This window comes from Pseudomonas sp. 8209 (assembly GCF_028682105.1).
Classification (GTDB): domain Bacteria; phylum Pseudomonadota; class Gammaproteobacteria; order Pseudomonadales; family Pseudomonadaceae; genus Aquipseudomonas; species Aquipseudomonas palmensis.
On record NZ_JANIAH010000012.1, the window covers coordinates 112,851 to 168,553 of the forward strand.

The 55,703-nt window shown below is 65.2% G+C and carries 52 protein-coding genes, 2 tRNA genes and 1 pseudogene (2 of these 55 cut by a window edge); 32 read left to right on the plus strand and 23 right to left on the minus strand.

The window, feature by feature from the left end; genetic code table 11:
* The 5 genes from NP552_RS23410 to NP552_RS23430 form a co-directional block, all read left to right on the plus strand.
* Nucleotides 1-550, plus strand: partial view of a tRNA-(ms[2]io[6]A)-hydroxylase gene (locus tag NP552_RS23410; protein WP_043863067.1) — the 3' portion only. The gene continues 56 nt to the left of window position 1, outside the view; the window shows 550 of its 606 coding nt (coding positions 57-606); the start codon falls outside the window, past its left edge; the stop codon is at nucleotides 548-550.
* 190 nt (nucleotides 551-740) lie between these two features.
* Nucleotides 741-1,214: a MarR family winged helix-turn-helix transcriptional regulator gene (locus tag NP552_RS23415; RefSeq protein ID WP_043863066.1), complete on the plus strand. Its 474-nt coding sequence runs from the start codon at nucleotides 741-743 to the stop codon at nucleotides 1,212-1,214.
* Nucleotides 1,211-2,677 carry an efflux transporter outer membrane subunit gene (locus NP552_RS23420; RefSeq protein WP_196932963.1) on the plus strand — a complete coding sequence of 489 codons (1,467 nt, stop codon included), beginning with the start codon at nucleotides 1,211-1,213 and terminating at the stop codon, nucleotides 2,675-2,677. Before NP552_RS23415 ends, NP552_RS23420 begins: the two co-directional genes overlap by 4 nt.
* A gap of 18 nt (nucleotides 2,678-2,695) precedes the next feature.
* A complete protein-coding gene (locus tag NP552_RS23425) occupies nucleotides 2,696-3,898 on the plus strand; it encodes an HlyD family secretion protein (RefSeq protein ID WP_043863064.1) in 1,203 nt (400 codons plus the stop codon).
* Nucleotides 3,895-5,424 carry a DHA2 family efflux MFS transporter permease subunit gene (locus NP552_RS23430; protein WP_058541883.1) on the plus strand — a complete coding sequence of 510 codons (1,530 nt, stop codon included), beginning with the start codon at nucleotides 3,895-3,897 and terminating at the stop codon, nucleotides 5,422-5,424. Before NP552_RS23425 ends, NP552_RS23430 begins: the two co-directional genes overlap by 4 nt.
* 76 nt (nucleotides 5,425-5,500) lie before the next feature.
* Here the strand turns inward: NP552_RS23430 and lpxH are convergent, their stop codons facing one another.
* Both lpxH and NP552_RS23440 read right to left on the minus strand, forming a co-directional pair.
* Nucleotides 5,501-6,223 (minus strand): UDP-2,3-diacylglucosamine diphosphatase, encoded by a 723-nt coding sequence (lpxH, locus tag NP552_RS23435; RefSeq protein WP_058541884.1) that lies wholly within the window; start codon nucleotides 6,221-6,223, stop codon nucleotides 5,501-5,503.
* Complete coding sequence (locus tag NP552_RS23440) at nucleotides 6,220-6,723, minus strand: peptidylprolyl isomerase (RefSeq protein WP_043863061.1); 504 nt, start codon at nucleotides 6,721-6,723, stop codon at nucleotides 6,220-6,222. The genes lpxH and NP552_RS23440 overlap by 4 nt, the downstream gene beginning before the upstream one ends.
* A gap of 236 nt (nucleotides 6,724-6,959) precedes the next feature.
* On the opposite strand from NP552_RS23440, the gene NP552_RS23445 reads away from it, so the two are divergent.
* Both NP552_RS23445 and cysS read left to right on the plus strand, forming a co-directional pair.
* A complete protein-coding gene (locus NP552_RS23445) occupies nucleotides 6,960-8,663 on the plus strand; it encodes a glutamine--tRNA ligase/YqeY domain fusion protein (protein WP_043863060.1) in 1,704 nt (567 codons plus the stop codon).
* A gap of 10 nt (nucleotides 8,664-8,673) precedes the next feature.
* Nucleotides 8,674-10,056: a cysteine--tRNA ligase gene (gene cysS, locus NP552_RS23450; RefSeq protein WP_043863059.1), complete on the plus strand. Its 1,383-nt coding sequence runs from the start codon at nucleotides 8,674-8,676 to the stop codon at nucleotides 10,054-10,056.
* A gap of 103 nt (nucleotides 10,057-10,159) precedes the next feature.
* Here cysS and NP552_RS23455 read toward each other — a convergent pair whose 3' ends face one another.
* The 3 genes from NP552_RS23455 to NP552_RS23465 all read right to left on the minus strand — a co-directional run bounded on the left by NP552_RS23455 (nucleotide 10,160) and on the right by NP552_RS23465 (nucleotide 13,396).
* Complete coding sequence (locus NP552_RS23455; protein ID WP_274097202.1) at nucleotides 10,160-11,548, minus strand: sensor histidine kinase; 1,389 nt, start codon at nucleotides 11,546-11,548, stop codon at nucleotides 10,160-10,162.
* Nucleotides 11,526-12,206 carry a response regulator transcription factor gene (locus NP552_RS23460; protein ID WP_043863057.1) on the minus strand — a complete coding sequence of 227 codons (681 nt, stop codon included), beginning with the start codon at nucleotides 12,204-12,206 and terminating at the stop codon, nucleotides 11,526-11,528. Before NP552_RS23460 ends, NP552_RS23455 begins: the two co-directional genes overlap by 23 nt.
* Before the next feature lie 170 nt (nucleotides 12,207-12,376).
* Nucleotides 12,377-13,396 (minus strand): branched-chain amino acid aminotransferase, encoded by a 1,020-nt coding sequence (locus NP552_RS23465; protein WP_043863056.1) that lies wholly within the window; start codon nucleotides 13,394-13,396, stop codon nucleotides 12,377-12,379.
* Between the two features lie 375 nt (nucleotides 13,397-13,771).
* On the opposite strand from NP552_RS23465, the gene NP552_RS23470 reads away from it, so the two are divergent.
* Nucleotides 13,772-14,302 (plus strand): cysteine hydrolase family protein, encoded by a 531-nt coding sequence (locus NP552_RS23470; protein WP_043863055.1) that lies wholly within the window; start codon nucleotides 13,772-13,774, stop codon nucleotides 14,300-14,302.
* Here NP552_RS23470 and NP552_RS23475 read toward each other — a convergent pair.
* The 4 genes from NP552_RS23475 to NP552_RS23490 form a co-directional block, all read right to left on the minus strand.
* Nucleotides 14,213-15,886 carry an ABC-F family ATP-binding cassette domain-containing protein gene (locus tag NP552_RS23475; protein WP_274097203.1) on the minus strand — a complete coding sequence of 558 codons (1,674 nt, stop codon included), beginning with the start codon at nucleotides 15,884-15,886 and terminating at the stop codon, nucleotides 14,213-14,215. The genes NP552_RS23470 and NP552_RS23475 overlap by 90 nt on opposite strands.
* A 240-nt stretch (nucleotides 15,887-16,126) precedes the next feature.
* Nucleotides 16,127-16,972: an ABC transporter permease gene (locus tag NP552_RS23480; protein ID WP_043863053.1), complete on the minus strand. Its 846-nt coding sequence runs from the start codon at nucleotides 16,970-16,972 to the stop codon at nucleotides 16,127-16,129.
* Nucleotides 16,969-17,979 carry an ABC transporter substrate-binding protein gene (locus tag NP552_RS23485; protein ID WP_123752233.1) on the minus strand — a complete coding sequence of 337 codons (1,011 nt, stop codon included), beginning with the start codon at nucleotides 17,977-17,979 and terminating at the stop codon, nucleotides 16,969-16,971. Before NP552_RS23485 ends, NP552_RS23480 begins: the two co-directional genes overlap by 4 nt.
* Nucleotides 17,980-18,040: 61 nt before the next feature.
* The gene (locus NP552_RS23490; protein WP_043863051.1) at nucleotides 18,041-18,655 is read right to left on the minus strand and encodes a LysE family transporter; all 615 of its coding nucleotides are present in this window, start codon (nucleotides 18,653-18,655) and stop codon (nucleotides 18,041-18,043) included.
* 247 nt (nucleotides 18,656-18,902) lie between these two features.
* Here NP552_RS23490 and NP552_RS23495 point away from each other — a divergent pair, with 247 nt between their 5' ends.
* From NP552_RS23495 to NP552_RS23530, 8 genes are all read left to right on the plus strand, one after another.
* Entirely contained in the window at nucleotides 18,903-19,757 is an 855-nt protein-coding gene (locus NP552_RS23495; protein WP_253087348.1) for a hypothetical protein, read from the plus strand.
* A gap of 18 nt (nucleotides 19,758-19,775) precedes the next feature.
* Entirely contained in the window at nucleotides 19,776-21,122 is a 1,347-nt protein-coding gene (locus tag NP552_RS23500; protein WP_274097204.1) for an endonuclease/exonuclease/phosphatase family protein, read from the plus strand.
* A 122-nt stretch (nucleotides 21,123-21,244) separates the two neighbouring features.
* Entirely contained in the window at nucleotides 21,245-21,469 is a 225-nt protein-coding gene (locus NP552_RS23505) for an MbtH family protein (RefSeq protein WP_043863048.1), read from the plus strand.
* 10 nt (nucleotides 21,470-21,479) lie between these two features.
* Complete coding sequence (locus NP552_RS23510) at nucleotides 21,480-22,199, plus strand: thioesterase II family protein (RefSeq protein ID WP_043863047.1); 720 nt, start codon at nucleotides 21,480-21,482, stop codon at nucleotides 22,197-22,199.
* A 117-nt stretch (nucleotides 22,200-22,316) separates the two neighbouring features.
* Nucleotides 22,317-22,868, plus strand: a complete 552-nt coding sequence (locus NP552_RS23515) for a hydrolase (protein WP_043863046.1) — start codon at nucleotides 22,317-22,319, stop codon at nucleotides 22,866-22,868.
* 13 nt (nucleotides 22,869-22,881) lie between these two features.
* Entirely contained in the window at nucleotides 22,882-23,376 is a 495-nt protein-coding gene (locus NP552_RS23520; protein WP_043863045.1) for a DUF1543 domain-containing protein, read from the plus strand.
* A 78-nt stretch (nucleotides 23,377-23,454) separates the two neighbouring features.
* Nucleotides 23,455-24,123 carry a hypothetical protein gene (locus tag NP552_RS23525; RefSeq protein ID WP_274097205.1) on the plus strand — a complete coding sequence of 223 codons (669 nt, stop codon included), beginning with the start codon at nucleotides 23,455-23,457 and terminating at the stop codon, nucleotides 24,121-24,123.
* A 63-nt stretch (nucleotides 24,124-24,186) separates the two neighbouring features.
* Nucleotides 24,187-25,266 carry a DUF1615 domain-containing protein gene (locus NP552_RS23530; protein ID WP_104572291.1) on the plus strand — a complete coding sequence of 360 codons (1,080 nt, stop codon included), beginning with the start codon at nucleotides 24,187-24,189 and terminating at the stop codon, nucleotides 25,264-25,266.
* A gap of 27 nt (nucleotides 25,267-25,293) precedes the next feature.
* Here the strand turns inward: NP552_RS23530 and NP552_RS23535 are convergent, their stop codons facing one another.
* The 6 genes and pseudogenes from NP552_RS23535 to NP552_RS23560 all read right to left on the minus strand — a co-directional run bounded on the left by NP552_RS23535 (nucleotide 25,294) and on the right by NP552_RS23560 (nucleotide 31,415).
* Nucleotides 25,294-26,628 (minus strand): lysine N(6)-hydroxylase/L-ornithine N(5)-oxygenase family protein, encoded by a 1,335-nt coding sequence (locus tag NP552_RS23535; protein ID WP_104572292.1) that lies wholly within the window; start codon nucleotides 26,626-26,628, stop codon nucleotides 25,294-25,296.
* A gap of 160 nt (nucleotides 26,629-26,788) precedes the next feature.
* On the minus strand, nucleotides 26,789-28,072 hold the full coding sequence (gene pvdN / locus NP552_RS23540) for a pyoverdine-tailoring periplasmic protein PvdN (protein WP_213607274.1): 1,284 nt from the start codon (nucleotides 28,070-28,072) through the stop codon (nucleotides 26,789-26,791).
* An 18-nt stretch (nucleotides 28,073-28,090) separates the two neighbouring features.
* A complete protein-coding gene (pvdM, locus tag NP552_RS23545; protein WP_213607275.1) occupies nucleotides 28,091-29,443 on the minus strand; it encodes a pyoverdine-tailoring dipeptidase-like protein PvdM in 1,353 nt (450 codons plus the stop codon).
* A 185-nt stretch (nucleotides 29,444-29,628) separates the two neighbouring features.
* Nucleotides 29,629-30,552, minus strand: a complete 924-nt coding sequence (gene pbpG, locus NP552_RS23550) for a D-alanyl-D-alanine endopeptidase (protein ID WP_078480536.1) — start codon at nucleotides 30,550-30,552, stop codon at nucleotides 29,629-29,631.
* A 191-nt stretch (nucleotides 30,553-30,743) separates the two neighbouring features.
* Nucleotides 30,744-30,932 (minus strand): hypothetical protein, encoded by a 189-nt coding sequence (locus tag NP552_RS23555; protein WP_043863041.1) that lies wholly within the window; start codon nucleotides 30,930-30,932, stop codon nucleotides 30,744-30,746.
* Nucleotides 30,933-31,053: 121 nt separating this feature from the next.
* Nucleotides 31,054-31,415 (minus strand): annotated as a pseudogene (locus NP552_RS23560) (hypothetical protein).
* Between the two features lie 192 nt (nucleotides 31,416-31,607).
* Between NP552_RS23560 and NP552_RS23565 the strand changes: the two are divergent.
* Nucleotides 31,608-32,423, plus strand: coding sequence for a shikimate 5-dehydrogenase (locus tag NP552_RS23565; RefSeq protein WP_043863039.1), 816 nt, complete (start codon nucleotides 31,608-31,610; stop codon nucleotides 32,421-32,423).
* A gap of 87 nt (nucleotides 32,424-32,510) precedes the next feature.
* Here the strand turns inward: NP552_RS23565 and NP552_RS23570 are convergent, their stop codons facing one another.
* Nucleotides 32,511-33,155 carry a YceH family protein gene (locus tag NP552_RS23570; protein WP_043863038.1) on the minus strand — a complete coding sequence of 215 codons (645 nt, stop codon included), beginning with the start codon at nucleotides 33,153-33,155 and terminating at the stop codon, nucleotides 32,511-32,513.
* A gap of 124 nt (nucleotides 33,156-33,279) precedes the next feature.
* Between NP552_RS23570 and NP552_RS23575 the strand changes: the two genes are divergently transcribed.
* The gene (locus NP552_RS23575; RefSeq protein WP_054915710.1) at nucleotides 33,280-33,789 is read left to right on the plus strand and encodes a DUF1993 domain-containing protein; all 510 of its coding nucleotides are present in this window, start codon (nucleotides 33,280-33,282) and stop codon (nucleotides 33,787-33,789) included.
* A 66-nt stretch (nucleotides 33,790-33,855) separates the two neighbouring features.
* On the opposite strand, the gene sstT is transcribed toward NP552_RS23575, so the two are convergent.
* Together sstT and nhaR are read right to left on the minus strand one after the other, a co-directional pair.
* Nucleotides 33,856-35,067 (minus strand): serine/threonine transporter SstT, encoded by a 1,212-nt coding sequence (sstT, locus tag NP552_RS23580; protein ID WP_043863036.1) that lies wholly within the window; start codon nucleotides 35,065-35,067, stop codon nucleotides 33,856-33,858.
* Between the two features lie 242 nt (nucleotides 35,068-35,309).
* The gene (nhaR, locus tag NP552_RS23585; RefSeq protein WP_043863167.1) at nucleotides 35,310-36,215 is read right to left on the minus strand and encodes a transcriptional activator NhaR; all 906 of its coding nucleotides are present in this window, start codon (nucleotides 36,213-36,215) and stop codon (nucleotides 35,310-35,312) included.
* 115 nt (nucleotides 36,216-36,330) lie between these two features.
* On the opposite strand from nhaR, the gene NP552_RS23590 reads away from it, so the two are divergent.
* Both NP552_RS23590 and NP552_RS23595 read left to right on the plus strand, forming a co-directional pair.
* Complete coding sequence (locus NP552_RS23590; protein WP_078480500.1) at nucleotides 36,331-36,585, plus strand: hypothetical protein; 255 nt, start codon at nucleotides 36,331-36,333, stop codon at nucleotides 36,583-36,585.
* 31 nt (nucleotides 36,586-36,616) lie between these two features.
* Nucleotides 36,617-37,375, plus strand: a complete 759-nt coding sequence (locus NP552_RS23595) for a TerC family protein (protein ID WP_043863034.1) — start codon at nucleotides 36,617-36,619, stop codon at nucleotides 37,373-37,375.
* Between the two features lie 82 nt (nucleotides 37,376-37,457).
* On the opposite strand, the gene NP552_RS23600 is transcribed toward NP552_RS23595, so the two are convergent.
* Nucleotides 37,458-37,631 (minus strand): hypothetical protein, encoded by a 174-nt coding sequence (locus NP552_RS23600; protein ID WP_167400240.1) that lies wholly within the window; start codon nucleotides 37,629-37,631, stop codon nucleotides 37,458-37,460.
* Nucleotides 37,632-37,787: 156 nt separating this feature from the next.
* Between NP552_RS23600 and NP552_RS23605 the strand changes: the two genes are divergently transcribed.
* On the plus strand, nucleotides 37,788-38,525 hold the full coding sequence (locus tag NP552_RS23605) for a peptidase C39 family protein (protein ID WP_054915713.1): 738 nt from the start codon (nucleotides 37,788-37,790) through the stop codon (nucleotides 38,523-38,525).
* Nucleotides 38,526-38,543: 18 nt separating this feature from the next.
* On the opposite strand, the gene NP552_RS23610 is transcribed toward NP552_RS23605, so the two are convergent.
* On the minus strand, nucleotides 38,544-39,827 hold the full coding sequence (locus tag NP552_RS23610) for an NAD(P)/FAD-dependent oxidoreductase (RefSeq protein ID WP_078480501.1): 1,284 nt from the start codon (nucleotides 39,825-39,827) through the stop codon (nucleotides 38,544-38,546).
* Nucleotides 39,828-40,031: 204 nt separating this feature from the next.
* On the opposite strand from NP552_RS23610, the gene NP552_RS23615 reads away from it, so the two are divergent.
* Both NP552_RS23615 and NP552_RS23620 read left to right on the plus strand, forming a co-directional pair.
* Nucleotides 40,032-40,108: transfer RNA gene (locus NP552_RS23615), tRNA-Val, on the plus strand.
* A gap of 157 nt (nucleotides 40,109-40,265) precedes the next feature.
* Nucleotides 40,266-40,342 (plus strand) — tRNA-Val (locus NP552_RS23620).
* A 111-nt stretch (nucleotides 40,343-40,453) separates the two neighbouring features.
* Here NP552_RS23620 and NP552_RS23625 read toward each other — a convergent pair.
* Nucleotides 40,454-40,672, minus strand: a complete 219-nt coding sequence (locus tag NP552_RS23625; RefSeq protein WP_043859680.1) for a hypothetical protein — start codon at nucleotides 40,670-40,672, stop codon at nucleotides 40,454-40,456.
* Between the two features lie 147 nt (nucleotides 40,673-40,819).
* Here NP552_RS23625 and NP552_RS23630 point away from each other — a divergent pair, with 147 nt between their 5' ends.
* Nucleotides 40,820-41,374 carry an NADPH-dependent FMN reductase gene (locus tag NP552_RS23630; protein ID WP_078480502.1) on the plus strand — a complete coding sequence of 185 codons (555 nt, stop codon included), beginning with the start codon at nucleotides 40,820-40,822 and terminating at the stop codon, nucleotides 41,372-41,374.
* 101 nt (nucleotides 41,375-41,475) lie between these two features.
* Here NP552_RS23630 and phnX read toward each other — a convergent pair whose 3' ends face one another.
* Together phnX and NP552_RS23640 are read right to left on the minus strand one after the other, a co-directional pair.
* Entirely contained in the window at nucleotides 41,476-42,303 is an 828-nt protein-coding gene (phnX, locus tag NP552_RS23635) for a phosphonoacetaldehyde hydrolase (protein ID WP_054915714.1), read from the minus strand.
* Nucleotides 42,304-42,352: 49 nt separating this feature from the next.
* Nucleotides 42,353-43,459 (minus strand): 2-aminoethylphosphonate--pyruvate transaminase, encoded by a 1,107-nt coding sequence (locus NP552_RS23640; RefSeq protein ID WP_078480504.1) that lies wholly within the window; start codon nucleotides 43,457-43,459, stop codon nucleotides 42,353-42,355.
* Between the two features lie 112 nt (nucleotides 43,460-43,571).
* On the opposite strand from NP552_RS23640, the gene NP552_RS23645 reads away from it, so the two are divergent.
* The 8 genes from NP552_RS23645 to NP552_RS23680 form a co-directional block, all read left to right on the plus strand.
* Complete coding sequence (locus NP552_RS23645; RefSeq protein WP_058541894.1) at nucleotides 43,572-44,432, plus strand: LysR substrate-binding domain-containing protein; 861 nt, start codon at nucleotides 43,572-43,574, stop codon at nucleotides 44,430-44,432.
* A gap of 73 nt (nucleotides 44,433-44,505) precedes the next feature.
* The gene (locus NP552_RS23650) at nucleotides 44,506-45,519 is read left to right on the plus strand and encodes an AraC family transcriptional regulator (RefSeq protein ID WP_043859675.1); all 1,014 of its coding nucleotides are present in this window, start codon (nucleotides 44,506-44,508) and stop codon (nucleotides 45,517-45,519) included.
* Nucleotides 45,520-45,601: 82 nt separating this feature from the next.
* Nucleotides 45,602-50,170 carry an NEL-type E3 ubiquitin ligase domain-containing protein gene (locus NP552_RS23655; RefSeq protein ID WP_274097206.1) on the plus strand — a complete coding sequence of 1,523 codons (4,569 nt, stop codon included), beginning with the start codon at nucleotides 45,602-45,604 and terminating at the stop codon, nucleotides 50,168-50,170.
* A 136-nt stretch (nucleotides 50,171-50,306) separates the two neighbouring features.
* Entirely contained in the window at nucleotides 50,307-51,959 is a 1,653-nt protein-coding gene (locus NP552_RS23660; protein ID WP_054915718.1) for an AMP-binding protein, read from the plus strand.
* A 9-nt stretch (nucleotides 51,960-51,968) separates the two neighbouring features.
* Nucleotides 51,969-52,736, plus strand: coding sequence for an SDR family NAD(P)-dependent oxidoreductase (locus NP552_RS23665; protein WP_058541897.1), 768 nt, complete (start codon nucleotides 51,969-51,971; stop codon nucleotides 52,734-52,736).
* Nucleotides 52,737-52,750: 14 nt separating this feature from the next.
* Entirely contained in the window at nucleotides 52,751-53,944 is a 1,194-nt protein-coding gene (locus NP552_RS23670) for an acetyl-CoA C-acyltransferase (RefSeq protein WP_058541898.1), read from the plus strand.
* Between the two features lie 8 nt (nucleotides 53,945-53,952).
* Nucleotides 53,953-55,080 (plus strand): acyl-CoA dehydrogenase, encoded by a 1,128-nt coding sequence (locus NP552_RS23675; protein WP_043860115.1) that lies wholly within the window; start codon nucleotides 53,953-53,955, stop codon nucleotides 55,078-55,080.
* 14 nt (nucleotides 55,081-55,094) lie between these two features.
* Nucleotides 55,095-55,703 carry the 5' portion of an enoyl-CoA hydratase gene (locus tag NP552_RS23680; protein WP_043860114.1) on the plus strand. It continues 165 nt past the right edge of the window, so 609 of the gene's 774 nt are visible here — the first part of the coding sequence; the start codon lies at nucleotides 55,095-55,097; its stop codon lies beyond the right edge, outside the window.

Consider the following 55,703-nt stretch of genomic DNA (forward strand, 5'->3'; position numbering starts at 1 on the left):
GGTCGATGCCGCCCTGGCCGACCAGGAGACGATGCTGATCGACCACAAGAACTGCGAGTTCAAGGCCGCCAGCACGGCGCTGAGCCTGATTGCCAAGTACAACACGCATGTCGACCTGATCAACATGATGTCGCGCCTGGCCCGCGAGGAGCTGGTGCATCACGAGCAGGTGCTGCGCCTGATGAAGAAGCGCAAGGTGGCCTTGCGCCCATTGTCGGCAGGGCGCTATGCCTCGGGGCTGCGCAAGGTGGTGCGCGCGCACGAGCCGGTGAAGCTGGTGGACACGCTGGTGGTCGGCGCGTTCATCGAGGCGCGCAGCTGCGAGCGCTTTGCTGCGGTGGTGCCGCACCTGGACGAGGAACTGGGCAAGTTCTACCACGGGCTGCTCAAGAGCGAGGCGCGCCATTACCAGGGGTACCTGAAGCTGGCGTACCAGTATGGCGAGGCGGCGGATGTGGAGCGCACCGTGGAGCGGGTGCGCGAGGTGGAAGCCGAACTGATCACCACGCCGGACGTGGAGTTTCGCTTCCATAGCGGCGTGCCGGCCTGAAGCATCGCGGGCCAAGCCCGCGCCCACAGGCTGATGACCCATCCTGTGGGAGCGGGCTTGGCCCGCGATACGGGCGCCGCAATACCTCCTTTTGTCGACAAAATAGAAAGCAAGCTAATTAATGCTTGGCCATTCGCTGCCTGAGCAGTAATATCTGCGGCATCCACTGCCTAAGCAGGTATCTCCCTTCATGCAGCACTTCACTCCCGAAAACTTCCAGTCCTGCACCATCGGCATGCTCCTGGGGCGCGCCGCACTGGTGAAGGACCGCATTCTGGACAGCCACCTGCAGGACTTCGGCGTCACCGCCGCGCAGTTCAAGGTGCTGATCATCGTGTCCCAGTACGGGGTCGATACCCCCGCCGAACTGTGCCGTTTCCTCAGCCTGGACAGCGGGTCGATGACGCGCATGCTCGATCGTCTGGAGCAGAAGGGCCTGATCGCCCGCAGCCGCTGCCCGCAGGACCGGCGCCAGGTACGCCTGGAGCTCACCGCCGATGGCGATGTGCTGGCCGGCCAGTTGCCCCAGATCGGTGCCTCGGCGATGAACGAGCTGGTTGGCGTGCTGGCCCCGGACGAGCTCAAGACCCTGGAAAAGATCCTGACCAAGGTGCTGCTGGCGGCCGGCGATGCCGTCACCGCTCTGCGCGTGGAGGCCCAATGAAACCACGAGCCCTGCGTGCCGGTGCAAGCCTGCTGGTGTTTGCCCTGAGCCTGGCCGGTTGCGCCAACTACAGTGGCCTCGATACCCAGGGCCGGCGCCTCGGCGCCGCCGACCTGCAGGCAGGCAAGACCCTCGGCGGCGTTGCCCTGTCGCCTGCGGCCTGGCCCAAGGGCGACTGGTGGACCCGCCTTGGCGACCCGCAACTGGACAGCCTGATCGGCGAGGCCTTGCGCGACAGCCCCGACATGCAGGTTGCCAGCGCCCGTGCCCATCAGGCCAGCGCCGCAGCCTACGCTGCCGACGCCGAGCGCATGCCCACGCTGGATGCCAGCGCCGGGGTCAGCCGCTCGCGCCTGGCCCGTGACCAGGACCCGACGGGGCAGGGCGGCAGCTACTCCACCCTGCGCAGCCTGAGCGCGACCTTCAACTACACCTTCGATCTCTGGGGTGGGCAACGCGATGCCTGGGAAGCCGCCCTGGGCCAGGCCCGTGCCGCCGAGGTGGACCGCCAGGCCGCACAACTGACCCTGGCCGCCGACGTTGCCCGTGCCTACAGCCAGCTGGGCCAGGCGCACATCGTCAACGACCTGACCCAGGAAGACCTCAAGCGTACCCGCCAGATGCTCGAACTCAGCCAGCGCCGGCTGGCCTCGGGTATCGACAGCCAGTACCAGCTGCAGCAGACCGAAAGCCTGGAGGCCAGCTCCCAGGAGCAGGCCATCAATGCCCAGAAGCAGCTACGCAGCGCGCAGATCGCGCTGGCGGTGCTGCTGGGCAAGGGCCCCGACCGTGGCCAGCAGATCGCCCGCCCCAATGTGCTCAAGCCTGCTGCGGTGGCGCTGCCCTCGGTGCTGCCGGCCGAGTTGCTGGGCCGGCGTCCGGACCTGGTGGCCGCGCGCTGGCGGGTCGAGGCGGCGAGCAAGTCGATCGATGCGAGCAAGACACGCTTCTACCCCAACCTCAACCTGAGCGCCGCCGCCGGCACCCAGGCACTGCTGGGTGATGCGATCTTCGGCGCGCCGAGCCGCTTCTTCAACATCGCCCCGACCGTGTCGCTGCCGATTTTCGACGGCGGGCGCCTGCGCGCTGACCTCGATGCCCGTGATGCCGACTACGACCTGGCCGTGGCGCAATACAACAAGAGCCTGGTGCGTGCACTGGGCGAGGTCAGCGACAGCATCGACCAGCTGCATGCACTGGGCCAGCAGATTGCAGCCAAGCAACGTGCCACCGACATCGCCCAGCAGTCCTACGACACCGTGATGCAGCGCTATGGCTCCGGCATCGGCAACTACCTGGATGTGCTGAGCATCGAACAGCAGCTGCTGCAGTCGCAGCGTCAGCTGGCCGAACTGAACGCCGAACAGATCGACCTGTCGATCCAGTTGATGCAGGCGCTGGGGGGCGGCTACCAGGCCGACACCCAGGCCGCCGCATTGCCCTCGACTTCCCGCAATCAATAAAACGCCAAGGTATTTCTCATGGCCACTGCATCCTCCCCGGACACTGCCCCTACCGAGCAGGACCTCAACAATCAGCGCAAGCGCAAGACGCTGCTGCTCGGGCTGCTGGTGCTCGTACTCGTGCTTGGCGCCGGTGTGTGGGCCTGGCACGAGCTCTACGGGCGCTGGAGCGAAAACACCGACGACGCCTATGTGAACGGCAACGTGGTGGAAATCACCCCGCTGGTCACCGGCACCGTCACCAGCATCGGCGCCGACGATGGCGACCTGGTGCACGCCGGCCAGGTGCTGATCCAGTTCGACCCGAGCGACACCGAGGTCGGCCTGCAGAGCGCCGAGGCCAAGCTGGCCCGCGCCGTGCGCCAGGTGCGTGGGCTTTACAGCAACGTCGATGGGCAGAAGGCCCAGGTGGCGGCGCGCAAGGCCGAACTGCAGAAGGCCCAGGAAAACTACAACCGACGCAAGACCCTGGCCGCCGGCGGGGCGATCTCGCAGGAGGAGTTGTCCCACGCCCGTGACGACCTGGCATCGGCACAAAGCGCGCTGAGCAATGCCCAGCAGCAGCTCAACACCACCACCGCGCTGGTCGACGACACCGTGGTCTCCTCGCACCCCGAAGTGCAGGCTGCCGCCGCCGACCTGCGCCAGGCCTACCTGGACAATGCCCGCACCACCCTGGTGGCGCCGGTCACCGGTTATGTGGCCAAGCGCACGGTGCAACTGGGCCAGCGCCTGCAGCCGGGCACCGCGACCATGGCGGTGATTCCGCTGGATCAGCTGTGGATCGACGCCAACTTCAAGGAAACCCAGCTGCGCAACATGCGTATCGGTCAGCCGGTGGACATCGTTGCCGACCTGTACGGCAGCGACGTGAAGTACAGCGGCACCATCGACAGCCTGGGCGCCGGTACCGGCAGCGCCTTCGCCCTGCTGCCGGCGCAGAACGCCACCGGCAACTGGATCAAGATCGTCCAGCGCGTGCCGGTGCGGATCCACATCAACCCCGAGCAACTGGCCGAACACCCGCTGCGGATCGGCCTGTCGACCCAGGTCGACGTCGACCTGCACGACCAGAGCGGCCCGGTGCTGGCGCAACAGCCGCCGCAGAAAGCCTCGTTCGCCACCCAGGTGTACGACCGCCAGCTGGTGGAGGCCGATACCCTGATCGCGCGCCTGATCCATGACAACAGCGCCGCCAGCGGCAAGACTGCGCAGCGATGAGCGGGCAGGCTTCGTTCACCCCGCCAAGCCTGCTGCTGACCACCATCGGCCTGTCGCTGGCAACGTTCATGCAGGTGCTCGACACCACCATCGCCAACGTCGCCCTGCCTACCATCTCCGGCAACCTGGGGGTGAGTTCGGAGCAGGGCACCTGGGTCATCACCTCGTTCGCGGTGAGCAACGCGATAGCCTTGCCGCTGACCGGCTGGCTGAGCCGGCGCTTCGGCGAGGTGAAGCTGTTCATCTGGGCCACGCTGCTGTTCGTGCTGGCGTCGTTCCTGTGCGGTATCTCGCAATCGATGCCCGAGCTGGTCGGCTTTCGCGTGTTGCAGGGCGTGGTGGCCGGGCCGTTGTACCCCATGACCCAGACCCTGCTGATTGCGGTGTACCCCCCGGCCAAGCGGGGTATGGCCCTGGCGCTGCTGGCGATGGTCACGGTGGTGGCGCCGATTGCCGGGCCGATACTCGGTGGCTGGATCACCGACAGCTACAGCTGGCCGTGGATCTTCTTCATCAACGTGCCGATCGGCCTGTTCGCTGCCGCCGTGGTGCGTCAGCAGATGCGTACCCGGCCGGTGAGCACCAGCCGCCAGCCGATGGACTACATCGGGCTGCTGAGCCTGATCGTCGGGGTGGGGGCATTGCAGATCGTGCTCGACAAGGGCAATGACCTGGACTGGTTCGAGTCCAGTTTCATCGTCATCGGCAGCCTGATTTCGGTGGTGTTCCTGGCGGTGTTCATCATCTGGGAACTGACCGACAAGCACCCGGTGGTGAACCTGCGCCTGTTTGCCCACCGCAACTTTCGCATCGGCACCATCGTGCTGGTGGGCGGGTATGCGGGGTTCTTCGGCATCAACCTGATCCTGCCGCAATGGCTGCAGACCCAGATGGGCTACACCGCCACCTGGGCGGGGCTGGCGGTGGCGCCGATCGGCCTGCTGCCGGTGCTGATGTCGCCGTTCGTGGGCAAGTACGCGCACAAGTTCGACCTGCGCGTGCTGGCGGGGCTGGCGTTCGTGGCAATCGGTGCCAGCTGCTTCATGCGGGCCGGGTTCACCAACGAGGTGGACTTCCAGCACATCGCCCTGGTGCAGCTGTTCATGGGTATCGGCGTTGCGTTGTTCTTCATGCCCACCTTGAGCATCCTGCTTTCGGACCTGCCGCCGCAGCAGATCGCCGACGGCTCGGGGCTGGCGACCTTCCTGCGGACCCTGGGCGGCAGCTTTGCCGCGTCGCTGACCACCTGGATCTGGATTCGCCGGGCCGACCAGCACCATGCGTACCTGAGCGAAAGCATCAGTACCTATGAGCCGGCCACCCGTGAAATGCTCGGCCACCTGGGCGGGGCGAACGGGCAGTCGTATGCGCAGCTGGAGCAGATGCTCAACAGCCAGGCGTACATGATGTCGACGGTGGATTACTTCACGTTGATGGGCTGGGTGTTCGTCGGGCTGGTGCTGCTGGTGTGGCTGGCCAAGCCGCCGTTCGCGGCCAAGGCCGGGCCGGCGTCGGCCGGGCACTGAAAAAGGCTTCGCCGGCAAGGCCGGCTCCTACAGGATTACGCAAAACCTGTAGGAGCCGGCCTTGCCGGCGAAGGGGTCAGGCAAAGTCGAAGGGGGCCAGCTGGAACCCTTGTTCATCCACCTGCAGCGCCCACCCCTGGCGATCCCAGTCGCCCAGCACGATACGCCGCGCCGGCGCATCGCCCACCACCAGCTTGTGGATCGCCGGGCGATGGGTGTGCCCATGCACCAGGGTGCGCACGCCATGCTGCTGCATCACCCGCGGTACCTCCTCGGGCGTCACATCGACAATGTCATTGGCCTTCATGCGCGTCTGCGCGCGGCTTTCGCTGCGCAGCTTGCGCGCAAGCTTGTGCCGCGTGCGCAACGGCAGGTGGCGCAGCACCCACAGGCTCACGGGGTTGCGCAGGTAACGGCGCAGCTTCATGTAGCCTTCGTCACGGGTGCACAGGCTGTCGCCATGCATCAGCAGCACCGGCTCGCCGCCCAGCTCGACCACGCTGGGGTCGGGTAGCAGGGTGGCGCCTGCGGCCTTGCAGAACGCCTGGCCGATGAGGAAGTCGCGGTTGCCGTGCATCAGGAACACCTGGGTGCCCGTGTCGCTCAGCGCACGCAAGGCCTGGCAGATCGACGCCTGGTAGGGCGTCATGGCGTCGTCGCCGATCCAGGCCTCGAAAAAGTCCCCGAGAATGTACAGCGCTTGCGCGCTGCGGGCACGGGTGGCCAGCAGATCAAGAAACGCCCGGGTAATGTCCGGGCGTTCTTCTTGCAGGTGCAGATCGGAGATCAGCAGTATCACCCAATGATCTCGGCTTTCTCGATGATCACGTCTTCGGCTGGCACGTCCTGGTGGCCGGCTTTGGAACCGGTGGCAACGGCCTTGATCTTGTCGACCACGTCGGTGCCTTCGGTGACTTTGCCGAACACCGCATAACCCCAGCCCTGCACGTTCTTGCCGCTGTGGTTGAGGAAGCTGTTGTCGGCGACGTTGATGAAGAACTGCGCCGAGGCCGAATGCGGCTCCATGGTACGGGCCATGGCGATGGTGTACTTGTCGTTGCTCAAGCCGTTGTCGGCTTCGTTCTGGATGCTCGGGCGCTTGTCTTTCTTCTCTTTCATGCCCGGCTCGAAACCGCCGCCCTGGATCATGAAGTTGCCGATGACGCGGTGGAACACGGTGTTCTCGTAGTGACCGGCTTTGACGTACTCGATGAAGTTGGCCACGGTGATCGGGGCTTTCTCGGCGTTCAGCTCGATGACGATGTCACCGTGATTGGTGGTCAGTTTGACTTGGGTCATGCTCAAATTCTCGCTTTTCAGGCATTCAAGAAATGGGTGCGCAGGATCGCGTAGTAACCCTGACGCACAGTTTACAGGCCACGATACGCACGTCACGGCAGTTTTTTTGCCCGGCCAGCCGAATATAGCGCCAGTTTGTCGGCGCTGCCCTGTCGGTAGCTCGGGCGCTTGGGCTATGATAAGCGCTTTGATTCAGTCGGCCTACCCGGGCCGTGTACCGGTATTTCAAGGATCCTATGAGCAAGCCCACCGCTGACAACGCTCCCAACGCCGCTGCCAAAGGCGCGCCCGCCGTCCCTGTGAACTTCCTGCGTCCGATCGTGCAGGCCGACCTGGATTCGGGCAAGCACACCAGCATCGTCACCCGTTTCCCGCCGGAGCCCAACGGCTACCTGCACATTGGTCACGCCAAGTCGATCTGCGTGAACTTCGGCCTGGCCCAGGAATTCGGCGGTGCCTGTCACCTGCGCTTCGATGACACCAACCCGGCCAAAGAGGACCAGGAGTACATCGACGCCATCCAGCGTGACGTCAAGTGGCTGGGCTTCGAGTGGACCGGCCCGGTGCGCTATGCCTCGCAGTACTTCGAGCAGTTGCATGCGTGGGCGGTCGACCTGATCAAGTCGGGCAATGCCTATGTGTGCGACCTGACCCCGGAGCAGGCCCGCGAGTACCGCGGCAACCTGACCGAGCCGGGCAAGAACAGCCCGTTCCGCGAGCGCAGCGTCGAGGAAAACCTCGACCTGTTCGCGCGCATGAAGGCCGGCGAGTTCCAGGATGGCGAGCGCGTGCTGCGCGCCAAGATCGACATGGCCTCGCCGAACATGAACCTGCGCGACCCGATCCTGTACCGCATCCGCCATGCCCATCATCACCAGACCGGCGACACCTGGTGCATCTACCCGATCTACGACTTCACCCATGGCCAGTCGGACGCGATCGAGGGCATCACCCACTCGATCTGCACCCTGGAGTTCGAAAGCCATCGTCCGTTGTACGAGTGGTTCCTCGACCACCTGCCGGTGCCGTGCAAGCCGCGCCAGTACGAGTTCAGCCGCCTGAACCTGAACTACACCATCACCAGCAAGCGCAAGCTCAAGCAACTGGTGGACGAGCAGCACGTACAGGGCTGGGACGACCCGCGCATGTCCACGCTGTCGGGCTTCCGCCGTCGTGGCTACACCCCGGCGTCTATCCGCAATTTCTGCGAGATGGTCGGCACCAACCGTTCCGACGGCGTGGTCGACATGTCGATGCTCGAATTCAGCATCCGTGACGACCTGGACCGCACCGCGCCACGGGCCATGTGCGTGCTGCGCCCGCTGAAGGTAGTCATCACCAACTACCCCGAAGGCCAGGTCGAGCAGCTCGAACTTCCGCGTCACCCCAAGGAAGACATGGGCGTGCGTGCACTGCCGTTCGCCCGCGAGATCTACATCGACCGCGACGACTTCATGGAAGAGCCGCCCAAGGGCTACAAGCGCCTGGAGCCGGCCGGTGAAGTGCGGCTGCGTGGCAGCTACGTGATCCGCGCCGACGAGGCGATCAAGGATGCCGAGGGCAACATCGTCGAGCTGCGCTGCTCGTACGACCCCGACACCCTGGGCAAGAACCCCGAGGGCCGAAAGGTCAAGGGTGTGATCCACTGGGTGCCGGCCGCGGCCAGCGTCGAGTGCGAAGTACGTCTGTATGACCGCCTGTTCCGTTCGGCCAACCCCGAGAAGACCGACGACGGCGGCAGCTTCCTTGACAACATCAATCCCGATTCGCTGCAGGTGCTGAGCGGTTGTCGTGCGGAACCTTCGCTGGGCCAGGCCCAGCCCGAAGACCGCTTCCAGTTCGAGCGCGAAGGCTACTTCTGCGTCGACCTGAAAGACTCCACGCCGGGTAAGCCGGTGTTCAACCGCACCGTGACCCTGCGCGATTCGTGGGGCAGCTAAGGAACTCTACGTGCTAAGCATCTACAACACCCTGAGCAAGACCAAGGAAGTTTTCGTTCCGCTCGATGGCAACAAGGTTCGCATGTACGTGTGCGGCATGACCGTGTACGACTTCTGCCACCTGGGCCATGGGCGCAGCATGGTCGCGTTCGACCTGGTCACGCGCTGGCTGCGCTACAGCGGCTACGACCTGACCTATGTGCGCAACATCACCGACATCGACGACAAGATCATCAACCGCGCCAACCAGAACGGCGAATCGTTCGAAGCGCTGACCGCGCGCATGATCGACGCGATGCACGAGGACGAGCGCCGTCTGAACATCCTGCCGCCGGACCAGGAGCCGCGTGCCACCGACCACATCGCCGGCATGCACGCGATGATCCAGACCCTGATCGACAAGGGTTATGCCTACGCGCCGGGCAACGGCGACGTGTACTACCGCGTCGGCAAGTTCGTCGGCTACGGCAAGCTGTCGCGCAAGAAGATCGAAGACCTGCGCATCGGTGCCCGCATCGAGGTCGACGAGGCCAAGCAGGACCCGCTCGACTTCGTGCTGTGGAAGGGCGTCAAGCCCGGCGAGCCGAGCTGGGAATCGCCGTGGGGCCCGGGCCGTCCGGGCTGGCACATCGAGTGCTCGGTGATGTCGACCTGCTGCCTGGGCGAGAGCTTCGACATTCATGGTGGCGGCAACGACCTGGAGTTCCCGCACCACGAGAACGAGATTGCCCAGAGCGAGGCGGCCACCGGCAAGCAGTACGCCAAGGCGTGGATGCATTGCGGCATGATCCGTATCAATGGCGAGAAGATGTCCAAGTCGTTGAACAACTTCTTCACCATTCGCGACGTGCTCGACAAGTATCACCCGGAGGTGGTGCGCTACCTGCTGGTGTCGAGCCACTACCGCAGCTCGATCAACTACTCCGAGGACAGCCTGCGCGAAGCCAAGGGCGCGCTGGAACGCTTCTACCATGCGCTGCGCGGCTTGCCGCGCGTGGCCGCGCAAGGTGGCGAGGCGTATGTCGAGCGTTTTGCCGCGGCCATGAACGACGACTTCGGCACGCCTGAAGCCTGTGCGGTGCTGTTCGACCTGGTGCGCGAGATCAACCGCGTGCGCGAGGCCGAGCCTGAGGTGGCCGCTGGCCTGGCGGGCCGTTTGCGCGAGCTGGCCGAGCTGCTGGGCGTGTTGCAGCTGGAGGCCGACGACTTCCTGCAGGCGGGCGCCGAAGGCAAGGTCGATGCGGCTGAAGTGGAGGCGTTGATCCAGGCGCGTCTGCAGGCACGTACCGACAAGAACTGGGCCGAATCGGACCGCATCCGCGACCAGCTGACCGCCATGGGCGTGGTGCTGGAAGACGGCAAGGGCACGACGACCTGGCGTCTGGCTGACTGATCGCGCTGCCCTCATCGCGGGTCGAGCCCGCTCCCACAGGTTGATCACTGTGCTCTAGATCAGTGATCAACCTGTGGGAGCGGGCTCTACCCGCGATGAGGCCCTAACTGGCCACCTTCGGCCGACATTGCAACACCAGCCGCGCCCCGCCCAATTCGCTGTCTCCTACCTCCAGCTCAAACCCATGCAGGTCGACGATCGCTGCAACGATCGAAAGCCCCAGCCCGAACCCGTTGTGCCGATGACCTTCCTCGCTGCGGTAGAACCGCTTGAGCACGGCCTCGCGCTCGTCCGCCGGAATCCCCGGCCCGCTGTCCTCCACCTCGATCAGCACGCCCTGGGCGTCTTCACGGGCTCGCATCCGCACCTGACCACCCGCCGGGGTGAACTTGATGGCATTGCCCAGCAGGTTGGCCAGGGCCTCGAACAGCAGCTCGCGGTCGCCCTTGAGCGCCGGCAACTGGTCGGGCAGTACCAGGGTCAGGCGAATTTCGCCGTCCTCGGCCAGCGGCAGGTAGAAGTCATGCAGCTCCACCAGCAGGGCACGCGGGTCCAGCTCGACGAAGCCGGCACGGCGCTGGCGGTCTTCCAGTTCGCTGATGCGCAGCAACCCGCGAAAACGCGCCATCAGGGTGTCGGTTTCGCTGATGGCCTGGTCCATCTGGTCGGCCTGGATCGAGTCGTCGTCGACCTGCTGGCGGATCCGGTACAGCTGGGCCCGCAGGCGCGTCAGCGGGGTGCGCAGGTCGTGGGCAATGTTGTCGCACACGCCTTTGACCTCATGCATCAACCGCTCGATGCGGTCGAGCATGGCGTTGACGATGGCTGCCAGCATGTCCAGTTCGTCACGGCGCGACGACAGCGGCAGACGGTGGGTGAGGTCGCCGGCCACGATCAGCTCGGCACTGGCCTGGATCGCCCTTATGCGCTTGAGCGGGCGGCGACGCAGCAGGTACCAGCCGGCGATGCCGGGAATGATGGTCAGCGACAGCCCCCACAGCAACGCATGCAGAATGATCCGCGTGACCACGAACAGCGAACCGTTGTCGCGTACCAGCACCAGCCAGCGGCCATCGCGCACCTTGAGCGCCACGGCATCACAGCTGTCTTTTGGCGTGCGCGGGTCGTCGGCGTCCAGGCAGCGGCTGAGCTCGTGGATCCTTCCATCCAGGCCCAGCTCGGGCGGGATCTGGCGGATCTGCCCGCCCAGTGGGTTGAACTGCGCGTCGAACAGCCCGTAGGCATCGAAGCTGCGTTCGTCGAAGGCCTGGCTGGCGATCAGGGCATCGTCGAGCTGCTTGCCGCTCATGTGTGCGAACAGATGCTGGCGCTGCAACAGGGAATGGCGGGTGAGCTTGTTCAGGTAGCCGGACACCTCGAAGTACAGCACCCCCATGAGGATGCTGCTCCAGGCCACGAACAGAAAGCTGTACAGCGCCAGCAGGCGGCTGGTGGACGAACTCCAGCCCTTAGACGGGTTCGGCAATGGCATAGCCGGAGCCCCGCACGGTGCGAATCAGCGGGGTTTGCCCGGCGGCGTCGATCTTTTTGCGCAGACGCCCGATGTGTACGTCGATCAGGTTGGTGCCGGGGTCGAAGTGGTACCCCCAGACTTCCTCGAAGATCATCATGCGGGTGATGACCTGGCCGGCGTGGCGCATCAGGAATTCCAGCAGCTTGTACTCGGTGGGCAGCAGGTTGAGGGTCTGCTCGCCGCGCCGGGCCTCGTGGCTTATCAGGTCCAGCTCCAGGTCGGCGACCTGCAGGCGGGTCTGGGCCATCGGCACGCTGTTGCGGCGCAGCAGCACTTCCACGCGCGCCGCCATCTCGTCGGAGGCAAACGGCTTGGTCAGGTAGTCGTCACCACCGGCGCGCAGGCCGCGCACGCGTTCGTCGACATCGGAGAGGGCGCTGATCATCAGGATCGGCGTGGCGATCTTGAGGTTGCGCAGGGTGGTGACGATGGTCAGGCCGTCGACTTCGGGCAGCATGCGGTCGAGGGTGATCAGGTCGTAGCCGCCGGCGATTGCCTTGGCCAGGCCTTCACGACCGTTGTCGGCCCAGTCGACCTCAAGGCCGTGGCTGGAGAGTTCGGCGACGATTTCCTGGCCGGTGACGGCATCGTCTTCGATAGTCAGTACGCGGGGCATGCTTTTACCTGGGCGGCGTGTGGAGACTCGATTGTGCCAAAGAATAGGCGGTGCCCGGGTTAAAGAAAAATTCATCTTGAAAAAGGGCTGCTGCGCAGCCAGTCACGGGTCGAGCCCGCTCCCACAAGGTTGCGATGAACCTGTGGGAGCGGGCTTGACCCGCGATGCATTCAGGCGACCTTGACGATCCAGCCCGCCGGCGCTTCGACGTCACCGCTCTGGATACCGGTCAGCTCGGCGTAGAGCTTCTGGGTTACCGGACCGACTTCGGTCTCGCTGTGGAACACGTGCAGCTTGCCGTTGTACTGGATGCCGCCGATCGGGGTGATCACCGCAGCGGTACCGCAGGCACCGGCTTCGATGAAGCGGTCCAGCTGGTTGATCAGCACGTCGCCCTCGATCACCTTCAGGCCCAGGCGCGATTCGGCCAGTTGCATCAGCGACAGGCGGGTGATGCCCGGCAGCACCGAGGCGGATTTCGGGGTCACGAACTCGTTGTTGGCGGTGATGCCGAAGAAGTTGGCCGAACCCACTTCCTCGATCTTGCTGTGGGTCAGCGGGTCGAGGTAGATGCAGTCGGCAAAGCCGGCCTTCTTGGCCTCATAGCCTGGTTGCAGGCTGGCTGCGTAGTTGCCACCGACCTTGGCGGCGCCGGTGCCCTGGGGCGCGGCACGGTCGAAATCGGAGATCAGGAACTTGTGCGGGGTCATGCCGCCCTTGAAGTACGAGCCAACCGGGATGGCGAAGATCGAGAAGATGAACTCCGGCGCGGTGCGTACGCCGATGTTGTCACCCACGCCGATCACGAACGGACGCAGGTACAGGGCGCCCTTGCCGTGCGGCGGTACGAAGCGTTCGTTGGCCTGGACCACCTGCTTGCAGGCCTCGATGAACTGTTCGGTCGGCACCCGCGGCATCAGCAGGCGATCGCAGCTGCGCTGCATGCGCAGGGCGTTCTGGTCGGGGCGGAACAGGTTGATCGAGCCATCCTTGCAGCGGTAGGCCTTCATGCCTTCGAAGCATTGCTGGCCGTAGTGCAGCGCGGTGGAGCCTTCGCTGATGTGCAGTACGTTGTCTTCGGTCAGGGTGCCCTTGTCCCACTCGCCATCACGGAAGTAGGAAAGGTAGCGCTTGTCGGTCTTGATGTAGTCAAAGCCCAGCTTGTCCCAGTTAATGCTCTCGTTACTCATGGCACCCTCGATCGGTTGGCAAATGCCTGTATGGTCAGGCCACGCATATTGCGCAAGCAGCCACGATAATACATCCCGTGCAGATCGGAAACGGGCAGATGCCGATTGCGCCGGTGCCCGGCCGCCAGCGCTTCAGGTCCGGCGTGACGAGCGTGAGTGGTCGCGCCGCCATGGGCTTGACCGACGCAGGGCTCGTGGAGCATTGTGCGTGACATGAATATCGACCTGTTGACCTCGACCCGCACCACCACGACCGCCATCGGCGGGCGATGGGTGGCTGTGTAAAGCGAACGCAGCAGGTCACCCAAGGCCCCGCCAGCAATGGACGGGGCCTTTTGGTTGGCGCGTCCGGCTGGCATCTTAAGGAGAGACACCATGCCCGTACGGCGCGCGTTACTGATTCTGGATATGCAGGTAGGCCTGTTCCATGGCCCCGAACAGCCCTGGCAGGGCGAGCGGATACTGGCCAACATCAACCGCCTGATCGGCACCGCACGGGCGGCCCGGGCGCCGATATTCGTCGCGCGCCACACCGGCCCGCAGGGTTCGCCGATCGAGGCCGGCAGCACACCCTGGCAACTGCTCCCGGCGCTGGAGGTAGACGAGCAATACGACCGCGTGTTCGACAAGTTCCGGCCCAGTGCCTTCTGGAACACGCCGCTGCGTGAGTGGCTGCAGCAGGCGGGCGTTGAAGAGCTGGTGGTGGTCGGCATGAAAACCCAGTACTGCGTCGATACCAATTGCCGCGTTGCTGCCGAGCTGGGCGTGCGCCCGGTACTGGTCAGCGACGCGCACACCTGCATGGATACCCCCGGCCTAGGCGCCGAGGCCATCGTCGCCCATCACAACCTCACCCTGGGCAGTGGCTTTGCCACCTTGTGCGTCACCGAAGCCGTGCAGTTCTGATTGCGGCATGCACAGCTGCCCCTGCAACTGCAGGTGTTGCAGGAACACCAGGTCATGGGACGCCACCAGCAGGGTCCCCTGATACTGGCAGAGCATCTGTTCCAGGGCCTGCAACGATGGCAGGTCGAGGTGGTTGCTGGGTTCGTCGAGCAACAGCAATTGCGCTGGCTGGTCGCTGTAGAGTACCGCGGCCAGCGCTGCCTTGAGCCGTTCGCCGCCACTGAGCAGGCCGCTGGGCAGGGTGATGCGGTCTGCATCCAGGCCCAGTTGCGCCAATCGGGTGCGCACGCTGCTCTGGTCGAGTTGACGGCACGCCTCGCGCACATGCTCCAGCACGCATACGCTCGGGTCGAGCAGGCTGCACTGCTGGTCCAGGTACGCCACGCTGGCGCGGGTCTCGCATTCACCCTTGCGGGGCGGCAGTTGCCCGGCCAGCACCTTGAGCAACGTGGATTTGCCGCTGCCGTTGGCGCCGGTGAGGGCAAGGCGCTGGCCGACGTACAGCACCAGGTCGAGCGCGTGCGGATGCTCGATGTGGGGTAGCTCAAGGTCACGCAGCCAGGCGATCTGGCTGCCTGGCGGCAACTGACGTGCCGGCGCGTGCAGTACCACCGGCTGCTGTGGGTCCAGGCGTTGAGCGGCTTCACGCACCTGGGTGTCCATGGCCTGGCGCGTGGCCAGGTGGTTGCGCTGCTGCCTGCCTGCGGTGGCCTCGCTGCGTTGCTGTTGACGGTCGAGCAGGATCTTCGCCTGGTTGCTGTGCCTGGCCTCGTGGCCGGCTCTGGCCTGGTGGCGTTCGAGGCGCTCGTGTTGACGCTGCAGGTCACGGGCCTGGCGCTGGCGTTCGAGCTTCAGACGTTCGAGATTGCGCTCGGCCAGTTCGGTGTCGCGGGCCTTGCAAGCGGTGAATGCGCTGTAGTCGCCCCCGTAGCTGTGCAGGCCCGAGGGCGACAGCTCGACGATGCGCTGCATGCTGGCGAGCAGCGTGCGGTCGTGGCTGATGACCAGCAGCCCCTTGTTCCAGCGTTCGAGCATGATCATCAGCGCGGCGCGGCTGGGGGCGTCCAGGTGGTTGGTGGGCTCGTCGAGAATCAGGTAGTCGGCGTCGCCGAGAAACGCACCCAGCAGTGCCACGCGCATGGCCTGGCCGCCGCTCAGCGTTTCGGCGGGGCGATCCCAGCGCAGCATGCCGAGCTGCTCGCGGGCCAGGTGGCTGTGCAGTTGCTCGCGTATGTTCCAGCGTTCGCCGACAGTCTCGAAGTCGCTCGCGGCGGTACTGCCAGCCTCGATGCGTTGGAGCGCTTCTATCACCTGGCGTACCTGGGCCAGGTCGGCGACCGTGGTGCGGGAGGTGATCGGCTGTTGAGCGAGGTAGTGCACGCGCCCCTGGCGCAGGCAGCGGCCATCGCTGGGCTCGAGCTGACCGGCCATCAGGCGTGCGAGTATGGATTTGCCCACGCCGTTGCGCCCCACCAGGCCGGTGCGGCGCTGGTCGAAACGTTCGGTGAGGGTGGAAAACAGCAGCCTGCCGTCTGGCAGTGCATAGGTGACGCTGTCCAGCGTCAGGGATGACGTGTTCGTCATGCGAACCTCCAAGGATGCCTGGTGCTTCCCCCGGTGAAGGGGCTGAAGACGGGCCGTCTGAAACGACGGTGGCATCAATGGCGCATTGGACGAATACCTCGGGATGCGGGAAAAGGCCTGTAGTCTAAGGGGGGATCTGGCGCAGGTAAAGAGGGCCATCTTTTCAGCACCGCTCGCGGCTGCGCAATTCGCGATGAGCATGGACACTGCCGATTGTCCGTTTGTCTGGCTGCAGCAGGTTTAACGCGGCTTGCCATACGCCTGGGTGATGCGGTCGATCACGATCGCCAGCGCAACGATGGCCAGCCCGGCCTCGACCCCCTTGCCCACGTTCAGTGTCTGGATGCCGGCCAGCACGTCCTCACCCAGGCCGCGCGCGCCGATCATCGAGGCCACCACCACCATCGACAGCGCCATCATCACCGACTGGTTCAGGCCGGCCAGGATGCTCGGCAGCGCCAACGGCAATGCCACCCTGCGCAAGCGCTGCCAGCGGTTGGCGCCCAGCCCCTGAGCGGCCTGGGTCAGCGACGGGTCCACCTGCGACAGGCCCAGTTCGGTGAGGCGTACCAGCGGCGGCAGGGCATACACCAGGGTGGCGAAGATCGCCGGCACCTTGCCCAGCCCGAACAGCATCAGCACCGGGATCAGGTACACGAAACTGGGCAGGGTCTGCATCACGTCCAGCACCGGCATCAGCAACCGGCGTGCCAGTGGCCGGCTGGCCAGCAAGATGCCGAACGGAATGCCGATCAGGAGGCACAGGCCGGTACTCACCAGCACCAGCGCGCAGGTCTGCAGCAGCTTGTCCCACAGGCCGACCACCCCGATCAGAAACAGCAGGCCGCTCAGCAGCAGCGCCCGCCGTACACTGCGCGTGGCATGCCAGGTCAGCAGTGCCACCAGCGCCAGCAGCAACCACCACGGCGTGGCGCGCAGCAGGTTTTCCAACCCTACCAGCAGTTGCAGCAGGCCGTCCGAGACCGCCCGAAGCTGGTCGCCGTAGGCCAGCACCAGCCAGTCGACGAAGCGATTGACGCTGTCTGCGAACGAAACGTGCAGCGCCTCGGGAAAGCCCGTACTCACAGGGCCGACTCGACCCTGGTCGCCACCTCGGCGGGCAGCCAGGCCTTCCAGATGCTCGGGTTCGCCTTGAGAAAGGCCTGCGCTGCAGCGTCCGGCGCCTGGCGCTGCTCGCTCATCGTTGCCAGGGCGCTGTTGAGGGTGGCGATCGGCAGATCCACCTTGGCGAAGAATGCCACCAGCTCCGGGTACTGCTGGCGAAACGGCGCCGATACGCCGATCGACAGCCTGGCCGGCAGCGAGCGGGTGCCTTTGGGCTCGGTGTTGCCCGGGTCGGTGAGGGTGGCCCAGGCCTGGGCGTCGAATGGCGGCTCTTCAAGGCGCACCAGCTCGTAGCGGCCCATCAGCGGGGTGGGCGACCAGTAGTAGAACAGCACCGGCTTGCCACGGCGGATGGCGGAGGTGATTTCGGCGTCCAGCGCCGCGCCCGAGCCGCTGCGAAAGTTCACGTACTGCCCGTCCAGCCCGTAGGCCTTGAGCTTCTGGCTGTTGACGGTCTCGGAGGTCCAGCCGCTGGGGCTGTTGAGAAAACGGCCCTTGTCGGGTGACTCGGGGTCCTTGAACAGTGGGGCATGGCGCTTGAGGTCCTGGACGGAACGCAAGTCCGGGGCCAGTGCCTTGAGGCCGCGCTGTTCATCGCCCTTGATCACGTAGGCGGGCACGTACCAGCCTTCGTCGGCGCCCTTGACCGTGTCCCCGATGCTGAACACCTGGCCGGCCTGCTCGGCCCTGGTCCAGGCCGGGCTGCGGCCAGCCCACTCCTCGGCGATCACCTGGATGTCGTTGCGCGCCAGCGCCACCTCCATGCTCACGGTGCTGCCGGGCAGGGTGTCGGTGGGGTAGCCGTAGCCTTTCTCGACGATAAAGCGCAGCAGTTGCGTGGTCAGGCTGCCGCTTTCCCAGGTGATGTCGCCAAAGTGGATGGGGGCCGCAGCGGGCGCCGCCAGGCTCTGGGAGGCTAGGCCCAGTGCCAGCAGGGCGCCGCCGATCAATTGTGTCAGTCGCTTCATGTCGTCTCACTTGCCGCGCCGCTTCAAGGTCAGGCAAGTGTAGTAGACCCGCGCCAGGGGTTTAGCGCAGTACCGCCAACTTGATGCTGAAGCCCACCAGGCACATGCCGGCCAGGCGTTCGAGCAGGTTCGAGACCTTGGGGTTGGCGCGCAGGCGGGCGGCCAGGTTGTGGGTCAGCAGCACGGCCACCAGGCCATACAGGAAGGTCAGCACGGCAATGGTCACCGCCATGAAGCCGAACGTCACGAAGCCCTGATGCCGGACCGGGTCGACGAACAGCGGAAAGAACGCCATGTAGAACATGATCGCCTTGGGGTTGAGCAGGGTGATCATCATGGTCTGGCGCAGGTAGTGCTTGGACTTCATCGGCCGTACCGGCGTGCTGCCGGGTTTGGCCAGGGCCATGCGCAGGCCCAGGTAGGCCAGGTACGCTGCACCCAGCCATTGCACGGTATGGAACGCTGCCGGGTAGGTGGTGAGCAGCGCTGCCACACCGGCCACGGCCAGCCACAACAGCACCTGGTCACCCAGGATGACGCCGAAGGTGGCGCCCAGGCCGCCTTTGATGCCGCCCTTGCCGGTGGCAGTGATCAGCGCGAAATTGCCCGGCCCCGGGATCGCCAGCAGCACCAGGAAGGCAATCACGAAGGCACCGTAGTCCGTTACGCCAAGCATGGGGAAACTCCGTGTTACCTATCAGGATTCGAGTGCATACGATACGCCTGCGCTGCGCCGGTGCGAACCCCGTGTTGTGCATCTGGCCCGAACAATCGCACAGCGATGTGCGCCTGCTGCCAGCCCGGCAGGTCACACCCGGGCCCGTGCAACTTCCGGTTTCTCACGTACACGCTGGGCTTTGCCCGGCTGATCCGGCCGGGCTGCGCTGTTCTACTGGGGGCTCTTTGTACCTCTGGAGCAGGCGATGCAACTTTGTTACGCAGCCAACATGCACGGCATCTTCAACCGTGCTTTCCCTACCGAGTCGCAGCCTGTGGCTGGCGGTTGCCGGGTAGTCGTACACCGGGGCGTGCTCTATTGCGCCTACAACGCCGACGGCAACGTGGCCGAATTCGTCGCGAAAGTGAGTGGCATCGACGTATGGACGACGCCGGCGGTGCTGCCACTGATGGTGACCCCGAGCAGGTCACTGGCGCTTTTTGTGTTCAAGGACAAGGTCCATGCGTTTCGAAGCGATGACCAGGGTGAATACACCCTGGCCTCCTACAACGACACGCTCATGGGGTTCGAGCCCATGACGTTGAGTCAGCCCATGCACGGCTCGCCGTCGCTGGTGGAGTTTCAAGGGCGGTTGCACGCCTTCTATCGGCACGGCCACACGAGGCAGATCGAGTGCCTGAGCAGTGAAGACCTGGAAAACTGGGGCAATGGCCCGGTGCTCAGGGCCAGGGGGGTAGCGGTGACCACCCCCGACGACCCGATCGCCATTGTCTACCAGGGCCTGATCCACCTGTTCTACAAGGATGGCGATGGTCGGACCCTGTTGGTGAAGTACGACGGCAAGCAAGCCTGGACCGAGCCACGGGTGTTCATCGAGCAGGCCTACCCGTTCATGCCGGGTGTGACGGTTCACGCGGGGCTGCTCAAACTCGCCTTCACCCGCAGCATTGCCAATGCCAACGGTCGCGCGCTCTATCAATACGCCTATGACGGCAATGCCCTCAGCCCGGCAACGGTCAGCAGCAACCTGGCCGCTACCGAGCGGGTGGGGCTGGGCGTGCTCGATGGCGAGCTGTTTGCGCTGTTCCAGAAGGCCTGACCCGGTAGAGGTGTTCCCATGCCCGTTGACCGTGTCATTGGCCTGTACATCGACAACAACCTGGTGCCCGACATGCCGGCCGTTGCGTTCGAAGAGCAGGTCGACGTGGTGTTCATGGACGCGGTGGCGCTGCTCGCCGCCGCCAGGCCCCGGGACTGCGTGCATACCCTGGTCTACCTGAACTACATCGTTTCGGCACGCCTGATACGCAGCAGCAACCATGAGGCACAGGCCGGCTATGGGGCATGCATGACCACCCTGTTGCGCCGCTGGTACAGCGACACCACGGTGCTGCAGCATCTGCAGGCCTCGCCAGGGCTGTATCGTCATGGCGTGATGATCGGGCTCTACCGTGTGCACCATGCCCTGGTCATGAATGGCCTAAGGAGCGTACAGGGGCCACACCTGCTGGATCCTGGCGACCCCTTGCGCATGCTCCAGCACGGGGTCATGGCCATCTTCGGCCCGTGGCATGCGCACATTCGCCTGCATGGGCGCATTCGTGATTACTACCACAGCCGAGTGAACACTGCAGGGCCCTCGGCACAGATCGAAATAGGTCGCAGCGCGCGCACTGAGGTGCCGATACGGGTGGCCACCTGGAACCTGCAGGGCGCATCGGTCAGCACCGAGAGCAAATGGTTGACCGGGGTCCTGCCGCTGTTGCGCAGCAACGATGTGGTGGTTCTGCAGGAGGTCGGCGTTGCCCCGCATTCTGCGGTGTTCAGCCGCACCGAACGGGTGGCCGACCAGTTCGGCAGTCACCACGACATCCATGTCTACAGCTGGCAGGCCGGCACCCGCAGCCGGCCCGAGCGCTACCTGATCTACTTCCTCGATGTGCAGCGGTTGCGGGTGAACCTGGCGATCGTGATGCCTGATCCCGGCGAGTTCATGGTCAGCCAACTGGCCATCATCTCGGACGGGCAATTGCCGGTGGCGGGCCCGCCCCTTTACCGCCCGGCCATGGGGGTGCGTGTGAGGCGACGAGCGCTGGCGGGCAACACGCCGGAGCTGGCGATCTTCAACCTGCATGCCATTTCCGGCGGGGGCGTCAACGCCGCGCGCATGTTGAGGGAGATCAGCTGGCACACCGATACGCCGTTCGCGCTGCTGGGGGATTTCAACCGCGATCCGCGACCGACCACTCCCCCGGTGCCGACGCGTGGCAACTGGGTGTCGCCCGAAGACATCGCCCGTATCGAGCTGGCGGGCGGCAGTACCCACCCCAGCGTGGCGCCGAGCAACATGCTGGACTATGCGGTGACCAATGGCACCTCGCAGGTGCCGGCGCCGGGGAACGTCTCTGCGCCGGGGGCATCGGACCACCGCTCGGTGCATTACAACCTGACCTTCAACTGCTAGCGCCGGCAGGTGCCGCGGGATTTTCCCAGCGTCGCTAATTTATCCGCACGCCGCTTCGTCTCCTCCAGTAGCGCCCGTACGCCTCCCGCGCCACGAGCCTCATTCAACCAAGGAGACAGGCAATGACTTCCGTATTCGATCGCGACGATATCGTGTTCCAGGTTGTGGTCAACCACGAGGAACAGTACTCCATCTGGCCGGACTACAAGGCTATCCCCAACGGCTGGCGCACCGTCGGCAAGAGCGGTTTGAAGGCTGAGTGCCTGGCGTACATCGATGAGGTATGGACCGACATGCGCCCGCTAAGCCTGCGCCAGAAGATGGCCGAAACCGCTGCGGCGCAGTGAGGGGCGGCACGTGTCGTCACTGACCCTGTTGTGCCTGCCGTACTCGGGTGCCAGCGCCATGGTCTTCAGCCGCTGGCGGCGCAAGGTGCCCGCCTGGTTGAACGTGCGCCCGGTGGAGCTGCCAGGGCGGGGTGCACGCCTTGGCGAGCCGTTGTACACCGACATGCAGGCCCTGGCCCGGCAACTGGCCGCCGAACAGAGCCTTGTCGCCCACCAGCCCTACGCGGTGCTGGGGCACAGCCTGGGGGCGCTGCTGGCGTTCGAGCTGGTGCACGAACTGCAGGCGCTGGGCTGCCCGCCACCGGTGGCGTTGTTTGCCAGCGGTACGGCGGCGCCGACCCGTCGTGAAGGCTACGACGATGAAAGCTGGCGCGAACCCAAGAGCGACCCGCAACTGATCGAAGAGTTGCGCACCCTGGGCGGTACTTCGGAGGAAGTGCTGGGCAACGAGGAACTGATGAGCCTGACCCTGCCGGTGTTGCGCGCAGACTTTCTGTTGTGCGGACGCTACGCCTATCGGCAGCGCCCGGCACTGCGTTGCCCGCTGCATGTGCTGGGGGGCGAGGAGGATCGCGCGACCCAGGAACAGTTGCTGGCCTGGCGTCAGGAGAGCCAGGGTGATTTCTCGCTGGCGCTCTTCCCCGGCGGGCACTTCTTCATCCATGAGCATGAAGAGCAGGTGCTGGGCGTGCTCAGCCAGGCCCTGGAGCCGCACCGCCTGACCGCATGAGCCTCGCGTGGTAGCATCCGACCGGGCCCGGGCAGCCATCGCGCTGCCCGGGTTTCTGTCCGCAAGCCGCCTGGCGGTGACACCCATCGCCCCGGCGCCCGCCATGGAGCGCACGCAATGCTGATCGACCCTACCCAGGCCACGCTGCTGGTCATCGACGTTCAGGAAAAACTCATCGGCGCGGTCAGCGACCCTGCCGGCACGCTGGCCCGTACCCGCTGGTTGCTGGCGGCGACGGCCGAACTGGGGTTGCCCACGGTGATTTCCGAACAGTATCCCAAGGGCCTCGGGCACACCGTCGGGGCACTGCTCGAGGCGGCGCCCGCTGCCGAGGTGGTGGAAAAGGTGCACTTTTCCTGCGTGGCTGCCGACTGCCTGCCCGCCAGCCTGCTGGCCCGCCACCAGGTGATTGTGTGCGGCATGGAAACCCACGTGTGCGTGCTGCAGACAGTGCTCGGCCTGCTGGCGCTGGGCAGGCAGGTGTTCGTGGTGGAGGACGCCTGCGACAGCCGCAGCCTGCTCAGCAAGAGCGCCGGCCTGCAGCGCATGCGTGATGCCGGCGCGCAGATCGTGACCCGCGAGATGGTGCTGTTCGAGCTGCTGGGCAGCGCCGGCCACGAGAAATTTCGCCACATCAGCAAGACCTTCCTGGTCGGCGAGCAACCTTGAGGGTGGGCGGATCATGTTGTTCGTGGTGATGCTGGGGGGCAAACACCCCCGGGCCCGCATCGAAGTGCACGATGTGGTGTTCGTGGTGGCCCCGACCCTCGAAGCGGCCTACCCGCAATTGCGCGAGCAATGGTTCGGCAGCGCCAGGGGCGTGCACATCGATTCCTGGCTGGAGGTCGACGGGGTCGACGGCTACAAGCTGCACTGGTCGGACATGCAGCCGGCTGCCGGCGAGCCACGCCTGTATTTCATCAACCTGGGCGGCTACGAGCCCGGTGCGTTCGGCGAGGCGCACCAGTACCTGTTGGTGGTGGCCACCAGCAAGGCCCAGGCCAAGGCCATCGGCAAGCAACGCATGGCACGTCACTGGAGCCAGGCGCACACCGATGCAGTGATGGACGTGGATGACTGCATCGCCATCGACCAGCTCGGTGGCCGATACGTGCGCCTGATCGCAGGCGAGCATGCCCCGCTGGTGCAGCGCAGCGACTACATCGTGCTGGGCTGATGGGCGAGCTTGATGGCTATTTGCCGTTAGCCTGGATTACAGTACGCGCTTCATTTTCTGCCCTTACAGGATGTTCCGATGCGTTCACGTGCACTGTCTGGCTTCTGCTGCGCACTCACCCTCAGCGCTCTGCCGAATCTGGCCCTGGCCCAGGCCACGGTGGCCCAGGTGTTCAATGGCGAGATGCTGGGCACCAACCTGCGTTTCTTCGAGTCGGTAGCCGGTGTTGCGCGTACCTCGTTCGGCGACACCCATACTTACAAGGTGCAAGGCTGCGAAATCACCGCCACGGCCGGCGGCGGCACGGTCAGCGAGCTGCGCATGGAGCTCTCGCCCACCTGCAAGGCAGACCTGAGCACGTTCATCGGCGACTTTGCGCCGCCGGCCGCGCAGCCCCTGACGTTCGGTGCAATGGCCGGGTCTTCGGGAGGCGGGCTGGAGTTCTACGCCAGTTGCCTGAGCATGTGCGGCAATGCCGCCGACCCGTCGGTGTACGCGCTCTGGCAAGGACCGCGGGCAGTGGGGTTTACCGAAGTGCTGCTGGAGGTGGTGCTGGTGGATGATGAGGCCAGCGCGGCGGCCGGTCACTGGAGCGAGGCCATGCAGAAGGCCAAGGGTGACGACTTTGTGGTGGACACCCGCTTCAACTGCGAGCGCACCTTCGATGAAGTGGCGCAGTCCAGCTTCGACAAGGTCAAGGTCAATGCGGTCACCATCGGCACCGAGTTGACCAAGCCGGGCTGCTGACGGTTTGCACGGGCCGGCCCCGGCTGTGTACTGTGGGGCCCTCGACCGATAGCCGGGGGCTGTATGCCTTTACGCGGATGGATGGTGCTGGCCACGCTGGCGCTGCTGTTGCAGGGGTGCGCCGGCCAGCGTGGAGCGCAACAGGCCACGCCGGCCCAGGTGCGCGCCACGGTGGTTGCACTGATGCCAGCCGCCACTGGTGACCGTGAAGGGTGGGCGGCGGACATTCAAACGGCGTTTGCCGCACAGAAGCTCGACCCCAGCCGCAGCAACCTGTGCGCGGTGCTGGCGGTGACCGAGCAGGAGTCGACCTACCAGGCCGACCCGCAGGTGCCCGGCCTGGGGCGCATTGCCCGCGCCGAGATCGACCGGCGTGCGGCGCGTCTGCATGTTCCGCAGCGGCTGGTGGAGGCCGCGCTGCAAACCCACTCGCCCGATGGCAGAACCTACAGCCAGCGACTGGCGGCGGTGCGAAGCGAGAAGCAACTGAGTGCACTGTTCGACGACCTGATCGGTTCGCTGCCGCTTGGGCGTACCTTGCTCGGCGACCTGAACCCGGTGCGCACCGGGGGGCCGATGCAGGTCAGCATCGCGTTCGCCGAACGCCACGCCCAGGACTACCCCTATGCCTACAGCGGCACCCTGCGCCAGGAAGTGTTCACTCGGCGCGGCGGGCTGTATTTCGGCATCGCCCATCTGCTGGGTTACCCAGCCAGCTACGAGCAGCCTCTGTATCGGTTTGCCGACTTCAATGCAGGCTGGTACGCAAGCCGCAACGCGGCGTTCCAGCATGCGGTCAGCCAGGCGTCGGGCGTGGAACTGGCGCTGGACGGCGACCTGATCGCGCCAGGGGCGATTTTTCCGGGGGCCACCGAACAGGCGGTACGGCGCCTGGGTGACAGGCTCGGCCTGCGCAACCCGACCATTCGCAGTCAGCTGGAGGAGGGGGACAGCCTGGCATTCGAGCGCACGCGGCTGTATCAGCGGGTGTATGCACTGGCCGAGGCGGCTGCGGGCAAGCCGTTGCCGCGGGCGCAGTTGCCAGGCATCGAACTCAAGAGCCCCAAGATCACCCGAAAGCTGACCACGGCATGGTTTGCCAAACGGGTGGATGAGCGCTATCGGCGCTGCATGCAGCGCTGATAGCACGGGGCAGGCTCAGGCTCAGGCTCAGGCGCTGGCCAGGGTCGCGCTGGCGCGGGCGTTGCTGGCGCGCTGGCCCAGGCTCTGGTACAGCGACTGGCCGATCTCGGCTGCGCGCACCGGCAGTACCGAAAGCAGGGTATCGCTCAGGCCGTGTGACGCTTCGCAGAAGCCCTGCAGGTAGACCGCCGCGTTGAGCTCCGGGCTGGCCAGCACGCGATAGTCGCGGTCCACTTCGAAGTCCTTGAGGTGCTGTTGCAGCGGCGCCAGCAGCTCGCGATGGGAGCGGCGCTCATAGCCGGTGGCAAGAATCACCGCGTCGTACACGTGGGTCTGCTGGATACCGGTGGCCAGGTCGCGCAGGGTCAGCTCGATACCCTTGTCGGTGCTGACGGCGGCCTCGATGTTGCGTCGGCACAGAACGGCGTGACGGTACTGATGGGCGACTTTCTGACGGTAGAGCATGCCGTAGATGCGTTCGATCAGGTCGATGTCCACTACCGAGTAGTTGGTGTTGTGGTACTCGGAGATCAGCTTGGCACGCTCGGCCTGGGGCTGGTTGAACACCAGGTCGGTGTAGTCGGGGGTGAAGACCTCGTTGACGAACGGGCTGTCATCGGCCGGCTTGAGTGCCGAGCCGCGCAGGATCATGTCGGCCTTGACCGACGGGTAGCTGTCGTTCAGATCGATCAGGGCCTCGGCGGCGCTTTGCCCCGAGCCGATGATCGCAATGCGCATGGGCTTGCCCTGGGTGCACGGCAGTTGTTCCAGGCTGTTCAGGTACTGGGAGTGGTGGAACACGCGCGGATCGTCCTTGAAGGGCGCGAATACCGGCGGGATCTTCGGCGTGCCCCCACTGCCCACCACCACCGAGCGTGCCCGGCGCAGGCGTTCATGGCCCTGGGCGCTGCGGGAGATCACGCGCAGGTGGTCGATACGCCCGTCCAGCAGTTCAGGTTCCACGCGCAGGATCTCCTCACCATACACCGCCTGGGTGGCGAAGTGCTCGGCGGCCCAGCGCAGGTAGTCGTTGTACTCCAGGCGGCAGGGGTAGAAGGTGCCCAGGTTGATGAAGTCGGCCAGGCGCTTCTTCTGGTGCAGGTAGTTGACGAAGCTGTAGGGGCTGGTGGGGTTGCGCAGGGACACCAGGTCCTTGAGGAAGGAAATCTGCAGTTCACTCTGGGTGGCCAGGGTGTTGCCGTGCCAGCGGTAGTCGCTCTGCTTGTCGATGAACAGCGCATCGAGGGCATGGCCGTTGGTCTGGGCGAGTTCTTCCAGGGCGATGGCCAGGGCCAGGTTGGAGGGGCCGAAGCCGACGCCGATCAGGTCGTGGATTGTTTCGGATGTTGAGGGCTGGTTCATGGGTGCGGCTCCCGTGTGTGGTCGAGGTGGGGCGCCAGTTTTTTGCGCCCCTGATCCTGCTCAGGTACTCCGATAGAACGAGCTGTGAGGCTTGGAATTTACCGCTGACCCTGCTTCAGGGAGCCCTGCCGCCCGGCGGCAGGGCTGGAAACGGGCTCTGTCAGAGGTATTGGGTCAGCAGGGCCATGGCCCGATCGATCTGCTGTTCGTCGTTGAGCAGGCCGGGTGCGAAGCGGATCACCGGCCCGGCATCGCGGGAGACGGCATCGACCATCACGCGGTTGCGTACCAGATGGGCGGCCACGGCGCGGGCGTCGTGGTCCTTGATGCGCAGGAAAGTAAACCCGGCGGAGTACTCGGTGCTCAACGGTGTCACCAGCTCGATCGCCTTGTGTTCGAGCAGGCGCTGTTTGAGCGCGGTGTTGAGCTGGTGGATGCGTGCCTGCACCTGCGCCTTGCCCAGTTGCAGGTGCAGTTCGAAGGCCTTGCCCAGTGCCCATCGATGCTCGAAGGCGTGGTAGCCCCCGGGGGTCATGATGGTGGCGAAGTCCTCATCCTCGGAGAAGGTCGCGAAGGTGGGCACCAGATGCTGCATTTTTTCCGAGGCGGCGCAGATGATTCCCGTACCCCGCGGACCGAACATCCACTTGTGGGTGCCAGCGATGAAATAGTCGCAGTTGAAGTCGTCGAAGCGCTGGTTGTCCACGCCGAACCCGTGCACGCCGTCGATCACATACAGGATGCGGTCCTGCTCGCTGCGTTCGCGATTGTGGCGGCGCACCAGAGCGCCGATCTCGCCCACCGGCAACTTGACCCCGCTGCCCGAGTGCACCCAGGTCATGCCGAGCACGCGGGTGTTGGGGCGGATATTCTGGTCGATTGTGCTCAGCACCTGGTCGGTGGACACCTGCCAGGGCTGCTCGAACAGGCGCAGTTTGCGCACGGACGTGCCCTGGCGCTGGTGGCGGAAGGCCAGGCATTTATGCGTGGAGTAATGCTCGTGCTCGGTGGTCAGGATCTCTTGCCCGGGGCCCACCTGCAAGCCACCGTAGATCATGCCCAGCCCTTCGGTGGTACTGCCGGTAAGGGCGATCTGGCGGGGCTTGACCTCCAGATAACGGGCCGCCCAGTTGCGCACTTCGCCTTCACGCTTCCACTCGTTCTGGCTTTCCCAGTCCATCTGCTCGGCGGGATTGAGATCGACTTCGGCACGAAACCGATCGATGGCCTCCTGAACCGGCCTGGGGTGGGCGGTGACCAGGAAGTTGGCGAAGTGGGCCACATTCGGGTCCAGCGGGAACAGTTGACGCAGGTTTCGCCATTTGTCCGGGCCGTTTAGCTGCGCGGTAGGGGCCGCCTGGGCGGCTGGCAGCAGGCTGGTGCCTAGCGGCAGGCTGGCGGCAAGTACCCCGGCCTGCTTGAGGAATGTACGACGGTCGGTCATGTCGGCGCTCGATAAGGGTCAGGGGGCTAGCGTGGCAACGGGTTGTGCGGCTTTCTGCACCTGGGCCCACACGCGCAGGAAGTTGCCACCCCACAGCTTGGCGATGTCTGCTTCGGAGTAGCCGCGGCTGAGCAGTTCGGCAGTCACGTTGCGGGTTTCGCTGGCGTCCTTCCAGCCGTCCAGGCCGCCACCGTCGTTAAAGTCCGAGCTGATGCCCACATGGTCGATGCCGATCTTCTTCACGACGTAGTCGATTGCATCGCCGAAATCCTTGAGGGTGGCCTTGGGCTCCTCATCGATGATGCCGTAGAGGTTGCCGGCATACTCGCCAAAGCGCGCCTCGGGCCAGATCGCAATCACCGCATCGCCCGGCATCAGCGCATTGGCCAGCCCCTGCAGGGGCTGCAGGTCGAAGCGGGCGCGCAGAGCCTCGAGTTTGTCCAGGGTCGGTTTGCTCAGGGGCTTGAGATAGGTGCCGAAGCCGACGACCTGGACCACGCCGTCGCTGTCCCTGATCAGTTTCAGTTCCTTGTCGCTGAGGTTACGCGGGATATCTACCAACGCCCGTGGCGCCGAGTGCGAGGCCACGATCGGGGTGCGGCTCAGGCGAGCCACGTCCTCCAGGGCCAGGGTCGACATCTGCGAGACATCGATGATCACCCCCAGATCGTTCAGGCGCTTGACCGCCTGCTTGCCGATTGGCGACAGCCCTCCCAGGGCGTCAGCGGTGTCGTTGAAGAACGGCAGCGGCCGCGAGGAGTCCGCCCAGTCATTGTTGCCGGTGTAGCTGAAGCCGAACATGCGCATGCCACGGGCCGCCCACAGGTCGAGCTGGGACAGGTCGTTTCCCAGTGGGTAGGCGTTGAGCATGCTGATGAAGATGGCGAACTTGCCCTCGCCATGCAGGCGGCGCATGTCGTCGGGGGTGTAGGCAATGCCGATCTGGTTGGGGAAGTCGCGCACCATGGCGCTGATGATCTTGTAGCGCACCTCCTGTTGGTGGCGGGCCTCGTCGACAAATCCCGGAGTGGGGCGGTGGGGCGCATTCGGGCCGTTCCACAGTTCGGGCCAGCCGAAGATTGTCAGCGCCGCGCCGGATAGTCGCCCCTGGCCGGCCTTGACCAGATCGAGCTGGCCGCCGCTGTTCTTGTCCACCTCGTGGCCAGCGGTGCCCATGTCCAGCGGTACGGTGACGTGGCTATCGAAGGACAGCATGTGCTCGTGCAGGGCATTGGCCTGCTCGACGATCTCGCGGGGGTAGGCAGGCCCTTGCTTCCAGTACAGGTAGCCAGCGGCGGCTGCGCCCACGACTGCTGCCAGGGCAAGCGGCAGGCCGATGTACAGGGCTTTTCGGGAACGGGTTCTGGTCATTGCCATCTCGGTCGCAGTACTGATCGGTCCGACGGCCTGGCTGTGTCAGGCGAAGGTCGGGTGTCAGGGGAAGGACGATTGATGGAGGGCTAAATTTACAACCTCCGGCGCGCGCTCGGAGTTGTGGCTTCACGCTCTTGGCGGGTGGGGTGTCTGCCGTGCGCGAGGCACGGCAGTGTGTGCGATCAGTCGACCGCAGGGCGGTTCTGGCTGCGTTCGGCCTTGTAGCGGATCGCGACGGCCGGGGCGGGTTTGGCGTCGCCGGTTTCCAGCCATTGGCGCATGCGGCTGGCATCGGCGAAATGGGTGTACTTGCCGAAGGCATCGAGTATCACCATGGCCACCGGGCGATTGTCCATCCGCGTCAGCAGCACCAGGCAATGGCCGGCCTCGTTGGTGAAGCCGGTCTTGGTCAGCTTGATGTCCCAGTTGCTCTTGTTGACCAGGTGGTCGGTGTTGCGAAAGCCCAGGGTGTAGTTGGGTTTGTTGAAGGCCACGGTCTTTTCGCGGGTGGTGCTCAGCTCGCTCAGCAGCGGGTAGCTGCGCGCGGCCAGCAGCAGCTTGCTCAGGTCGCGAGCGGTGGACACGTTGCTGGTCGACAGGCCGGTGGGTTCCACATAGCGGGTATGACTCATGCCCAGGGCCTTGGCCTTGGCGTTCATGGCCTTGATGAAGGCGGTGTAGCCACCGGGGTAGTGGTGCGCAAGGGTCGCGGCGGCCCGGTTTTCCGAGGACATCAGGGTAATCAGCAGGGTGTCGCGACGGTTCAGCTCGCTACCCAGACGAACCCGCGAGTACACGCCCTTCATTTCCTTGGTCTGGGCGATGGTGATGGTCAGGGGTTCGTCCATGGCCTGCTTGGCATCGAGCACCACCATCGCGGTCATCAGTTTGGTGACCGAGGCGATCGGCACCACACGGTCCGGGTTGCTCGCATAGAGCACCTTGTTGGTCTGCAGGTCGATCAGCAGTGCACTGCCCGAGGCCAGGTGCAGCTTGGCAGGGTCGCGCTGGACCTGGGGGGCCGGTTGGGCAACAGCGTTCGACGTGACGCTGGCAGTGCCAGTGAGCATCAGCAGCAGGCTGAGAATAGACAGGGAGGTTTTCACGTTGGTGCTCACTAAATGTAGGTATGTCGTTGGCTGTGCACGGGTTTTTTATTACAAGCCGTTACATTCTAGGAGTATGGTCGAGTCTGTGTCGATTGCCCCGTAAACATTGGGCGAACTATGAAATTTATTTAACCCTGGGCTTCGTTTGCAGCGGCTGGATCGGCGTGCCGAACCAGCCGAGCGGGACCTTAGCGGGACTTGAGGTAGCCGGCGGTGACGGCCTTGAGCAACTCGTGGCCTGCCTCGGCCGCCTTGGCGGGCGTCTGTGGCAGCTTGTACTGGCCGCTGAGGATGATCGCCAGGGTCATCTGCTGCGCGGCGGCAAGGGGGTGTTGGGCTGGGTCGAGCGGGGCTGGAAATCCTTTTTCAGCGGTCATGCGAACTCCTGGGTTCAGGCTGTGAGGGTATGCCAGCCTAGGCCTGAACGGCGATCAAGCCAATGCGGGCGGTTTCCCCGACAGCCAGCGCCCTGCCCGCAGGCAGGGCGCAGGGCCGGTGCTACCAGCGGGGCGGTCCGTAGTACACCGGTGGCGGGCCGTAGTAGCGCTCGCGGTAATACGGCGGCGGCACCGGTACGTAGCGCTCCACAACCGGATACGGCGGGTACGGCTGGTAGTACACCGGCGGCGGGGCCTGGACATACACCGGCGGGGGCCGTAGTAGGCCGGCTGGCGCTCGACGTAGACGGTACGGTCGTGGTTGCCGGACACCACCGCACCCACCACGGCACCGACGACGGCCGCGCCAAGCACCGGGCCGGCACCCCCGTGCCAGCCGCCGCCACCACCGTGGGCGGCCGCTTGCCCGCAGACGGCCAGGGCGCCAACCAGCAGGGCGATTCTCGGGATGTGACGGTTCATGAAGACTCCTCGGTTTGCAGCCCCGGCGCTGGTGCTGTCGAGACACCCAAGACGTGGCGCGGGGATACCCATAAGACCGCAGCCCCCGGAAAAATGGCACGGGCGTTGAGTAAAGGTTGTGTAAGCCCCGATCAACGGTTCGGTGGGCAGTGAGTGCATACTGGTGCCCCTGCCGTTTTCAGGAGCCAATCGATGACCCCCAGCAAAGACACCGTTTTGTGCATGTCCCTGGCCGGGCGCCCCGGTACCTTCGGCGTGCGCTTTCATAACCATCTGTACCAGCAGCTGGGGCTGGATTACTACTACAAGGCCATGACCACCACCGACCTGCCGGCCGCCGTGGCCGGCATTCGCGCGCTGGGTGTGCGTGGGTGCGGTGTGTCGATGCCGTTCAAGGAGGCCTGCATCGCGTTGCTCGATGAACTGGACCCCTCGGCGGCGGCCATCGATTCGGTGAACACGCTGGTCAACACCCAGGGGCATCTCAAGGGCTTCAACACCGATTACCTGGCGGTGCGTCAACTGATTCACCAGCATCGCCTGGACCCTGCATGGAGCGTGGCGCTGCGCGGCAGCGGCGGCATGGCCAAGGCGGTGGCGTGCGCGCTGCGCGATGCCGGTTTCAGCGACGGCACGATCGTTGCGCGCAATCGCGAGGCCGGCGAGCGGCTGGCCCGCACCTGTGGCTATCGCTGGCAGGCCGAGCCACACGGTGTGCGGGCCCGGTTGCTGGTGAACGTGACACCGATCGGCATGGCGGGCGGGGCCGAGGCGCAGCAACTGGCCTTCGAGCACGAGCAGATCGAGGCGGCGCAGGCGGTGTTCGACGTGGTGGCGATGCCGGCGCAGACGCCCTTGATCGTGGCCGCCCAGGCTGCTGGCAAACCAGTGGTTACCGGGCTGGAGGTGATTGCGTTGCAGGCGCTGGAGCAGTTCGTGCTGTATACCGGGGTGCGCCCCGATTCACGGCAGATCGCCGAAGCGGTGGCGTTTGCGCGGGGCGATTGAGCCCTGCAGGCAGGTTCGCGCCAGGCAGTGAGCGGGAGCGGCTGAACGTGCTCCCGCAAAGCATTGCTCGACCCTGTGCCGAGCTGGCTACTCCAGCTGCGCCAGGCGTTCTTCCAGCGCCGCGATACGCGCCTCCAGTGCCTCGATGCGCTCGGCCGACACGCCGCCGACAGGGCGTTCCGCGCCTTGCTGGCGTGCCGCCAGAATCGCTTCGATGTCGGCCGGGTCGCCGAAGGCATGGGTGTAGCGGTCTTCGCGCTGGCCGGGCTGGCGCGGCAGGTGCAGGGCAAAGCCCCGGGCTACCAGGCGCTCCAGCTGATGCAGCACCTGTTCGGCATCCTCGAATTCATGCATGCGGTTGCTGCGCGTCAGCAGCTCGCTGACCGTCTGCGGCCCGCGCAGGAACATCAGCCCCAGCAGTACCTGTTGCGCTGGTACCAGCTCCAGCGCCTTGTCGACGCGGTGCTCCCAGCGGTCGGCCCGGCTGCCCATCTGCAGGCGCGCCAGGCCCTGGCTTTCGAGGGCACGCAGGCTTTGGCCGACCTGGCCCTGGGTCAGGTTCATCACCGGCTCGCGGCTGGTCTTCTGGTTGCAGGCCAGCACCACGGCGTTGAGGGTGAGGGGGTAGGTTTCGGGGCTGGTGGCCTGCTTTTCGATCAAGGCGCCGAGGATACGGATTTGCGTGCTGTCGAGGCGTTGCTCGTCAACGGGGGTGTCCAACTCAGTGCTCATCGCGCGTTCCCTATGCTGTGGAAGGCAACTAGCCTAATCCTTGCAGAATAAAAGACAAGCCGCCGGGCGGCGCCAAGCGTGTCTATAATCGGCCACGCTCAATCCATCACCCAGCGAGACTGTCATGACCATTTCCCTGTACGCCGCCTCTGTTCCCGTTTTCAAGCAGATGCTCAATGCCCTGAGCGATGTGCTGGGCAAGGCCCAGGCGCACGCCGAGGCGAAGAATATCGACGCCAATGTCTTCCTGCAGGCGCGCCTGTACCCCGACATGTTCCCGCTGGTTCGCCAGGTGCAGATTGCGGTGGACTTCGCCAAGGGGGTTTCGGCCCGCCTGGCCGAGGTCGAACTGCCCAAGTACGACGACACTGAAACCACATTTGCCGATTTGCAGGCGCTGATCGCCAAGGTGCTGGCCTTTGTCGAGCAGATCGAGGCGAAGCAGATCGACGGCAAGGAAGGTATCGAGATCATCACCCGTCCGGGTACGCCGAAAGAAAAACGCTTCACCGGCCAGAGCTACCTGCTGACCTACGGCCTGCCGCAGTTCTTCTTCCACGTGACCACGGCCTACGCCATCCTGCGCCACAATGGCGTGGAAATCGGCAAGCGCGACTACATGGGCGCGTTCTGATTACCCAGGCATGAAAAAAGCCCGGCAAGGTCAACGCCTTGCCGGGCTTTTTCATGCCTGCCAGGATCAGCTCGCCTGGCGTTCCTCGGCCTCGCACGCGGCGGCCGTGAACAGCACGTCGGTGGACGAATTGAGCGCCGTTTCGGCCGAGTCCTGCAGGATGCCGATGATGAAGCCTACCGCCACCACCTGCATGGCCACCTCGCTGGGAATGCCGAACAGGCCGCACGCCAGCGGAATCAGCAGCAGCGAGCCGCCCGCCACCCCCGAGGCGCCGCATGCGCACACGGCGGCGACCACGCTGAGCAGGATGGCCGTGGGCAGGTCGACGCTGATGCCCAGGGTATGCACCGCCGCCAGGGTCAGCACGGTGATGGTGATGGCCGCGCCGGCCATGTTGATGGTCGCACCCAGCGGGATCGACACCGAGTAGGTGTCTTCATGCAGCCCGAGCTTTTCGCTCAGGGCCAGGTTGACCGGAATGTTGGCGGCCGAGCTGCGGGTGAAGAACGCGGTGATGCCGCTTTCGCGCAGGCACAGCAGCGTCAGCGGGAATGGGTTGCGACGGATTTTCCAGTACACGATCAGCGGGTTCATCACCAGCGCCACGAACAGCATGCAGCCGATCAGCACCGCCAGCAGGTGCAGGTAGCCCAGCAGGGCCCCCAGGCCGGATTCGGCCAGGGTCGCCGCCACCAGGCCGAAGATTCCCAGAGGCGCGAAACGGATGACCATGCGCACGATCAGCGTTACGCCCTTGGACAGGTCGTCGACCACGGTGCGGGTGGTTTCACCGGCATGTCGGATAGCCACGCCCAGGGCGATCGCCCAGGCCAGGATGCCGATGAAGTTGGCCTCCATCAGCGCAGTCACCGGGTTGGCCACCACGCTCAGCAGCAGGCCTTGCAGCACTTCGCTGATGCCACCAGGCGGGCTCATCGCCACATCATGAGTGGCCAGCACCAACTGGGAGGGGAACAGCATGCTGGCGACCACCGCCACTACCGCTGCGGAAAAGGTGCCGAAAAGATAGAGCACCAGAATAGGGCGGATATGGGTTTCCTGGCCGTGCCTGTGGTTGGCGATGGAAGCCATCACCAGGATGAACACCAGAATGGGTGCCACCGCCTTGAGTGCACTGACAAATACCTTGCCGATAAATGCCAGGTTCAGCGCGGCGGCTGGCCAGAGCAGCGCCACGGCAATGCCGGCCACCAGGCCGATCACGATCTGCAGTACCAGACTGGTACGGTTCAACAGGTTCAGAAGTGGGGTCATGACAGGTGTTTCTCGTTCTTGTGCAAGGTCCGGGAGGCCCGGATAGCGTAGCAAAGGCATGCCGCGGGCTAGCCCTGCGGCGAAAGGGGCGGGACTTTAGCACAGCACGCGGGCCCTGACCGCAGCACACTGCCTGGCGGTAGGTGGGGCGTGTTGTCGCGATGCGTCGGCGCGTCCTTCTATCGACGGTTCGGGCCGTGGAATGTTTAGGCCCGGGATGTGATGTCGGTGCCGTGTGTCTCTCAGGGCGCAGGCCAGTTGAACAGCTCGCGGCGGGCACCTTCGGTGATCGCGACGATACCCGGGTGCTTGACCTTGCGCTCTACCGAAATGGCATAGAACGACTCGGTGACGGCATCGGTCTGGCCGATCAACTCCACCCCGTACTGGCGGCAGACCTCGTCGGCGATCACGCTGGGGGCGATGAAGATGCCGCTGCCCGACTGCCCGAATGCCTGCATCAGCGCACTGTCATCGAATTCGCCGACGATGCGCGGCTGCAACTGTTGCTCGGCGAACCAGCGCAGCAGCCGGCTGCGCACCACCGTCTCCTGGCCGGGAATGAGCATCGGTGCATGCTGCAGACCGACAGGAAAGGGCGCCGGATGCAGGGCAGCCAGTGCCGGGGTGGCGAAGAAACTGATGCCGCACTCCCCGAGCTTCTGGCTGTAGCCCTTGATGTCGAGATGGCTGGGCATCGGGCTGTCGGAGATCACCATGTCCAGGCGCTGTACTGCCAAATCTGCCAGCAGGCGTTCGAGCTTGTCCTCGCGGCAGGTCAGGCGCAGCGGGTCGGGCAGCTCCATGGTCGGCGCCAGCAGCCGGTACACGATCGACTTGGGCACCACGTCGGCCACCCCCACGCGAAACAGAATCTGCTGCTCATCGGGCTGGGCGCGCAGCACTGCTTCCAGTTCGCCGCCAATCTGGAACATCTGCTCGGCGTAGGACAGGGCCTGGCGCCCGGTCTCGGTCAGTTCGAGCTGGCGTCCCACACGGCGAAACAATTCGATACCGTAGCTATGCTCAAGCAGGCTGATCTGCCCGCTGATGGTCTGCGGGGTGAGATTGAGCTGCTCGCCGGCACGCACGATGCTGCCGGTCTTGGCCACGACCCAGAAGTAATGCAGTTGTCGGTAGTTGAGCATGTGCATCTCCGATTCGTAAAAACCGAAGTATAACTGCTGAAAATACGAATTTTCCGGATGTTTCAGTCTCTTTAGAATGCGTCGCTATCAAGGCAAGACCTTCAGAGAGGAACCCATGCTGTATTTCAAATCGATTGGCACACCCCTGGTGATGGCGCTGGCGCTGCTGGCCATGAGCGGTTGCGAGCAGGCGGAAAAATCTGCCCAGCAGATGCTCAACCAGGCTGCCCAGTCGGCCAAGGAAGCGATCGACAAGACCAACGATGCCGCCCAGCAGGCGCTCAGCGACGCGACCGGTTCGCCCCTGGCGAAAAAGCCCGATGAGTCCCAGGACAAACCCGAGCGCGACGACAGCGCCCGGGAAATCTGATTTTTTACTCACACTGATTCAGGATTGATTCATGGAATACCTGTTGGAACTTGCTGCAAGCCCGACCGCCTGGGTGGCCCTGGCTACCCTGGTGGCCATGGAGATCGTGCTGGGCATCGACAACCTGATCTTCATCTCGATTCTCACCAACAAGCTGCCTGAGCAGTTCCGCTCCAAGGCACGGCGCATCGGTATCAGCATGGCGCTGGTGATGCGCCTGGGCCTGCTCAGCACCGTGGCGTGGATCGTGCAGCTTACCGAGCCGGTGGTGGACGTGTTCGGCCATGCCTTCTCGTGGAAGGACATGATCCTGATCGCCGGTGGCCTGTTCCTGCTGTGGAAGGCGACGTCCGAGATTCACCACAGCGTCGACCCGCGTGCCAAGGAAGAGACCAAGGCGTCGTCTACCGTGACCCTGGGCTTTGCCGCGGCGATCGGGCAGATCCTGGTACTGGACATCGTGTTCTCGATCGACAGCATCATCACGGCCGTGGGCATGACCGAGCACTTGCCGATCATGATCATCGCGGTGATCAGTGCGGTGATCGTGATGCTGGTGGCCGCCGACCCGCTGGCCCGGTTCATCAACGACAACCCTACCGTGGTGATGCTGGCCCTGGGCTTCCTGATCATGATCGGCATGACCCTGATCGCCGAAGGCTTCGGTGCCCATGTGCCCAAGGGTTATGTGTATGCGGCGATGGCGTTCTCCACCGCGATCGAGGTGCTCAACATCATGTCGCGCCGGGCTCGCGAGCGGCGCGAGGCGCTGCAAGCGAAACCTGACTGACCGCTTCGCCAGCGACGTCGGCTCTGCAGGACGCACCTGCAGATGCCGGCGTTGTCGGCGAAGGTTGTTATGCAGTGTCGCGTCAGTGCGCGTTGGCGTGGCGGCGAGCGTGCCGCTGTGCCTCGGATGCAGCCCTGGTCGGCTGCGGATGGTGCAGATGGTGGCGGCGCGCGATGCGCAACACCCCCCAGAGCATGGCTGCGGCTACCACCAGCCACGTGCCTATCAACAGAAAGATTCCCATCGTCAGACTCATTGCGTGCCTCCTTCGACTGGGCAAGCTGCACTCGCCATTCGGACACAAGCTCAGTCTAGCCCATCGTCTGTGACAGACGGTTGACCAGTGGTCCAGCGCCTTGGTTCAGTTCGCTCTAAGCGTGCCGCGGGCTATACCGCAGGCCTGCGCCAGCCTATGATCGCAAGCCAGGGCCGGGCGTCGTCTGCCCGGCATCAGCACAAGCGAGTGTCCATGTTGCCCACCGCCCCCAAACGTCGCGTGTCCCATCGTCTGCTGCTGGCTTGCCTGCTGGCCGCCAGCCTGGCCGGTTGCGCCAGCCAGCCTTCATCCCAGCTCAACAGCCTGCCCCAGCGCGTGGAACTGGGCGCGGTGCCGTTCTACCGTGGTAACGCCAACCAGAGCGCGCCGATGGCGCTGGCCGCGATCCTCTCGCAGCAGGGGGTGCGCATCACCCCCGGCCTGCTCGAAGGGCCCTTGCAACTGCCACAAGGTGTCGACAGGCTGCAGGCCTCGGTAGCGACTGTGGCACGCCAGTACGGCATGGTGGTGTACCCGCTCGACGGCACCCTGCCGGCGTTGCTGACCCAGGTGGCCGCGGGCAATCCGGTGCTGTTGCGCTATCAGGAAGGTTCGGCGTTCTGGAGCGAGCCGCGCTATGCCCTGCTGGTGGGTTATGACCGCTACAAGTCGCGGGTGCTGCTGCGTGCGGGCAACAATCGGCGCTTGCTGATGGACTTCGACGATTTCGCCGCAGCCTGGAAGAAGGAGGGGAGCTGGGCGGTGCTGGTGCAGCCGCCCGGCCAACTGCCGGCCCAGGTGGACCGCCAGCGCTGGCTCAAGGCCGCCAATGAACTGGCCCAGGCAGGCCAGGAGCAGGCGGCCCGCCAGGCCGTCAATGCCGTGGGGCAGTGACGGCCCGGGGTTGCCGGCTTACACGCCCAGGCGGTCGCGCAGGCTGTAGTACCACGCGCCCAGGGCACTGAACGGTACGCGCAGCATCTGGCCACCCGGGAACGGGTAGTGCGGCAGTTCGGCGAAGGCGTCGAAACGCTCGGCCTGGCCGCGCAGGGCCTCGGCCAGCACCTTGCCGGCCAGGTGGGTGTAGGTGACGCCGTGGCCGCTGCAGCCCTGGGAGTAGTAGATGTTGTCGCCCAGACGACCTACCTGCGGCAGGCGCGACAGGGTCAGCAGGAAGTTGCCGGTCCAGGCGTAGTCGATCTTCACGTCCTTGAGCTGCGGGAAGGCCTTGAGCATTTTCGGGCGGATGATCGCCTCGATGTTGGCCGGGTCACGCGCGCCGTATACCACGCCACCGCCGAAGATCAGGCGGTTGTCGCCGGTCAGGCGGTAGTAGTCGAGCAGGTAGTTGCAGTCTTCCACGCAGTAGTTCTGCGGCAGCAGGGTACGTGCCAGCTCTTCGCTCAGCGGCTCGGTGGTGATCACCTGAGTGCCGCATGGCATCGACTTGGCGGCCAGTTCCGGTACCAGGTTGCCCAGGTAGGCGTTGCCCGCCACGATGATGAACTTGGCGCGCACCTTGCCCTGCGGGGTATGCACGACCGGGTTGGCACCGCGCTCGATGCGGATGGCCGGGGACTGTTCGTAAATCTTGCCACCCAGCGATTCCACTGCGGCGGCTTCGCCCAGGGCCAGGTTGAGCGGGTGGATATGGCCGCCGCTCATGTCCAGCATGCCGCCGATGTAGCTGTCGCAGGCGACCACTTCACGGATGCGGCGCTGGTCCATCAGTTCCAGCTGGGTGTGGCCGTAGCGTTCCCACAGGCGTTGCTGGGATTCCAGGTGGCCCATCTGCTTTTTGGTCAGGGCGGCGAACACGCCACCGTCCTTCAGGTCGCACTGGATGTTGTACTTGGCCACGCGCTCGCGGATGATGCGCCCGCCCTCGAAGGCCATCTGGCCGAGCAGCTGTGCCTGCTTGGGGCCGACGGTACGTTCGATCACGTCGATGTCGCGGCTGTAGCTGTTGACGATCTGACCGCCGTTGCGGCCAGAGGCACCGAAGCCGACCTTGGCGGCTTCAAGCACGGTGACGCTGAAACCGTTCTCGAGCAGGAACAGGGCACTGGACAGGCCGGTGTAACCCGCACCGATCACGCAGACGTCGGTCTGTACTTCTTCCTGCAGGCTCGGGCGCTGCGGGACGGGGTTGGCCGATGCGGCGTAATACGACTGGGGGTAGGGGGTGTTGGCCATGTGCGGGCACCTCAGGGTTTGTAGTTGTATGTTCTATATTTTTTACGATTGTGCAGATCGTATCAACAATAATAAACACCCGCCAGCCAGACGGTAAAAATCGCGCAAACCCGGGCTGGGGTAAAAAATATTAGTATTCAGTGGCTTAGCGTGAAAAAAAGTATTGACACGCTGCGTCGATTGCGTAGAATGCCGCCTCACAGCAGGCACATAGCTCAGTTGGTTAGAGCACCACCTTGACATGGTGGGGGTCGTTGGTTCGAATCCAATTGTGCCTACCAAACATCACCGCCCCTGCTGGCGGTACACGAAAAAGGCGATCCGAGAGGGTCGCCTTTTTCGTTTGGGCCGTTTTCATGGGCGCGGCAAAGCTGCTGATTTTTTTGTACATTTCGCTTTACGAGGGGGCTTGAACCTGAGTAGAATGCGCCCCGCAGCAGGCACATAGCTCAGTTGGTTAGAGCACCACCTTGACATGGTGGGGGTCGTTGGTTCGAATCCAATTGTGCCTACCAAACATCACCGCCCCTGCTGGCGGTAACACAAAAAGGGCGACCCGCAAGGGTCGCCCTTTTTGTTTGCCTGAAGCAAAGGGCGCGGCCGGATTGCTCGGGCCGCGCGGTGCATCAGGGGATACGGGTGATCTCCACGCCGCTCTGTACCAGCTCGAAGCGATCCTCGCCCAGGTGGTTGACCCGATCGCCGATGGCCAGGCGATAGCTGGTGATCGGCAAGGAGTCGGCACTTCCATCGGCCTGCAGGGTGGCTTCCTGAAATTCATGAACGGGGTAGATGCGTCCTTCAGCATCCCGAGCATGAAATTGTCCGACCAGTACTGCTGTCATTTGGCGTGTGCCCTCTGAAATGTTCTCTATGGGCCATAGACCACTGTTTTGCCTGGGAAGTTTAGTCCCCCTGGAAAAAAACCTGTGGGCCGCGCCGTAGCGTCTATAACTACCACTTCTCTATGTCGATCAGGTTGGAGCGTGGTCATGAGCCAGGTCTATTCGGTTGCGGTGTTGGTAGGCAGCTTGCGCAAGGAGTCGATCAACCGCAAGGTCGCCAGGGCGCTTGCAGAGCTGGCACCGGCCAGCCTCAAGCTGGGTATCGTCGAAATTGGCGAGCTGGCGTTGTACAACGAGGATATCGACACCGACCCGCCCGCAGCCTACAAGGCCTTTCGCGACAAGGTGCGTGCCAGCGACGCGGTGCTGTTCGTGACCCCCGAGTACAACCGCTCGGTGCCCGGGGTGCTCAAGAACGCCATCGACGTCGGCTCGCGCCCGTATGGGCAGAGCGTGTTCAGCAAGAAGCCGGGGGCGGTGATCAGTGTGTCGCCGGGGGCGGTGGGGGGCTTTGGTGCCAACCACCACCTGCGCCAGTCCCTGGTGTTTCTCGATGTGCCCTGCATGCAGCAGCCAGAGGCCTATGTGGGTGGGGCGGCGACGCTGTTCGACGAGCATGGCAAGCTTTCGGAGAAGACCCGGCCGTTTCTGCAGAGCTTCATCGACAGTTATGCGGCGTGGGTGGTGCGGCACCTGGCATAGGGCCCAGGCGCGCCCTTGGCTGGCGAGGGCGGCTCCTGGCCTGCAGGAGCCGCCTTGCCGATTGCAGGAGCCGGCATTGCCGGCGAAAGCCCCAACGCGGTCTACACCCCCTGCGGCATCTCACCCTGCGCCAAACGCCGATTGATATCCTCCACCACCTGCGGCAGGTCATTGATGGTGTCGATCAGGTAGTGCGGGCGTGACCCTTCGAACAGCGCATGAATGCGCGCACGCTCGCTGGCCAGTTGCTCGGCATCCAGCGCCAGGTAGCCTTCATGGGTCAGCCCCAGCGCGTTGCCCGAGCACACCAGCGCCACGGTCCACATGCCGGCACGACGCCCTTCCAGAATGCCCGGTACGGTGTCGTCCACCTTCACGCACGCCGCCACATCGTCGATACCCAGCGCAATCACGTTGGCCAGCGCCTGGGCCGGCCACGGGCGACCGTTGGGGGTCTGGTCGGTGGCCACCACATGGTCGGCCACATAGCCATTGCGCCCGGCCAGTTCCACCACCTTGTCCATCACCACCTTCGGATAGCCTGAGCACGAACCGATCTTCAGGCCCTGCCGGCGCAGGGCGCTGATGGTCTGCAGTGCGCCGGGGATCAGCGCCGAATGGGTGGCGATCTTTTCGATCTGCAGCGGCATGAAGCGGTTGTAGAGCGCCGTCACGTCATCATCGCTCGGCACGCGGCCGAACACCGCGCGATAGCGCTCGGCAATCTGCGGCTGGTCGCACAGCGTGCGGATATGGTCCCACTTGCCCATGCCCATGGGGCCGCGGGCCTCCTCGATGGACACCTGTACATCGAATTCGGCAAAGGCCTCGACGAAGATCTGCGTGGGGGCGAACGAGCCAAAGTCGACCACGGTTCCGGCCCAGTCGAGAATGGCCGCTTGCAGTTTTGTGGGGTTGCTGTAGTTCATCATTGCGTTCCTTGTTCGGTATACCGCAGAAAAGGGGGATAAAACGGAATCAGATGTGCAGCACTTCCATTTCCCGCAGCGCATCGGCCACGGCCTGGACCGCGGCGCGCATCTCGTGGGGGCCGACGCAGCCGATGCAGCCCACGCGGAATGTCTCGACCTGGGTCAGCTTGCCGGGATAGAGGATGAACCCCTTGGCCTTGACCCGTTCGTAGAAGTCCGCGAACTGGTAGCGCGGGTCACGCGGGGCGTGGAAGGTGACGATGATCGGGGCCTGGATGGCGGCGGGCAGAAAGCTGCGCAAGCCGATGGCCGCCATGCCGTCGAGCAGGGTCTTGCAGTTGCTTGCATAGCGCTGGTGGCGCGCCGCCAGGCCGCCTTGCTCGTGGTACTGCAGCAGCGCCTCGTGCAGCGCCGCCACCACGTGGGTGGGCGGGGTGAAGCGCCACTGGCCGGTGCGGGCCATGTAGGCATGCTGGTCATGCAGGTCCAAGGCCAGCGACGGCGAGTTGCCCTCGGCGCCAGCCAGTGCGGCCTTGTCGGTGAACACGAAGCCCATGCCCGGTACGCCTTCGAGGCACTTGCCGGACGCCGCGATCAGGGCATCGAAAGGCACTTGGGCCGCGTCGATCGGCAGGGCGCCGAACGAGCTCATGGCGTCGATGATCAGGCGCTTGCCGTGCTCGGCGACGACCTGGGCGATCTGCGCCAGCGGGTTGAGGATGCCGGTACTGGTTTCGCAGTGAATCAGCGCCACGTGGGTAATGCTGGCATCGGCGCGGATCAGGCGTTGGACATCGGCGGCGGTGGTGGGCTGGTCTTCGGCGGTCTCGAAGGTGGTGAATGCGCGGCCCAGCACCTGGCAGATCCTGGCCAGGCGCTGGCCATAGGCGCCGTTGACCAGTACCAGCACCTTGCCGTCACGGGGCACCAGCGTGCCGATGGCCGCCTCCACGGCGAAGGTGCCGCTGCCTTGCAGGGGCACGCAGTGGTGGCTGGCGTGGCCATTGACGATGCTCAGCAACTGCTGGCACAGGTTGGCGGTCAAGGTGTTGAATTCGCGGTCCCATGAGCCCCAGTCGAGCATCATCGCCTGCCGCGTGCGTGCCGAGGTGGTCAGGGGGCCCGGCGTCAGCAGGACGGGGGTGTGGGTCATGGCGATGCTCCTCGCAAGCGGTGGGCTGAAACTACGGTGCCTACGTTGCAATTGCGCGCTTCATCAATCAAATTGTTTGTCGTTATGCCAACCATAAGTCAGGCCGATAGATATGAACCTGTTCCAGCTTCGCGCTTTCGATGCGGTGGCCCGCGAGGGCAGCTTTACTCGCGCGGCCGCGCGCCTGTTCATCAGCCAGCCAGCGGTTACCGGGCACATCAAGGCACTCGAGGAGCATTACCAGATCACCCTGCTGCGGCGCACTGCGCGGCGTGTGGAGCTGACCGAGGAGGGCACCCGCCTGGCCGCCATCACCCGCGCGATGTTCGGCCTGGCCGAGGAGGCGCAGGTAATGCTCGAAGCCAACCGCCAGTTGCTTACCGGGCGCCTGGAAGTTGCCGCCGACGGGCCACACCAGGTCATGCCGATGCTGGCCCAGCTGCGCGTGCGCTACCCCGGCATCACGGTCAACCTGCGCCTGGGCAATGCCCAGGAAACCCTGGCGGCGCTGCTGTCCGAGCATGCCGACGTGGCCGTGCTGACCGAGGTCGAACCGCGCAAGGGCCTGCACCTGCAGGCCCTGGGGTCGTCGCGTATCTGTGCCTTGCTGCCGGCCGGCCATCGCTGGGCCAGCCGCCCCGAGTTGCCCCTTGCCGAACTGGACCAGCAGATCATGGTGCTGCGCGAACCCGGCTCGATCACCCGGCGCACCTTCGACCAGGCCTGTGCCCGGGCCGGGGTGCAGCCACGGGTGCTGCTGGAGCTCGACAGCCGCGAAGCGGTGACCGAGGCGGTGGCCGCGCAGCTGGGGCTGGGTATCGTCTCGTCGATGGAGACCAGCCACGATCCGCGGGTGGTGGCCCGGCCCATAGAGGGGCCAGGGCTGGTCAACCAGCACATGCTCGGTTGCCTGGAGCGGCGCCGCGAGTTGCGCCTGATCCAGGCCTTTCTCGGCCTGGCGTCACCGGCATGACACGGCGTTGGCGTTTTGCCGTCGGCCCCCTAAGATGGCCGGCACACACCACCTGCAACACGAGTGAGGGTCGATGAAGGAGAAAGACACCATCTCCATGCAACTGGTGCGCGAGGCCCTGTTGCAAAGCAGCGCACCCGGCGCGGCGGCTGCGGCGTTGCTGCAGCGGGTGGGGATCGACCCGCAGCAACTGGAGCAGCCCCAGGCCCGCGTGCCGGCCAGTGCCTATGCCCGGCTGTGGCGGCTGCTGGCGCGGCGCTGCAACGACGAGTTCTTCTGCATGGACCCGCGTGGGCTGCGCAGCGGCAGCCTGGCGTTCATCTGCCGCTCGTCCATGGCCCAGCCGACCCTGGGCGCGGGCCTGGAGTGCGCGCTGGGGTTTCTGTCGCTGATGCTCGAGCACCTGCACCCGGTGCTGGTGCGCCAGCAGAGCCTGGCTGAAATCGTGATCGGCGAACCCGCCGAGGCGCCGCGCCGACCCTTCACCTATTTCACCTTCTGGATGATCGTGCATGGTGTGGCCTGCTGGCTGGCGGGTCGGCGCATTCCGATTCTGGCCATCGAATTGCGCTGCGCCGAGCCGGACTACTGCGATGACTACCGCGTGATGTTTTCACAGAACCTGCAGTTCGAGCGCCCACGCACGCGGCTGATTTTCGCTGCCGATTGCCTGGACCTGCCGCTCAGGCGCACACCCGAAGAGCTGCAGCGTTTTCTGGCCGAGGCGCCGGCCAACATTCTGGTGAAGTACCGCGACCCCACCAGCCTGGCGCGGCGGATCCGCGACGACCTGCGCCAGTTGCCCGCCAGCCAGTGGCCGGATGCCGAGGCACTGGCCCAGCAGCTGTGCCTGTCGGCCTCCACCCTGCGTCGACGCCTGGCCGAGCAGGGCCAGACCTACCAGGCCCTCAAGGACAGCGTGCGCCGCGAGCTGGCCATCGGCTGGCTGGCCGATGCGCAGGTCAGCTACGTGGAGATCGCCGAACGCCTGGGGTTTGCCGACACCAGTTCGTTCTACAAGGCCTTTCGCAAGTGGTCGGGGTGCAATCCCGGGCATTACCGCAGCCTCGTGCTGGGTTCGGGCTGAGGCCGCGAGGCAAGCCTTCCCGCTACCTTGCCGGCGGGGCTGTTCCTAGTCTGGGTGCCCACCCCTTGATGGAGCAGGCGCCATGAGCCCGACCTCGAGCACCCGCAAAACCACCGGCACCACAGACGATCCCACCATTCTCGATCAATTCATCGCCGAACGCCTGCCGGGTTGGCTGCGCACGGCATCCAGGGAACAGGCGCGCGCAGTGAGCGCTGCATTGATCCGGCATCAGGCGTCGCTTGAAGCGTTGACCGAGTTGTTCCAGCTCCTGCAGTCGCCCGACGTGTTCGCTGCGCCCCTGCTGGACAAGGCCTTGCGCGACACCCTGGGGCTGCAACTGGACACGCGTGCGGCGCACTGGAAGGAAGTGCGCCTGCGTCAGTACCGCCCGGGGCTTTCGGCCACGCCCATGCCTTATCTGGAGGCGATCGAGATCCAGAGCCCGCTGTTGCAGCGTGCCCTGCAGAACTTCAGCGAGACTGCCGGCGGCTACTGGGGATTCTTTCGCGGCACGGCGATCGTGTCTGCGGGTCAGGCACTGGGCGTCGCGCCCGAGCGGTTTGCCGGCCTGTGCCGCACGCTGGACCTGGGCCAGAAGTATCAGGCTCATCTGGACAGTGTGCTCGACCCGCCGGATGACGCACTCAAGCGCCAGCGCCATGCGCTGCTGGCCCGCGAACAGCGCGATCAGCTGGATGTGGCCGCCCAGGTCGGCTACCTGAAAAAGGACATCGACGAGGTGGCCTACCGCATGCTGCGCCAGGTGGTCGACGGGGCGAGCCAGGTGACTTACGCCGAGCACCCGGTAAGGGTGCGCAGCATCGAGGTGCTGGGGCAGCAGGTACAGGGCGCGGTCGCCTTTCTGGCCCGTGGCGAACCCCTGGAGGGGGCGATACGCTGGACCGAGGCCGGCCTGGTGCGCCAGGTGGTGGTGTTTCTGCCTGGCGATCCGCAGCGCCCGCTGCGTCAGTATCCGACCTGGTATGCCTGTGCAACCGATCTGGGCCTGGCCTTGAAATCGGCTGATTACCTGAGCTACTTCCAGAGCCTGATCAGCCTGCAGGAGCGTGCAGCTTTCGGCGCGGCCTGGCAGGCGCAGCGAGACGCGGCGCGCCCGGACCTGGAGCTGCTCGATTACCCGCTGGCCGGAGAGTTGTTCGCCAGCCTTGCGCAATGGCGTATCGCCCGGCTCAAGGCCGACGCAGCGGTGCTTGCCGTGCCTACGGCCAGGGTCGACGATGCGCTGGCCGAAGCACGTCGCGAGGCCTACCTGGCCGCAGGTGAAACCCTGCTCGGCATAGCGGCCTCGTTCGTCCCCGGGGTTGGCCAGATCATGCTGCTCAGTAGCGTCGGGCAGTTGCTGGACGAGGTCTATGAGGGCGCCGTCGACTGGAGCAAGGGCCAGCGCAAGGAGGCCCTGGCGCATCTGACCGGCGTGGCCGAAAACGTGCTGGCCAGCGTTGCAACAGGGGCGGGAGTGGCGGGCCTGGTGGCGGTGGCCAAACGTTCGGCCTTCGTCGACGGCCTCATGCCGATAGTGCGCAGCACGGGCCAATACAGGCTGTGGAACGAAGACCTGGCAAGCTACCGTCATGCCCACCCTTTGCCTGAAGCCCTGGTGCCGCGCAGCGATGGCTTGTATGAGGATGCAGGCGCGCTGTGGCTCAGGCATGAAGGGCAGACCTATCAGGTTCAGCAGCGCGATGGGCGCTGGGTTTTGGTGCACCCGCAGCGTGCCGAAGCCTACTCGCCCGGCCTGGAAACCAATGGCGAAGGCGCCTGGCGCCTGCCTGGCGAGCATGCGCTGCAGTGGGCGGGCAATGCCCTGCTGGTGCGGCGCCTGGGCCCGCTGGCCGAAGGGCTGAGCGATGCGCAGATCGACCAGGTCATGGTGATTGCCGGTATGGACGAGGCGCGTTTGCGCGGCCTGCACGTAGAGAACCGGGGCATGCCGGTTCGCCTGCGCGATACCCTGGTCCGCTTCGGTATCGATACGCGCATCTCGACATTCTTCCAGCGCCTGCACCGGCAAACCGATGCCCAGGGCCTGGACCCTGAGCTCCATGCCTTCTGCAGGGAGCATCTGCAGGGTGTCGAAGACGCGGGGCAGGACTCGGAGCTCGATCACATCTGGGAGCAGATGCCGCGCTTGCGCTTCGAACTGTTCGAGCACCTTGAGGCGGCCACGCTGACCGCTGCCGATAGCCGTGTGAGCCTGTTGCAACGTGACTTTCCCGGGCTGGCGCGACGCTATGCCCAGGCGCTGGCAGAGCAGGCCGATGCCACGCAGCGCCAGATGATGGATCAGACTCGGCGCATTCCGCTGGCGGTCGCCGAGCAGGCACGCCACACCTTGCGTGAGGCGCGATTGAGCAGGGCGCTGGAGGGGTTGTGCCTGCAGAACGTGCACAGTGACGACAGCGTGGGCCTGGCCTTCGGCTTGCTGCGACGCATGCCGGCCTGGCCCGACGGGCTGAACCTGGAGCTGCGCGAAGGTTCGTCCAGCGGGCGGGTGATCGAGCGCCAGTTGTCACTCAGCGATACCCGCCAGACCCGCGTGCTGGTGCGTCGCGACGGGCAGTTTTCGGTGTACGACACTGAAGGCTACGAGCTCGACGACGAGATCCCGGCTCCCCAGGGAATGTTCGAGGCGATTGCCTGCTGCCTGACGCGCGAGCAGCGTCGCGCCCTGGGCTGGACGCGTCATGACAGCGCGGCACAAATGCGCCAGGCCCTGGCTGCGCGGGCCCTGGCCAATCCCTCCGAGGCCGCGCAACTGATCGGACAGGCGCGCTCGGCCGGGCGCTTCAGCCCGCCCCAGCGCTTGCCCGACGGTCGCATCGGGTATCCGCTCAGTGGCCGGGGCCGTGCGACACGACGGTCCCTGGTCAGTGTGGTGCGTGTGCTGTTCCCGGGCTATGACCAACTCCAGATCGATGTGCTTCTGACCGAACTGCAGGGGGGCTCGGTTGAACCGATGACGGCACTGATGCGCCTGCTGGACCAGTACCAGCGCCTCGATGCGAGCCTGCAGCTGTGGTGTCGGGAGGTCTTTGGCCAGTCCCGCGAGTGGCGACGCCTGGTGGCCGATGAGCTGCGCCGGTGCTGGCGACGACAGACCGATCGCGTGACCAATGGGGGTGGCACGCTGATCGGCTATCGCCTGAACCTGGTGGCGATGCCGGTGGGGCATCTGCCGCCGCTGGGGGCCGGTATCGATTTTTCCCACGTGATAGACCTGAGCCTGGTGGGCATGGGGCTGACCGAGCTGTCGAACAGCTTCCTGCAACGCTTTGTCGGCGTGCGCTGGCTCAACCTGGCCAACAACCGCTTCGGGCGCATACCGCCTGCCTTGAACGGCATGAACTGGTTGCGTGAGGTGAACCTGAACCTCAACCAGATCAACCTGCGCAACACCGGGGTCAATACCCTTGCGTCCCTGCATCGGCTTGAAGTGCTGAACCTGGACAACAATCCCATCGAGATCCTGCCGAACATGGCCGGCATGTACAACTTGCGCCACGTGTGGTTGCGCAGCACGCGCCTGCAGCTGTTCCCGACCGGGTTGCTCGAATGTCCGTTTCTGGATGTGGTCGACTTGCGCGACAACCTCATCACCCAGTTGCCGGAGACGTTCTTCGTGCCCGAGTCGCTGAACATCTACCTGCTCCAGCGTAACCCCCTGCCGCAAGCCACCTGGGACCGCATCAACGATCTGCAGCAGTTGCTGCCCGTGGTGGAGGCTGCGGCCGGTGTCATGGTACGTGCCGAAACGACTGCGCAAGCCCGCGCACTATGGCTGGAGCTGGCGAACGAGGCGCAGCTGGATGTGCGCAGCCGTTACTGGGACAGCCTGATTGCAGAGCCTGGCGCCGCAGACTTCTTCCAGTTGCTGACCGAACTGACCGGGTCGGCGGATTTCCAGCATACCCGGGCCGAACTGGACCAGCGCGTGTGGCGCATGCTCGAGGCGATGGCGCAGCACACGGCGCTGCGCGAGGAACTGTTCGAGCTGGCGGCCAGCCCGACCACGTGCGTGGACAGCGTGTCGTCCACCTACAGTGCGCTCGAAGTGCGGTATTTGCTGTTTCAGACCGTGCGCGCGGACAGCCCGAACGAGCAGCAGGGCGAAGCGTTGCTCGCCTTTGCGCGGCGTCTGTTTCGTCTTGAACAGGTCGAACAGTTCGCGCGTGCCGACATCCAGGCCAGGACGCAGGGGGCGCGTGGGGTGGACGAGGTCGAGGTGAGCCTGGCCTATCGCACCCGTCTGGCCGCTGCACTGGACCTGCCCGGGCAACCGCGCAACATGCAGTTCGCCGAAGTGGCCGCCGTGGCCCCGGCACAGATACACGAGGCCCAGCGGGTCGTGCTGGCTGCCGAGCAGACCGACCAGCTGGCAACGTTCATCAGCGGCCGGGATTTCTGGCTGGCCTACCTGCGCCAGGCTCACGAAGGCGAGTTCGAGCAGGTCGAACAACCGTTCTGGGATCGACTCGAGGTGCTGGCCGCGCAACAGGGCACGCTGCAGGAAGGGGTGTACCTGACGCGAATGAACGCATTGCGCAGCGAACGCGAGGCGGCAGTGCAGGCGCTGGCATTGCGCCTGACCCAGGCGGCGCTGGAGGCTGCCGCGCCGCCTGCGGGCTAGCCCCGGGGGCTGTGCAGGCAGTGGCCAAACCAGTCATCCAGATTGACAGCTTTGGCCATTGTCGCTGCGCGCTGGTGGCGCGACTATCGTCAGATCATTCGTTCTATTCCAACAATAAGAAACGAGGAGTCTGGCAATGCGTGATTACCACGACGCGCAGCGTGCTTTCGATTACCTGCACACTGCCGATGCCGTGCTGGCGGGCAACCTGGGTGCGCTCAACGCCTGCGTCGAGTGTTGCGACCGGCACGCCGCCGAGGGCGGCGTGGCCTTGTACTGGGAGCGCCACGACGGGGCCTGCGCGCAGTACACCTTTGCCGACCTGCAGCAGCGCGCCGCACGCCTGGCCAATGTGCTCAAGGCGCAAGGCGTGGGGCCGGGCGACCGGGTGGCGGGGCTGCTGCCGCGCACCGTCGAGCTGCTGGTCACGGTGCTCGCCACCTGGCGACTGGGGGCGGTCTACCAGCCCCTGTTCACTGCCTTCGGGCCCAAGGCCATCGAGCACCGCCTGCACAGTTCCGGCGCCCGCGTGGTGGTCACCGACCGCACCAACCGCCCGAAGCTCGACGAGGTCGAGGGCTGTGCGCGGATCATTACCGTCGATGCCCAGGCCGGCAGCGGCGACCTGGATTTTCACACTGCCCTCGACGCTGCCAGCGCCGACTGCGCGCCTGTGCTGTTGTCCGGGGAGGCCCCCTTCCTGCTGATGTTCACCTCCGGCACCACCGGCCCGGCCAAGCCGCTGGAGGTGCCGTTGCGGGCCATCGTGGCGTTTCAGGGCTACATGCGCGACGCCATCGACCTGCGCCCCGAAGACAACTTCTGGAACCTGGCCGACCCCGGCTGGGCCTACGGCCTGTACTACGCCGTCACCGGGCCGCTGGCGCTGGGCCAGGCCACCACCTTCTTCGACGGCCCGTTCAGTGTCGAAAGTACCTGCCGGGTGATCGACAAGTACGCCATCACCAACCTGGCCGGGTCGCCCACGGCCTATCGCATGCTGATCGCTGCCGGCCAGGCCTTCGCCGAGCCGATCAAGGGCCGCCTGCGGGTGGTCAGCAGCGCCGGCGAACCGCTCAACCCGGAGGTGATCCGCTGGTTCGCCGAACACCTGCAGGTGCCCATCCACGATCACTATGGCCAGACCGAACTGGGCATGGTGCTGTGCAACCACCACGGCCTGCGTCACCCGGTGCACCTGGGCTCGGCCGGCTTTGCCATCCCGGGTCATCGCATCGTTGTGCTTGATGAACAGCAGCACGAACTGCCGCCCGGCCAGCCCGGCATCCTCGCGGTGGACCGCGAGCAGTCACCGCTGTGCTGGTTCGGTGGCTACCACGGGGTCCAGACCAAGGCCTTCGTCGGCAAGTACTACCTCAGCGGCGACACGGTGGAGCTGAACCAGGACGGCAGCATCAGCTTTGTCGGGCGCAGCGACGACGTGATCACCACCTCCGGGTATCGGGTCGGGCCGTTCGATGTGGAAAGCGCGCTGATCGAGCACCCGGCGGTGATCGAGGCCGCCGTGGTCGGCAAGCCGGACCCGGAGCGCACCGAACTGATCAAGGCGTTCGTGGTGCTGGCCAGCGGCGTGGAGGGCACGCCGGAGCTGGCCGAAAACCTGCGCCAGCATGTGCGCCAGCGCCTTTATGCACATGCCTACCCGCGCGAAATCGAATTTGTCGGCGAGCTGCCCAAGACCCCGAGCGGCAAGCTGCAGCGTTTCATCCTGCGCAATCAGGAAATAGCCAAACAACACACCGCGCCGGCGCCCGTCGCCAGCGCCTGAGGACCCCTTATGCAAATTGCCAACAAGAACTTCATCGTCAGCGGCGCCGCCTCCGGGCTGGGCGCCGCCACCGCCGAGATGCTGATCGGCGCCGGTGCCCAGGTGATGCTGGTGGACCTTAACGCCGAGGCCGTTGCAGCCAAGGCGCAAGCCCTGGGTGACAAGGCCCGTTTCGCCGTGGCCGACATCAGTCAGGAGGCCCCGGCCAAGGCCGCCGTGGACGCGGCCGTCAGCGCCTTTGGCAGCCTCCACGGGCTGGTCAACTGTGCCGGCATCGTCGGCGCCGAGAAGGTCCTGGGCAGGCAGGGGCCGCACGGCCTGGACAGCTTCAGCCGGGTGATCAACGTCAACCTGATCGGCAGCTTCAACCTGCTGCGCCTGGTGGCAGCGGCCATGGCCGAAGGCGGTGCCGACGCCGACGGCGAGCGCGGGGTGATCATCAATACCGCCTCCATCGCCGCCTATGACGGGCAGATCGGCCAGGCGGCCTACGCTGCCTCCAAGGGCGCGATTGCCAGCCTGACCCTGCCGGCCGCCCGCGAACTGGCGCGCTTCGGTATCCGCGTGATGACCATCGCGCCGGGCATCTTCGAAACCCCGATGATGGCCGGCATGACCCAGGAAGTACGCGACTCGCTGGCGGCCGGCGTGCCGTTCCCGCCGCGTCTGGGGCGCCCGCAGGAGTACGCGGCGCTGGCGCGTCACATCATTGAAAACAGCATGCTCAACGGCGAGGTGATCCGCCTCGACGGTGCCTTGCGCATGGCTGCCAAGTAATTCAGGAGAACCGCATGAGCATGTCCCATGATCCCATCGTAATCGTCAGCGCCGTGCGCACGCCCATGGGCGGCCTGCAGGGCGATCTCAAAAGCCTGACTGCACCGCAACTGGGCGCTGCCGCCATTCGCGCAGCCGTCGAGCGTGCGGGCGTGGCTGCCGACAGCGTCGACCAGGTGCTGTTCGGCTGCGTGCTGCCAGCCGGTCTCGGCCAGGCCCCGGCACGCCAGGCGGCCCTGGGGGCCGGCCTGGACAAGGGCACCACCTGCACCACCCTGAACAAGATGTGCGGCTCGGGCATGCAAGCCGCGATCATGGCCCATGACCTGCTGCTGGCCGGTACCGCCGAGGTGGTGGTGGCCGGCGGCATGGAGAGCATGTCCAACGCCCCGTACCTGCTGGACAAGGCGCGCAGCGGCTACCGCATGGGCCACGGCAAGGTCATCGACCACATGTTTTTCGACGGTCTGGAAGATGCCTACGACAAGGGTCGCCTGATGGGCACCTTTGCCGAGGACTGCGCCCAGGCCCAGGGCTTCAGCCGCCAGGCTCAGGACGACTTTGCGATTGCCTCGCTGACCCGTGCGCAACAGGCGATCGAGAACGGCAGCTTTGCCGCCGAGATCGTGCCGGTGGAGGTGACCGAGGGCAGGCAGACCCGCCTGGTCAGCCACGACGAACAGCCGCCCAAGGCCCGCCTGGACAAGATCGCGCAGCTCAGGCCGGCGTTTCGCGAAGGCGGTACGGTCACGGCAGCCAACTCCAGCTCGATTTCCGACGGTGCGGCGGCGCTGGTGCTGATGCGCAGGTCCCAGGCCGAGCAGCGCGGCCTCAAGCCACTGGCGGTGATCCACGGGCATGCGGCGTTCGCCGACGAGCCTGCACTGTTCCCCACCGCGCCGATCGGCGCCATCGATGCGCTGCTCAAGCGCACCGGCTGGAGCCTGGCCGAGGTCGACCTGTTCGAAATCAACGAGGCGTTCGCGGTGGTCACCCTGGCGGCGATGAAGCAGCTGGACCTGCCCCACGACAAGGTCAACATCCACGGCGGCGCCTGCGCCCTGGGCCACCCCATCGGTGCATCGGGCGCACGTATTCTGGTGACCCTGCTTGCCGCGCTGCGCCAGAAGGGCCTGCGCCGCGGCATCGCGGCCATCTGCATCGGCGGTGGCGAAGCCACGGCCATGGCTGTCGAGTGTCTGGACTGAGGTGCGCCATGCTAGTCAACGATGAACAACAGCAGATCAGCGACGCCGTTCGCCAGTTTGCCCAGGAGCGCCTGCGGCCGTTTGCCGAGCAGTGGGACCGCGAGCACCGTTTCCCACGGGAGGCTATCGAGCAGATGGCCGAGCTGGGCCTGTTCGGCATGCTGGTGCCGGAGCAGTGGGGCGGCAGCGACACCGGCTATGTCGCCTACGCCATGGCCCTGGAGGAAATCGCCGCCGGCGATGGTGCCTGCTCGACCATCATGAGCGTGCACAACTCGGTGGGCTGCGTGCCGATCCTCAAGTTCGGCAGCGAGCAGCAGAAGCAGCAGTTTCTGACGCCGCTGGCCACGGGCGCGATGCTCGGTGCCTTTGCCCTGACCGAGCCCCAGGCGGGCTCCGATGCCAGCAGCCTGAAAACCCGTGCGCGCCTCGAGGGCGATCACTATGTGCTCAACGGCTGCAAGCAGTTCATCACCTCGGGGCAGAATGCCGGCGTGGTGATCGTGTTCGCGGTGACCGACCCGGCAGCCGGCAAGCGCGGCATCAGTGCCTTTATCGTGCCCACCGACTCGCCTGGCTACCAGGTGGCGCGGGTGGAGGACAAGCTCGGCCAGCATGCCTCCGATACCTGCCAGATCGTCTTCGAGAACGTGCGTGTGCCGCTGGCCAATCGCCTGGGCGAGGAGGGCGAGGGGTACCGGATCGCCCTGGCCAACCTGGAAGGCGGGCGCATCGGTATTGCCGCGCAATCGGTGGGCATGGCGCGGGCCGCGTTCGAGGTGGCACGTGACTATGCGCGCGAACGCGAGAGCTTCGGCAAGCCCCTGATCGAACACCAGGCGGTGGCGTTTCGCCTGGCCGACATGGCCACGCGCATCGCCGTGGCCCGGCAGATGGTGCATCATGCCGCCGCCTTGCGTGATGCCGGGCGCCCGGCGCTGGTGGAAGCCTCGATGGCCAAGCTGTTTGCTTCGGAAATGGCCGAAAAGGTCTGTTCCGATGCCTTGCAGACCCTGGGCGGTTATGGCTATCTGAGCGACTTCCCGCTGGAGCGGATCTACCGTGACGTGCGGGTTTGCCAGATCTACGAAGGCACCAGCGACATTCAGCGCATGGTCATTGCGCGCAATCTTTGAAGGGAGCAGCTTGCATGAGTTTCGAAACCATTCTGTTGGACATCCGTGGCAAGGTCGGCCTGATCACCCTCAACCGGCCCCAGGCGCTCAACGCCCTCAACGCGCAGATCGTGCGCGAGCTGAACCAGGCGCTGGACCAGCTCGAAGCCGACCCGAACATCGGCTGCGTGGTGCTGACCGGTTCGGAGAAAGCCTTCGCCGCCGGTGCCGATATCAAGGAAATGGCCGAGCTGAGCTACCCGCAGATCTACATCGACGACCTGTTCAGCGACAGCGACCGCATCGCCAACCGCCGCAAGCCGATCATCGCCGCGGTGTCCGGCTTCGCCCTGGGCGGTGGCTGCGAGCTGGCACTGATGTGCGACTTCATCCTGGCCGCCGACAATGCCAAGTTCGGTCAGCCTGAAATCAACCTGGGCGTGTTGCCGGGCATGGGCGGCACCCAGCGCCTTACCCGCGCGGTGGGCAAGGCCAAGGCCATGGAGCTGTGCCTGAGCGGGCGCATGATGGGGGCCGAGGAGGCCGAGCGTGCCGGCGTGGTGGCGCGTATCGTGCCCAAGGAGCAGCTGCTCGAGGAGGCCCTCAAGGTGGCGGCACAGATCGCCAGCAAGTCGGTGCCGGTG

Bases quoted from the DNA above. Each gene is read 5' to 3' on its own strand.
- NP552_RS23415 (WP_043863066.1), top strand. From the start codon at position 741: ATGCAGCACTTCACTCCCGAAAACTTCCAGTCCTGCACCATCGGCATG.
- NP552_RS23420 (WP_196932963.1), top strand. From the start codon at position 1,211: ATGAAACCACGAGCCCTGCGTGCCGGTGCAAGCCTGCTGGTGTTTGCC.
- NP552_RS23425 (WP_043863064.1), top strand. From the start codon at position 2,696: ATGGCCACTGCATCCTCCCCGGACACTGCCCCTACCGAGCAGGACCTC.
- NP552_RS23430 (WP_058541883.1), top strand. From the start codon at position 3,895: ATGAGCGGGCAGGCTTCGTTCACCCCGCCAAGCCTGCTGCTGACCACC.
- NP552_RS23440 (WP_043863061.1), bottom strand. From the start codon at position 6,723: ATGACCCAAGTCAAACTGACCACCAATCACGGTGACATCGTCATCGAG.
- NP552_RS23445 (WP_043863060.1), top strand. From the start codon at position 6,960: ATGAGCAAGCCCACCGCTGACAACGCTCCCAACGCCGCTGCCAAAGGC.
- NP552_RS23455 (WP_274097202.1), bottom strand. From the start codon at position 11,548: ATGCCATTGCCGAACCCGTCTAAGGGCTGGAGTTCGTCCACCAGCCGC.
- NP552_RS23460 (WP_043863057.1), bottom strand. From the start codon at position 12,206: ATGCCCCGCGTACTGACTATCGAAGACGATGCCGTCACCGGCCAGGAA.
- NP552_RS23465 (WP_043863056.1), bottom strand. From the start codon at position 13,396: ATGAGTAACGAGAGCATTAACTGGGACAAGCTGGGCTTTGACTACATC.
- NP552_RS23470 (WP_043863055.1), top strand. From the start codon at position 13,772: ATGCCCGTACGGCGCGCGTTACTGATTCTGGATATGCAGGTAGGCCTG.
- NP552_RS23475 (WP_274097203.1), bottom strand. From the start codon at position 15,886: ATGACGAACACGTCATCCCTGACGCTGGACAGCGTCACCTATGCACTG.
- NP552_RS23485 (WP_123752233.1), bottom strand. From the start codon at position 17,979: ATGAAGCGACTGACACAATTGATCGGCGGCGCCCTGCTGGCACTGGGC.
- NP552_RS23490 (WP_043863051.1), bottom strand. From the start codon at position 18,655: ATGCTTGGCGTAACGGACTACGGTGCCTTCGTGATTGCCTTCCTGGTG.
- NP552_RS23495 (WP_253087348.1), top strand. From the start codon at position 18,903: ATGCAACTTTGTTACGCAGCCAACATGCACGGCATCTTCAACCGTGCT.
- NP552_RS23500 (WP_274097204.1), top strand. From the start codon at position 19,776: ATGCCCGTTGACCGTGTCATTGGCCTGTACATCGACAACAACCTGGTG.
- NP552_RS23505 (WP_043863048.1), top strand. From the start codon at position 21,245: ATGACTTCCGTATTCGATCGCGACGATATCGTGTTCCAGGTTGTGGTC.
- NP552_RS23515 (WP_043863046.1), top strand. From the start codon at position 22,317: ATGCTGATCGACCCTACCCAGGCCACGCTGCTGGTCATCGACGTTCAG.
- NP552_RS23520 (WP_043863045.1), top strand. From the start codon at position 22,882: ATGTTGTTCGTGGTGATGCTGGGGGGCAAACACCCCCGGGCCCGCATC.
- NP552_RS23525 (WP_274097205.1), top strand. From the start codon at position 23,455: ATGCGTTCACGTGCACTGTCTGGCTTCTGCTGCGCACTCACCCTCAGC.
- NP552_RS23530 (WP_104572291.1), top strand. From the start codon at position 24,187: ATGCCTTTACGCGGATGGATGGTGCTGGCCACGCTGGCGCTGCTGTTG.
- NP552_RS23535 (WP_104572292.1), bottom strand. From the start codon at position 26,628: ATGAACCAGCCCTCAACATCCGAAACAATCCACGACCTGATCGGCGTC.
- pvdN (WP_213607274.1), bottom strand. From the start codon at position 28,072: ATGACCGACCGTCGTACATTCCTCAAGCAGGCCGGGGTACTTGCCGCC.
- pvdM (WP_213607275.1), bottom strand. From the start codon at position 29,443: ATGACCAGAACCCGTTCCCGAAAAGCCCTGTACATCGGCCTGCCGCTT.
- NP552_RS23555 (WP_043863041.1), bottom strand. From the start codon at position 30,932: ATGACCGCTGAAAAAGGATTTCCAGCCCCGCTCGACCCAGCCCAACAC.
- NP552_RS23565 (WP_043863039.1), top strand. From the start codon at position 31,608: ATGACCCCCAGCAAAGACACCGTTTTGTGCATGTCCCTGGCCGGGCGC.
- NP552_RS23570 (WP_043863038.1), bottom strand. From the start codon at position 33,155: ATGAGCACTGAGTTGGACACCCCCGTTGACGAGCAACGCCTCGACAGC.
- NP552_RS23575 (WP_054915710.1), top strand. From the start codon at position 33,280: ATGACCATTTCCCTGTACGCCGCCTCTGTTCCCGTTTTCAAGCAGATG.
- sstT (WP_043863036.1), bottom strand. From the start codon at position 35,067: ATGACCCCACTTCTGAACCTGTTGAACCGTACCAGTCTGGTACTGCAG.
- nhaR (WP_043863167.1), bottom strand. From the start codon at position 36,215: ATGCTCAACTACCGACAACTGCATTACTTCTGGGTCGTGGCCAAGACC.
- NP552_RS23590 (WP_078480500.1), top strand. From the start codon at position 36,331: ATGCTGTATTTCAAATCGATTGGCACACCCCTGGTGATGGCGCTGGCG.
- NP552_RS23595 (WP_043863034.1), top strand. From the start codon at position 36,617: ATGGAATACCTGTTGGAACTTGCTGCAAGCCCGACCGCCTGGGTGGCC.
- NP552_RS23600 (WP_167400240.1), bottom strand. From the start codon at position 37,631: ATGAGTCTGACGATGGGAATCTTTCTGTTGATAGGCACGTGGCTGGTG.
- NP552_RS23605 (WP_054915713.1), top strand. From the start codon at position 37,788: ATGATCGCAAGCCAGGGCCGGGCGTCGTCTGCCCGGCATCAGCACAAG.
- NP552_RS23610 (WP_078480501.1), bottom strand. From the start codon at position 39,827: ATGGCCAACACCCCCTACCCCCAGTCGTATTACGCCGCATCGGCCAAC.
- NP552_RS23625 (WP_043859680.1), bottom strand. From the start codon at position 40,672: ATGACAGCAGTACTGGTCGGACAATTTCATGCTCGGGATGCTGAAGGA.
- NP552_RS23630 (WP_078480502.1), top strand. From the start codon at position 40,820: ATGAGCCAGGTCTATTCGGTTGCGGTGTTGGTAGGCAGCTTGCGCAAG.
- phnX (WP_054915714.1), bottom strand. From the start codon at position 42,303: ATGAACTACAGCAACCCCACAAAACTGCAAGCGGCCATTCTCGACTGG.
- NP552_RS23640 (WP_078480504.1), bottom strand. From the start codon at position 43,459: ATGACCCACACCCCCGTCCTGCTGACGCCGGGCCCCCTGACCACCTCG.
- NP552_RS23645 (WP_058541894.1), top strand. From the start codon at position 43,572: ATGAACCTGTTCCAGCTTCGCGCTTTCGATGCGGTGGCCCGCGAGGGC.
- NP552_RS23650 (WP_043859675.1), top strand. From the start codon at position 44,506: ATGAAGGAGAAAGACACCATCTCCATGCAACTGGTGCGCGAGGCCCTG.
- NP552_RS23655 (WP_274097206.1), top strand. From the start codon at position 45,602: ATGAGCCCGACCTCGAGCACCCGCAAAACCACCGGCACCACAGACGAT.
- NP552_RS23660 (WP_054915718.1), top strand. From the start codon at position 50,307: ATGCGTGATTACCACGACGCGCAGCGTGCTTTCGATTACCTGCACACT.
- NP552_RS23665 (WP_058541897.1), top strand. From the start codon at position 51,969: ATGCAAATTGCCAACAAGAACTTCATCGTCAGCGGCGCCGCCTCCGGG.
- NP552_RS23670 (WP_058541898.1), top strand. From the start codon at position 52,751: ATGAGCATGTCCCATGATCCCATCGTAATCGTCAGCGCCGTGCGCACG.
- NP552_RS23675 (WP_043860115.1), top strand. From the start codon at position 53,953: ATGCTAGTCAACGATGAACAACAGCAGATCAGCGACGCCGTTCGCCAG.